General features: G+C 69.0%; 55 protein-coding genes and 1 tRNA gene (2 of these 56 running past the window's edge). 26 read left to right on the forward strand and 30 right to left on the reverse strand.

The annotated features are described in order from the left end of the window. A protein-coding gene (locus BIU96_RS13625; protein WP_071293143.1) for an ABC-F family ATP-binding cassette domain-containing protein crosses the window boundary here: on the forward strand, nt 1-85 show its end. Its footprint begins 1,520 nt before the window's first position; only the last 85 of its 1,605 coding nucleotides appear in the window; the start codon falls outside the window, past its left edge; the stop codon is at nt 83-85. A 17-nt stretch (nt 86-102) separates the two neighbouring features. Here the strand turns inward: BIU96_RS13625 and BIU96_RS13630 are convergent, their stop codons facing one another. Genes BIU96_RS13630 through BIU96_RS13645 form a run of 4 tightly spaced genes read right to left on the reverse strand, consistent with a single transcriptional unit; the run spans nt 103 to nt 2,915 of the window. Continuing rightward, nucleotides 103-798 (reverse strand): SDR family oxidoreductase, encoded by a 696-nt coding sequence (locus BIU96_RS13630; protein WP_071293144.1) that lies wholly within the window; start codon nt 796-798, stop codon nt 103-105. Nucleotides 799-838: 40 nt separating this feature from the next. Then, on the reverse strand, nt 839-1,324 hold the full coding sequence (locus BIU96_RS13635; RefSeq protein ID WP_071293145.1) for a DedA family protein: 486 nt from the start codon (nt 1,322-1,324) through the stop codon (nt 839-841). Between the two features lie 36 nt (nt 1,325-1,360). Further along, complete coding sequence (locus BIU96_RS13640; RefSeq protein WP_071293146.1) at nt 1,361-2,398, reverse strand: YihY/virulence factor BrkB family protein; 1,038 nt, start codon at nt 2,396-2,398, stop codon at nt 1,361-1,363. Nucleotides 2,399-2,402: 4 nt separating this feature from the next. Beyond that, nucleotides 2,403-2,915, reverse strand: coding sequence for a hypothetical protein (locus BIU96_RS13645; RefSeq protein ID WP_071293147.1), 513 nt, complete (start codon nt 2,913-2,915; stop codon nt 2,403-2,405). Between the two features lie 63 nt (nt 2,916-2,978). Here BIU96_RS13645 and BIU96_RS13650 point away from each other — a divergent pair, with 63 nt between their 5' ends. Further along, nucleotides 2,979-3,719, forward strand: a complete 741-nt coding sequence (locus BIU96_RS13650) for an MBL fold metallo-hydrolase (RefSeq protein WP_071293290.1) — start codon at nt 2,979-2,981, stop codon at nt 3,717-3,719. 259 nt (nt 3,720-3,978) lie between these two features. Here BIU96_RS13650 and BIU96_RS13655 read toward each other — a convergent pair whose 3' ends face one another. The 7 genes from BIU96_RS13655 to BIU96_RS13685 all read right to left on the reverse strand — a co-directional run bounded on the left by BIU96_RS13655 (nt 3,979) and on the right by BIU96_RS13685 (nt 10,405). Further along, nucleotides 3,979-5,022, reverse strand: a complete 1,044-nt coding sequence (locus BIU96_RS13655; RefSeq protein ID WP_071293148.1) for a Gfo/Idh/MocA family protein — start codon at nt 5,020-5,022, stop codon at nt 3,979-3,981. Nucleotides 5,023-5,124: 102 nt separating this feature from the next. After that, nucleotides 5,125-6,051, reverse strand: coding sequence for a prenyltransferase (locus tag BIU96_RS13660; protein ID WP_071293149.1), 927 nt, complete (start codon nt 6,049-6,051; stop codon nt 5,125-5,127). After that, the gene (locus tag BIU96_RS13665) at nt 6,048-6,464 is read right to left on the reverse strand and encodes a lycopene cyclase domain-containing protein (RefSeq protein WP_071293150.1); all 417 of its coding nucleotides are present in this window, start codon (nt 6,462-6,464) and stop codon (nt 6,048-6,050) included. Before BIU96_RS13665 ends, BIU96_RS13660 begins: the two co-directional genes overlap by 4 nt. Continuing rightward, nucleotides 6,461-6,802 (reverse strand): lycopene cyclase domain-containing protein, encoded by a 342-nt coding sequence (locus BIU96_RS13670; RefSeq protein ID WP_071293151.1) that lies wholly within the window; start codon nt 6,800-6,802, stop codon nt 6,461-6,463. Before BIU96_RS13670 ends, BIU96_RS13665 begins: the two co-directional genes overlap by 4 nt. Continuing rightward, entirely contained in the window at nt 6,802-8,418 is a 1,617-nt protein-coding gene (crtI, locus tag BIU96_RS13675) for a phytoene desaturase family protein (RefSeq protein WP_071293152.1), read from the reverse strand. The genes BIU96_RS13670 and crtI overlap by 1 nt, the downstream gene beginning before the upstream one ends. Further along, nucleotides 8,415-9,350, reverse strand: coding sequence for a phytoene/squalene synthase family protein (locus BIU96_RS13680; protein ID WP_071293153.1), 936 nt, complete (start codon nt 9,348-9,350; stop codon nt 8,415-8,417). Before BIU96_RS13680 ends, crtI begins: the two co-directional genes overlap by 4 nt. Then, nucleotides 9,347-10,405: a polyprenyl synthetase family protein gene (locus tag BIU96_RS13685; RefSeq protein ID WP_071293154.1), complete on the reverse strand. Its 1,059-nt coding sequence runs from the start codon at nt 10,403-10,405 to the stop codon at nt 9,347-9,349. Before BIU96_RS13685 ends, BIU96_RS13680 begins: the two co-directional genes overlap by 4 nt. Before the next feature lie 21 nt (nt 10,406-10,426). On the opposite strand from BIU96_RS13685, the gene idi reads away from it, so the two are divergent. From idi to BIU96_RS13700, 3 genes are all read left to right on the forward strand, one after another. Beyond that, nucleotides 10,427-10,969 carry an isopentenyl-diphosphate Delta-isomerase gene (idi, locus tag BIU96_RS13690; protein ID WP_071293291.1) on the forward strand — a complete coding sequence of 181 codons (543 nt, stop codon included), beginning with the start codon at nt 10,427-10,429 and terminating at the stop codon, nt 10,967-10,969. 91 nt (nt 10,970-11,060) lie between these two features. Further along, a complete protein-coding gene (locus BIU96_RS13695) occupies nt 11,061-11,663 on the forward strand; it encodes a glycerol-3-phosphate responsive antiterminator (RefSeq protein WP_071293155.1) in 603 nt (200 codons plus the stop codon). Nucleotides 11,664-11,930: 267 nt separating this feature from the next. Further along, nucleotides 11,931-12,986: a magnesium and cobalt transport protein CorA gene (locus BIU96_RS13700; RefSeq protein WP_071293156.1), complete on the forward strand. Its 1,056-nt coding sequence runs from the start codon at nt 11,931-11,933 to the stop codon at nt 12,984-12,986. An 81-nt stretch (nt 12,987-13,067) separates the two neighbouring features. Here BIU96_RS13700 and BIU96_RS13705 read toward each other — a convergent pair whose 3' ends face one another. The 4 genes from BIU96_RS13705 to BIU96_RS13720 are packed head-to-tail and all read right to left on the reverse strand — an operon-like array spanning nt 13,068 to nt 18,143. Beyond that, the gene (locus tag BIU96_RS13705) at nt 13,068-14,495 is read right to left on the reverse strand and encodes an FGGY-family carbohydrate kinase (RefSeq protein ID WP_071293157.1); all 1,428 of its coding nucleotides are present in this window, start codon (nt 14,493-14,495) and stop codon (nt 13,068-13,070) included. Next, on the reverse strand, nt 14,492-16,009 hold the full coding sequence (locus BIU96_RS13710) for an FAD-binding oxidoreductase (protein ID WP_083402914.1): 1,518 nt from the start codon (nt 16,007-16,009) through the stop codon (nt 14,492-14,494). The genes BIU96_RS13705 and BIU96_RS13710 overlap by 4 nt, the downstream gene beginning before the upstream one ends. Nucleotides 16,010-16,057: 48 nt before the next feature. Beyond that, complete coding sequence (locus BIU96_RS13715; protein WP_071293158.1) at nt 16,058-16,834, reverse strand: SDR family oxidoreductase; 777 nt, start codon at nt 16,832-16,834, stop codon at nt 16,058-16,060. A gap of 25 nt (nt 16,835-16,859) precedes the next feature. Further along, on the reverse strand, nt 16,860-18,143 hold the full coding sequence (locus tag BIU96_RS13720; protein WP_175477559.1) for a nitrate/nitrite transporter: 1,284 nt from the start codon (nt 18,141-18,143) through the stop codon (nt 16,860-16,862). 323 nt (nt 18,144-18,466) lie between these two features. On the opposite strand from BIU96_RS13720, the gene BIU96_RS13725 reads away from it, so the two are divergent. The 4 genes from BIU96_RS13725 (at nt 18,467) to BIU96_RS13740 (ending at nt 24,005) form a co-directional block, all read left to right on the forward strand. Next, entirely contained in the window at nt 18,467-19,489 is a 1,023-nt protein-coding gene (locus BIU96_RS13725) for a LacI family DNA-binding transcriptional regulator (RefSeq protein ID WP_071293160.1), read from the forward strand. Nucleotides 19,490-20,015: 526 nt separating this feature from the next. Next, a complete protein-coding gene (gene mmsA / locus BIU96_RS13730; protein WP_071293292.1) occupies nt 20,016-21,539 on the forward strand; it encodes a multiple monosaccharide ABC transporter ATP-binding protein in 1,524 nt (507 codons plus the stop codon). Continuing rightward, nucleotides 21,536-22,828, forward strand: coding sequence for a multiple monosaccharide ABC transporter permease (gene mmsB / locus BIU96_RS13735; protein WP_071293161.1), 1,293 nt, complete (start codon nt 21,536-21,538; stop codon nt 22,826-22,828). The genes mmsA and mmsB overlap by 4 nt, the downstream gene beginning before the upstream one ends. 85 nt (nt 22,829-22,913) lie before the next feature. Continuing rightward, nucleotides 22,914-24,005 (forward strand): sugar-binding protein, encoded by a 1,092-nt coding sequence (locus BIU96_RS13740; RefSeq protein WP_071293162.1) that lies wholly within the window; start codon nt 22,914-22,916, stop codon nt 24,003-24,005. A 263-nt stretch (nt 24,006-24,268) separates the two neighbouring features. Here BIU96_RS13740 and BIU96_RS13745 read toward each other — a convergent pair whose 3' ends face one another. From BIU96_RS13745 to dcd, 3 genes are all read right to left on the reverse strand, one after another. Next, nucleotides 24,269-24,598, reverse strand: a complete 330-nt coding sequence (locus tag BIU96_RS13745; RefSeq protein WP_071293163.1) for a DUF86 domain-containing protein — start codon at nt 24,596-24,598, stop codon at nt 24,269-24,271. Then, nucleotides 24,595-25,110 (reverse strand): XRE family transcriptional regulator, encoded by a 516-nt coding sequence (locus BIU96_RS13750; protein WP_071293164.1) that lies wholly within the window; start codon nt 25,108-25,110, stop codon nt 24,595-24,597. The genes BIU96_RS13745 and BIU96_RS13750 overlap by 4 nt, the downstream gene beginning before the upstream one ends. Nucleotides 25,111-25,208: 98 nt before the next feature. Continuing rightward, nucleotides 25,209-25,796, reverse strand: a complete 588-nt coding sequence (gene dcd / locus BIU96_RS13755) for a dCTP deaminase (protein ID WP_071293165.1) — start codon at nt 25,794-25,796, stop codon at nt 25,209-25,211. A 123-nt stretch (nt 25,797-25,919) separates the two neighbouring features. On the opposite strand from dcd, the gene BIU96_RS13760 reads away from it, so the two are divergent. Together BIU96_RS13760 and BIU96_RS13765 are read left to right on the forward strand one after the other, a co-directional pair. Further along, nucleotides 25,920-27,011 (forward strand): GNAT family N-acetyltransferase, encoded by a 1,092-nt coding sequence (locus BIU96_RS13760; protein WP_071293166.1) that lies wholly within the window; start codon nt 25,920-25,922, stop codon nt 27,009-27,011. A gap of 100 nt (nt 27,012-27,111) precedes the next feature. Continuing rightward, nucleotides 27,112-29,157, forward strand: a complete 2,046-nt coding sequence (locus BIU96_RS13765) for a cytochrome c oxidase assembly protein (protein WP_071293293.1) — start codon at nt 27,112-27,114, stop codon at nt 29,155-29,157. 314 nt (nt 29,158-29,471) lie between these two features. Here BIU96_RS13765 and BIU96_RS20425 read toward each other — a convergent pair whose 3' ends face one another. From BIU96_RS20425 to BIU96_RS13780, 3 genes are all read right to left on the reverse strand, one after another. Beyond that, entirely contained in the window at nt 29,472-32,441 is a 2,970-nt protein-coding gene (locus BIU96_RS20425; RefSeq protein ID WP_071293167.1) for an Ig-like domain repeat protein, read from the reverse strand. A gap of 206 nt (nt 32,442-32,647) precedes the next feature. Further along, entirely contained in the window at nt 32,648-32,995 is a 348-nt protein-coding gene (locus BIU96_RS13775) for a hypothetical protein (RefSeq protein ID WP_071293168.1), read from the reverse strand. After that, the gene (locus BIU96_RS13780; RefSeq protein WP_071293169.1) at nt 32,985-34,061 is read right to left on the reverse strand and encodes a DUF6177 family protein; all 1,077 of its coding nucleotides are present in this window, start codon (nt 34,059-34,061) and stop codon (nt 32,985-32,987) included. Before BIU96_RS13780 ends, BIU96_RS13775 begins: the two co-directional genes overlap by 11 nt. Nucleotides 34,062-34,291: 230 nt before the next feature. Between BIU96_RS13780 and BIU96_RS13785 the strand changes: the two genes are divergently transcribed. The 3 genes from BIU96_RS13785 to BIU96_RS13800 all read left to right on the forward strand — a co-directional run bounded on the left by BIU96_RS13785 (nt 34,292) and on the right by BIU96_RS13800 (nt 37,122). After that, nucleotides 34,292-34,365, forward strand: a tRNA-Gly gene (locus BIU96_RS13785). Nucleotides 34,366-34,636: 271 nt separating this feature from the next. Beyond that, nucleotides 34,637-36,664 carry a GNAT family N-acetyltransferase gene (locus tag BIU96_RS13795; RefSeq protein WP_139200043.1) on the forward strand — a complete coding sequence of 676 codons (2,028 nt, stop codon included), beginning with the start codon at nt 34,637-34,639 and terminating at the stop codon, nt 36,662-36,664. Continuing rightward, the gene (locus BIU96_RS13800; protein ID WP_071293172.1) at nt 36,661-37,122 is read left to right on the forward strand and encodes a hypothetical protein; all 462 of its coding nucleotides are present in this window, start codon (nt 36,661-36,663) and stop codon (nt 37,120-37,122) included. Before BIU96_RS13795 ends, BIU96_RS13800 begins: the two co-directional genes overlap by 4 nt. 90 nt (nt 37,123-37,212) lie before the next feature. Here the strand turns inward: BIU96_RS13800 and BIU96_RS13805 are convergent, their stop codons facing one another. Then, on the reverse strand, nt 37,213-37,617 hold the full coding sequence (locus BIU96_RS13805) for a 3'-5' exonuclease (RefSeq protein WP_139200044.1): 405 nt from the start codon (nt 37,615-37,617) through the stop codon (nt 37,213-37,215). 293 nt (nt 37,618-37,910) lie between these two features. Between BIU96_RS13805 and BIU96_RS13810 the strand changes: the two genes are divergently transcribed. Further along, a complete protein-coding gene (locus tag BIU96_RS13810; RefSeq protein WP_071293174.1) occupies nt 37,911-38,639 on the forward strand; it encodes an alpha/beta fold hydrolase in 729 nt (242 codons plus the stop codon). 14 nt (nt 38,640-38,653) lie between these two features. On the opposite strand, the gene BIU96_RS13815 is transcribed toward BIU96_RS13810, so the two are convergent. Continuing rightward, nucleotides 38,654-39,184, reverse strand: a complete 531-nt coding sequence (locus BIU96_RS13815) for a TetR/AcrR family transcriptional regulator (RefSeq protein WP_071293175.1) — start codon at nt 39,182-39,184, stop codon at nt 38,654-38,656. Between the two features lie 87 nt (nt 39,185-39,271). Here BIU96_RS13815 and BIU96_RS13820 point away from each other — a divergent pair, with 87 nt between their 5' ends. From BIU96_RS13820 to BIU96_RS13840, 5 genes are all read left to right on the forward strand, one after another. After that, nucleotides 39,272-40,711: an MFS transporter gene (locus tag BIU96_RS13820; protein WP_083402917.1), complete on the forward strand. Its 1,440-nt coding sequence runs from the start codon at nt 39,272-39,274 to the stop codon at nt 40,709-40,711. 26 nt (nt 40,712-40,737) lie between these two features. Continuing rightward, complete coding sequence (locus tag BIU96_RS13825; RefSeq protein WP_217642269.1) at nt 40,738-41,583, forward strand: SDR family NAD(P)-dependent oxidoreductase; 846 nt, start codon at nt 40,738-40,740, stop codon at nt 41,581-41,583. Between the two features lie 143 nt (nt 41,584-41,726). Further along, nucleotides 41,727-42,767, forward strand: a complete 1,041-nt coding sequence (locus tag BIU96_RS13830) for an LLM class flavin-dependent oxidoreductase (protein ID WP_071293177.1) — start codon at nt 41,727-41,729, stop codon at nt 42,765-42,767. Then, nucleotides 42,764-43,471 (forward strand): NADPH-dependent F420 reductase, encoded by a 708-nt coding sequence (locus BIU96_RS13835; protein WP_071293178.1) that lies wholly within the window; start codon nt 42,764-42,766, stop codon nt 43,469-43,471. Before BIU96_RS13830 ends, BIU96_RS13835 begins: the two co-directional genes overlap by 4 nt. Next, nucleotides 43,416-44,459: a hypothetical protein gene (locus tag BIU96_RS13840; RefSeq protein WP_071293179.1), complete on the forward strand. Its 1,044-nt coding sequence runs from the start codon at nt 43,416-43,418 to the stop codon at nt 44,457-44,459. Before BIU96_RS13835 ends, BIU96_RS13840 begins: the two co-directional genes overlap by 56 nt. Before the next feature lie 22 nt (nt 44,460-44,481). On the opposite strand, the gene BIU96_RS13845 is transcribed toward BIU96_RS13840, so the two are convergent. After that, the gene (locus BIU96_RS13845) at nt 44,482-44,910 is read right to left on the reverse strand and encodes a MarR family winged helix-turn-helix transcriptional regulator (protein WP_071293180.1); all 429 of its coding nucleotides are present in this window, start codon (nt 44,908-44,910) and stop codon (nt 44,482-44,484) included. Nucleotides 44,911-45,024: 114 nt separating this feature from the next. Between BIU96_RS13845 and BIU96_RS13850 the strand changes: the two genes are divergently transcribed. The 3 genes from BIU96_RS13850 to BIU96_RS13860 all read left to right on the forward strand — a co-directional run bounded on the left by BIU96_RS13850 (nt 45,025) and on the right by BIU96_RS13860 (nt 47,855). Further along, nucleotides 45,025-45,738 (forward strand): response regulator transcription factor, encoded by a 714-nt coding sequence (locus BIU96_RS13850; RefSeq protein ID WP_071293295.1) that lies wholly within the window; start codon nt 45,025-45,027, stop codon nt 45,736-45,738. A gap of 115 nt (nt 45,739-45,853) precedes the next feature. Then, complete coding sequence (locus BIU96_RS13855; RefSeq protein WP_139200045.1) at nt 45,854-47,467, forward strand: GAF domain-containing sensor histidine kinase; 1,614 nt, start codon at nt 45,854-45,856, stop codon at nt 47,465-47,467. A gap of 64 nt (nt 47,468-47,531) precedes the next feature. Beyond that, nucleotides 47,532-47,855 (forward strand): DUF302 domain-containing protein, encoded by a 324-nt coding sequence (locus tag BIU96_RS13860; RefSeq protein ID WP_071293182.1) that lies wholly within the window; start codon nt 47,532-47,534, stop codon nt 47,853-47,855. Nucleotides 47,856-47,877: 22 nt separating this feature from the next. On the opposite strand, the gene BIU96_RS13865 is transcribed toward BIU96_RS13860, so the two are convergent. After that, nucleotides 47,878-48,342: a MarR family winged helix-turn-helix transcriptional regulator gene (locus tag BIU96_RS13865; protein ID WP_071293183.1), complete on the reverse strand. Its 465-nt coding sequence runs from the start codon at nt 48,340-48,342 to the stop codon at nt 47,878-47,880. A gap of 67 nt (nt 48,343-48,409) precedes the next feature. Between BIU96_RS13865 and BIU96_RS13870 the strand changes: the two genes are divergently transcribed. Beyond that, nucleotides 48,410-49,285, forward strand: a complete 876-nt coding sequence (locus BIU96_RS13870) for an NmrA/HSCARG family protein (RefSeq protein ID WP_071293184.1) — start codon at nt 48,410-48,412, stop codon at nt 49,283-49,285. Nucleotides 49,286-49,308: 23 nt separating this feature from the next. Then, entirely contained in the window at nt 49,309-50,358 is a 1,050-nt protein-coding gene (locus BIU96_RS13875) for an NADPH:quinone reductase (RefSeq protein ID WP_071293185.1), read from the forward strand. Between the two features lie 299 nt (nt 50,359-50,657). On the opposite strand, the gene BIU96_RS13880 is transcribed toward BIU96_RS13875, so the two are convergent. Next, nucleotides 50,658-51,820 (reverse strand): IS3 family transposase gene (locus BIU96_RS13880; protein WP_139200046.1). Its coding sequence is split into 2 segments (ribosomal slippage): nt 50,658-51,538 and nt 51,538-51,820, totalling 1,164 coding nucleotides; the frame shifts between segments, so codons are not numbered across the junction. A gap of 334 nt (nt 51,821-52,154) precedes the next feature. Then, the gene (locus BIU96_RS13890) at nt 52,155-52,346 is read right to left on the reverse strand and encodes a hypothetical protein (protein ID WP_071293188.1); all 192 of its coding nucleotides are present in this window, start codon (nt 52,344-52,346) and stop codon (nt 52,155-52,157) included. 103 nt (nt 52,347-52,449) lie between these two features. On the opposite strand from BIU96_RS13890, the gene BIU96_RS13895 reads away from it, so the two are divergent. Beyond that, nucleotides 52,450-53,163, forward strand: coding sequence for an NYN domain-containing protein (locus BIU96_RS13895; RefSeq protein ID WP_071293189.1), 714 nt, complete (start codon nt 52,450-52,452; stop codon nt 53,161-53,163). A gap of 244 nt (nt 53,164-53,407) precedes the next feature. On the opposite strand, the gene BIU96_RS13900 is transcribed toward BIU96_RS13895, so the two are convergent. The 3 genes from BIU96_RS13900 to BIU96_RS13915 form a co-directional block, all read right to left on the reverse strand. Further along, on the reverse strand, nt 53,408-54,208 hold the full coding sequence (locus tag BIU96_RS13900; RefSeq protein WP_071293190.1) for a hypothetical protein: 801 nt from the start codon (nt 54,206-54,208) through the stop codon (nt 53,408-53,410). 466 nt (nt 54,209-54,674) lie between these two features. Further along, nucleotides 54,675-55,118, reverse strand: coding sequence for a hypothetical protein (locus BIU96_RS13910; RefSeq protein WP_071293192.1), 444 nt, complete (start codon nt 55,116-55,118; stop codon nt 54,675-54,677). A 120-nt stretch (nt 55,119-55,238) separates the two neighbouring features. Further along, a protein-coding gene (locus BIU96_RS13915; RefSeq protein WP_071293193.1) for a glycoside hydrolase family 32 protein crosses the window boundary here: on the reverse strand, nt 55,239-56,114 show its 3' portion. 714 nt of this gene lie beyond the right edge of the window; 876 of the gene's 1,590 nt are visible here — the last part of the coding sequence; its start codon lies off the right edge, out of view; its stop codon occupies nt 55,239-55,241.

The raw sequence follows: 56,114 nt of genomic DNA on the forward strand, positions 1-56,114 counted from the left end.
CTACCGCGGGGCCCTCGTGGTGGTCAGCCACGACGAGACGTTCCTCGACCGGCTCGACCTCACCACCCGGCTCGAGCTCGGGTGAAGGAGGATCCGGTCGGGTCAGCGCCGCTTCGTCGGACGGATCGCCAGGGACTCGATCGTGCCGCGCTCCGGCAGGTCGACGACGGTGCGGACGGCGTCCGCGACGTCCGAGGGGGCGAGGTAGTACGCGGTGTCGTAGTCCTCGCCGAGCTTCTCGGTCAGCGCACGCTGCATGTCCGAGTCCGTCCGGCCGGGGTGCACGCTCGACACCCGGACACCGTTCGCCCGCTCCTCGTCGCGGAGGGCGTCGGCGAACGCCCGGAGCGCGAACTTCGACGCTGCGTACACGCCGCCGCCGGGGCCGGAGTGGAAGCCCGAGCCGCTGTTGATCGGCACGACGATGCCCCGGGCGGCCCGGAGCGCGGGGAGGGCGAGCCGGGTGAGCTCCGCGACCGCGAAGAGGTTCGTCGCGAACACCGACTCCCACACGGCACGCGGGGTGTCGGCGACCGTGGTGCCCTGCTCGACGCCCGCACTGTGCACGAGCACGTCGAGCCGGTCGGGCAGCGCCGGGACGTCACCGGCGCCGAGGTCGCCGACGTACGGCGACGCGTGCGGCAGCAGGGCCACGAGCTCGTCGACGGCGTCGGCGGTCCGACCGCCGACCAGGACGTGGTGCGTGCGGCCGAGGTCGAGGGCGATGGCCCGGCCGATCCCACGGGTCGCGCCCGTCACGAGGGCGGTGGGCAGGACGGGAGACTGTTCTGTCGTCACGCAGGCCAGCCTACGGAACGCGAGCCGTGCCTCCAGGGCGTCAGGCGGACGTCGACGAGGTGGGCCGACGTCGACGACGCACCGACCAGGTGCCGACACCGGCCGCGACGACCAGGGCGACCAGCACCACCACGCCCCAGGGCGAGCCGGCGAAGGTGGCCAGGACGGCCCAGAACAGGGCGATGCCGACGGTGGCGTAGATGAACGCCCAGGCGACGCACCCGGGCAGCATCGCGAGCGTGTACCGCCACCAGGGCACCCGGGCGATCCCGGCGGCGGCGTTCATGATCGTCTGCAGGCCCACCGTGAGGAAGCTCAGCGTGACGACCGGCAGTCCCCAGCGGTCGAGGAGTGCCGATCCGCGACGGACCGCAGCCGAGTCGAGCCAGCGCCCCCAGCGTGACCGGGACGCCCCCGCGACCGCTCCGCGCGCCAGCCAGTACGTCGCCTGCGCACGGCAGAGCACCACGGCGAAGAGCGCGAGGACGAGCCACCAGAACGGGAGCCCCTCGAGGAAGGACGGCACGGGCGCACCGTAGCGGTCCGGGCCGGGAGGAGGCCGTCAGTCGTCGGACCGCCCGGCGTTCTGCCGGATCTTGATCCCCTCGAGGACGTCCTTCGCGCGCTGCTCGTCCTGCTTCTCGATCTGCCGGGTGTCACGCTCGGGCAGCTGGATGTCCTCCTCGGCGCGGATGCCCGCCTGGAGCTCCCGCCCGCGTTCCAGCTCGGCGTCGAACTCCGCGCCGAAGAGCAGGGCGTTGTTCGTGATCCAGATCCACAGCAGGAACACGATGACCCCACCGAGCGACCCGTACGTGGCGTTGTAGTTCGAGAAGTTGCCGACGTAGAAGCCGAAGCCGACGCTCGCGATGATCCATATGCCGATGGCGAGCAGCGCACCGCCGCTCACCCACTTGAACTTCGACTGCTTGATGTTCGGCGCCCAGTAGTACAGCACCGCCACCACGATGATCATGATCGCGAGCAGGATCGGCCACTGCACGATGGACAGCACGAGCGCCGCCACGTCGCCGAGCCCGATCACGTCGCCGAACGCCCGGGCCAGCGGACCGGACACGAGCGCGAGGAGGCCGAGGACGAGCAGCACGACCGTGAACAGGGTCACGCCGAGCATCGTCGGACGGAGCTTCCAGATCGGTCGGCCCTCGCGGACGTTGTAGATACGGTTCATGGCCCGGCCGAACGCGCCGACGTAGCCGGATGCCGACCACAGCGCACCGACGAGACCGACGATGAACGTGACCGGGGCGGCCGGCGACCGGACGAGTCCCTCGATCGGCTTCTGCAGCAGGTCGGCGACCTGCCCGCCGCCGACGTTGCGGACGACGTCGAGCAGGGTGTCGATGGTCTTCGCCGGGTCCGAGACGAGCCCGAGGATCGACACGACGGCGAGCAGCCCGGGGAAGAGGGCGAGCACCGTGTAGTACGTCAGGCTCGCGGCGAGGTCGGTGCACTGGTCGCTCGAGAACTCGCGCAGCGTCTTCTTGAGCGTGTACACGAACGTCGGCTTCGTGAGGTCGGCGGGGCTGTCCGGCTTCCGGGAGTCGTCCGGTGCCGGCTTCTGCTGGTCCTGCGCCACGGGTCTACCCCCTCGCCTTCACGGCCTGCTTCGATCGCTTCACCGCTTGCTTGCGGTTCTTGTCCGCCCGGCGCTGCACCGCGGCGATGCCGACCTGCTGCTTCACCCGGGCCCTGTGCATCGGGTCACGTTCGAGGGCGTCCTCGGCGGCCCGCTTCCGGGCCTTCCGGCCCTTGCGGCCGGACTGGCTCTGCTCCTGCGCGGAGGGGCCGCCGCGCGCGCCGAAGGGCAGCAGCGCGGTGAACGCCGAGCTCGCCGGCGGGTCGGCCAGGTGCCCTGCGGGGCTGTTCCGGAGCGCGATGCCGGTGACGATCGCGGCGATCCCGGCGGCCGCGGTGATGCCCATCGCCACGAGCGGCGTCGGGTCACGGTGCCAGCGCTGCCGGGTCTTCGCGATAGCCAGCCGGGTTCGGGCGGGCAGGTCCGCACGACGCCGGATCTCGGTCACGGTGTCGGTGATGTGCTCACGCGTGCGGACGTTCGCGAGTTCGAGCTCGGGGAGACTGTCCTTGGCCATTCCCCATTTCCTACACGTCGACCCCGGAACGCCGCACAGTGTGACGTGGCTACCGTGCGCATCATGCTCTTCCGAGACGTCGCCGAGGGGATCCACCGCCTCGAGATCGCACACACCAACACGTACCTCGTCGAGACCGGCGACCAGCTGCTCGTGGTCGACGCCGGCCTGCCCGCCGCGTGGCCGCACCTGCAGCTCGCCGTCCGGGACCTCGGGTACAGCCACTCCCAGGTGGAGGGGCTCCTGCTCACCCACGGGCACTTCGACCACGTCGGCACCGCCGCCCGCATGCACCGGGAGTGGGGCACGCCCGTGTACGTGCACCCGGGCGACCGGGACCTCGCCGCGCACCCGTACTCGTACCGGCCGCAGACGAACCGGTTCGGCTTCGTGGCGCTGCACCCCGGCGGGCTCGCGCCGCTCGGTCGGATGCTCCTCGCCGGTGCGCTGACCGTCGACGGCATCGCGGACACCCTGCCGATGGAGTCCCGCGCGGACGTCCCCGGCAACCCGTGGATCATCGAGACGCCCGGGCACACCGACGGGCACGTGGCGCTGCACTTCGCCGACCGCGACGCCGTCATCGCCGGCGATGCGCTGGTGACCCTCGACCCGTACACCGGCGGGATCGGGCCGCGGATCGTCGCCCCCGCGGCCACCGCCGACGTGGCCACCGCGGTCGCGTCGCTCGACCGGCTCGTGGACACCGAGGTGAAGCACGTGCTGCCGGGGCACGGCCCGGGGTGGTCGCTCGGCGTGCGGGCCGCGGTGGCGCAGGCGCGGCGGGCGGCCGGCGTCGCCTGACCGCGCGCGCGTCCGCGGCCGCGGGCGGCCGGCCGGCCGCGGCCACGAAAGCGACAGTTCGCGGCAGACCAGCTGGTCCTGGCTGCCGAAGCGACAGTTGTGCGCGAACGTTCCGGTGCGAACTGTCGCTTTCGCGGGGAGGCGGCGCGGCCCACGGGAAGGACGCGAGCGGACCCGCCACCGGCCCGACGCGACCAAGAGAGGGCCTGGAGGCGCGCGGCGGGCCCGCGCCGCGCCTCCAGGCCGTCAGCCGGTCACGTCAGGACGGGACGACGACGTCCTCGGGGCGACCCGACGCCGCAGAACGGCCCGCCGCCTCCATGAGCGCGAGACTCCGCAGGTTGTCGCGGCCGCTCGTCGCCGGGACCGGACCGCCGGCGACCGAGCGCGCGAAGGCCTGCAGCCCGCCCTGCCGGTCGGTGTGCTCCAGCGCGGGGAGCTCCACCGCGGCCGCCTCGTCGTCCTGCGTGCGGCGGATCGTGACGCGGTCACCCTCGACGGCGTTCGGTGCTCCGCTCCGGCTCGTGAACCAGAGTTCGCCGTCCTCGCCCTGGATGCTCCACTCGCCGGCCCAGGCCGTCCGGGGAGCGCGCGAGAGCCAACTCCCCCGGTAGCTCACGACCAGGCCGTCGTCGAGCTCGATGATCATCGACGCGACCGCTTCGTCCTGGTACTTGCTGTACGACGGGTAGGACGCCTTCGCGAAGACGCGGACGGCCTCGCGACCGGTGACCATCCGCAGCAGGTCGAAGTGGTGGATGGCCATGTCGTTGATCATCGCGTGCGGGAACGCGTAGTGCGGGTACTCTCCCGCGGGCTGGTCGTTGTCCCACTGGCGGAAGTCGATGGTGATCGCGGAGACCTCGCCGACGGTGTCCTTCGCCAGCAGCTCCTGCACGACCCGGGGCGCGGGGTACCAGCGGTAGTTCTGGCTGACCTGCAACACGAGGCCGAGCTCCTCGGCACGACGCACGGCGGTCACGGCCTCGTCGGTGGTGTTCGCGAACGGCTTCTCGACGAGCACGTGCTTGCCGGCCTCGAGCGCCTCGAGCGCGAGCGGCACGTGCGTCACGGCCGGGGCGGTGATGACGACGGCGTCGGCCTCGACCCCGGCGAGCGCCTCGGTGAGGGACGCGAACGTCGCAGACGCCGGCAAGCCGAGGTCCTTCCGGACGGCCTCGAGCGTGGCCGGCACCGGGTCGACGATCCCCACCACCTCCACTTCGGTGACCTCCGGGATGGCGGTGCGGGCCCAGTTGCCGCCCCACCCTCCGAGACCGACGTGGATGATCCGGACCGTCATGCGTGCACTCCCTCGTGGCTGGTGTCGCACCACGGACGCCGCGGTGCGTCCGTCCAGTCTGTCAGGGACCGACGCCAGCACGCACAGCGCGGGCGCGTTCGCTCAGTGCGTGAAAGCGTAGGCGATGAGCGCCATCGTGACGATGAACCCGGCCAGGTAGTTGATCCAGAGGAACCGCTTCCACCCGGCGTTCGCGGCCTCCGCGCCCTGATCCGTGATGTTCCACCACGGCAGCACGTTGAGGGCGTACGGGATCACCACGACGGCGGCGATGGGCCCCGGGAACGCCGAGAACAGCAGCGCGACCCCGGCGACCAGGTACGCCACGAACGCCAGGCGCACGGTCGCGCGCGCCCCGATGACGGTCGCCACGGACCCGATGCCCCCGGCCCGGTCGGCGAGGACGTCCTGCACCGCGCCGAACGCGTGCGAGGCCACACCCCACAGGAAGAACGCGATGCAGACGGCGACGAGTTGCCCCGTCCAGTGCGGCCCCGCGAGCGCCAGGCCGTAGATCGCCGGCGACACGAAGTGCGTCGACGAGGTGAGCGAGTCGAGGAACGGCTTCTCCTTGAACCGCAGCCCCGGCGCCGAGTAGGCGAGCACCGCGAACACGCTGATCGCGAGGACGAGCCACGACCACGGCCCGTTGCCGCTCAGTGCCCCGAGCACGACGAGTGCGACGAGGAACGGCACGTTCGTGACGACGACGGCCCACAGCGTGGCGCGGTGGACGCTCTTGTCGAGCAGGGCGCCCTCGACGCCGCCCTTCCGCGGGTTCCGCAGGTCGGACTCGTAGTCGAAGACGTCGTTGATGCCGTACATCGCCAGGTTGTACGGCACGAGGAAGTACACGACCCCGACCAGGAACGCGACGAGGGAGAACCCGCCGCCACCGTCGACGCCGACCCCGCTGCCGAGCAGGTAGGCGGCGCCGAACGGGTAGGCGGTGTTCACCCAGCTGATCGGGCGTGACGAGACGAAGAGGGCGCGCAGGGTCGACGGCCTGGAGGCGGTGCTCGCGTTCACGGTGTGTCCTCCGGTGGGGCGGTGGTCGGGTCGGGCGCGGGGCGCGAGACGGCCGGGCCGCGCGGGCCTGTCCGGTCGAACAGGACCCACAGGCTCGGCAGCAGCACGATCGCCGCCATCGCGTACGCCAGGTCCTCGACCGGGATCGCTCCGATCTTCGCACCACTGATGAGCGCGGGGTCGTACGCCACGATCCGCAGCGTGACGATGACGTTGTCGAACACGATCGTCATGACGAGCAATGCGATCCCGGCGACCAACGACGTCAGCAGCGCGATCCGGCGCCCGGGGCCCGGTGCACGTCCCGCGCGGCGTGCACGGCGCGCGGCCGCGATCCCCGCGATCACGGCGACGACCACCACGACGGCGAAGAACGGCAGCGCGAGCAGGGCGTACGCGCCCGCGCCGGTCACGCGCGCCGCCGCTCGGAACGCCGGATCCGCCGGGCGACGAGGGGCCGTACGAACCCGGTCAGGTTCATCGTCGTGTAGCAGAGCAGCAGCAGGAAGAAGAGCTCCTCGAGCGGGACGTCCGGTGCGAGCAGCACCCCGGTGAGCAGGTTCTGCGGCCCGATGAAGAAGATGCCGAACGCGACGCCGAGCGCGTCCCACAGCAGGAAGAACGCGACGCCGACCACCATCACGGCGGTCGCACGCCACGGCGCCCGCCAGAAGAACAGCCGGAAGCGTGCGTCGAGCACCGTCATGCCGACGAGCGACACGAGCAGCCCGGCGAGGTACAGCCCGGGCATCAGACCGTGGCGCCCAGCGGTGTCGGCAGCGGCTCGGTGCTGGTGTCGCCGTGGATCCGCTTGAGCAGGACCTCGGCGCTGATGAGGCACATCGGCAACCCGATGCCCGGGATCGTCGAGGCACCGACGTAGTACAGGCCGTCGACCTTGGCGGACGCGTTCTTCTCGCGGAAGAACGCGCTCTGCTTCAGGGTGTGCGCCGGGCCGAGCATCGATCCGTTCCAGGCGTTGAGGTCGTCGGCGAAGTCGCGGGGTCCGATCGTGCGGCGGACCCGGATGCGGTCGCGGAGGTCGGGGATCCCCGCGCGCTCGGCGACGACGTCGATCGCCCGGTCGGCGATCTGCTCCACCTGGTAGTCGCCGGCGCCGTCGATGCCGCCCTTGCCGATGGACAGGTCGGCCGGCAGCGGCACCAGGATGAACAGGTTGCTCGAACCACGGGGCGCGACCGACGGGTCGGTCTCCGAGGGTGCGCAGACGTAGATCGAGGCGGGGTCCGGCACGTGCCGGTCCTTCCCGAAGATGGCGCCGAAGTTCGCCTTCCAGTCCTCGGTGAACACGAGGGTGTGGTGCAGGAGGCCCGGCGTGGGGCCGTCGACGCCGAGGTACACCAGGACGGCGCTCGGGCCCGGGTCGCGCTTCGTCCAGTGGTCGGCCCCGTGCGTGCGGTGCTCGCGGTCGAGCAGCTGCATCTCGGTGTGCTGCAGGTCGGCCGCGCTGACCACGAGGTCCGCCGGTGCGGTGTGCTGCACGCCGTCGCGGTCGCGGTGCACGACGCCGGTCGCGACGCCGTCCTCGACGACGATGCGCTCGACCTTGGCGCCGGCGATGATCTTCGCGCCCTCGCGTCGGGCGACCCGCTCGACGGCGGAGATGACCTCGGTGATGCCGCCCTTCGGGTAGAGGACTCCGTCGGCGAGGTCGAGGTGGCTCATCAGGTGGTACATGCTCGGCGCCGCGTACGGGCTGGTGCCGAGGAAGACCGCCGGGTACCCGAGGACCTGCCAGAGCCGGCGGTCCCGCACGGCCGAGCTCGCGAACGCGGACAGCGGCTGCAGCAGCAGGCGGGCGAGCTTGGGCAGTCGGCGGAGGACGTCCGGCGCCGCGAGCTTCGTGAGGTCCTGGAAGGTCGTGTACAGGAACCGTCGCACGGCCATGGCGTAGGTGTCCTCGGCCGAGGCGAGGTACTTCCGCATCCGGTCGCCCGCGCCGGGTTCGACGGACTCGAAGAGCGCGATGTTCGCCTCGCGGTCGGCACGCAGGTCGATCGGGTCGGCGTACCCCTCGCTGTAGACGCGGTAGCCGGGGTCGAGCCGGACGAGGTCGAGCTCGGCGTCGGCCGAGGTGCCGAGAAGCTGGAAGAAGTGGTCGAACACCTCGGGCATGAGGTACCAGGACGGACCGGTGTCGAAGCGGAAGCCGTCCTGCTCCCACGAGCCGGCACGGCCGCCGAGCTGCGTCCGCTGCTCGAGCACGGTCACCGAGAAGCCGTCCCGCGCGAGCAGGGCGGCGGCCGCGAGGCCGCTGATGCCGCCGCCGATGACGACGGCGCGACGAGCTGGCACCTTGCGTCGGGACGCGGGTGCCTTCGGACTGGAGGCGCGGGGCGGGGTCATGACGTGCCTCCAGGCCGGTGGTGGGTCGCTCGCGAACGCAACGGTGCGCGTCCGGCGAGGACCTGCGCGGCGAGCCGCGCCTTCACCGGGTTCGGCACGCGCACCCGGGTCGTGATGAGGCGGTCCGCAGGCGTCGCCGCGATGCGGTCGTTGAGCTCCTGGAAGAGCCCGTGCGCCAGCCCGACGGCCTTCTGCGCGTCGGCCGGGAGCAGGCGGATGGTCAGTGCGGCACGGTCGAGGTCGGACTGGACGTCGGCGACGAGCCGGTCCTTCGTGGCCTCGTCGAAGGTGCGCACCTCGACGCCCGGGAAGTACGAGCGACCGAGCACCTCGAAGTCGGCGTGCAGGTCGCGCAGGAAGTTGACCTTCTGGAACGCGGCGCCGAGTGCCCGCGCCCCGTCGACGAGGACGGAGTCGTCGAACGTGGGCCGGCCGGCGGCGTACACGAACGCGCGGAGGCACATCAGGCCCACGACCTCGGCCGAGCCGTACACGTACGCGGTGAACGAGGCCTCGTCGTGCTCGGTCTGCTCGAGGTCCATCCGCATCGACGCGAAGAACGGGCGGGTGAGTTCCGGACCGAAACCGGTGGCCCGGGCCGTGCGGGCGAAGGCGTGCACCACCGGGTTGACCGAGAAACCGAGGGCGATCGCGCGTTCGGTGTCCGCCTCGAGCTCGTCGAGGACCGTGCGGGCCAGGGCCGGGTCGAGCCCGGCTTCGGTCGCGGGGCCGTCGACGACCTCGTCGGCGACCCGGACGAGCGCGTAGACGTTGCGGATGTGCTCGCGGGTGTCCTTCGCGAGCAGGCGGCTGGCGAGCCCGAACGACGTGGAGTAGCGGTCGATGACGACTCCGGAGGCGGCTTCGGCCGTGGCGTCGTAGAGCCCGAGCCGCGTCGTCGTGGGACGTGGCTGGGCCTTGCTGTGCGTCACCGCGTGCGTTCCACGAGTTCGGTCACGAGGCCCTCCAGGCGGTCGGCGAGGTCGTACGGCAGTGCGGCGAGCTCGGCACGGGCGAGGGCGGCGTGTTCGGCGACCCTCGACTCCGCGGCCGCACGGGCACCGCAGGACACCAGGGTCGCACGGACCTCGTCCGCGCGCTCCTCGGTGAGGTGCGGGTCGCCGAGGTACGGCTCGAGCTCGGGCCAGCAGTCGGTGGTGGCGGCGTGGGCGATGAGCATGGTGCGCTTGCCCTCGCGCAGGTCGCCGAGGACCGACTTGCCCGTCATCGTCTCGTCGCCGAAGACCCCGAGGAGGTCGTCGACGATCTGGTACGCGATCCCGATCTCGCGGCCGAAGTCGCCGAGGGCGGTGACGACCTGTTCGGTGGCGCCGGCGAGCACGGCGCCGGACTGCAGCGGGGCCTCGAACGAGTACACGCTGGTCTTCGCCCGCTCCATCGCCAGGACCTCGTCGACGGTCGGCATCACCCCGAGGGCGAGGTCGACGTCGGTCATCTCGCCCGCGGCGCTGGCGAACACCGCCTCGTCGAGGATCTCGAGCAGACGGGAGCGACGGTCGCCGGTGACGCCGGCGGCCTCGATGAAGCGCGGGGCCGCGGCGAGCGCGAGGTCCCCCGCGATGACCGCGGCACTCATGCCGCGGTGCTCGGCCGTCGGCAGGGGCAGGCCACCCGTCGTGCCGGTGTCGCGGAAGGACCCGGCGACGTTCGGCTGCCCGCGGCGCGACCAGTCGCGGTCGATGACGTCGTCGTGCACGACGAGGGCGGTGTGCAGCAGTTCGTACGCGGCGGCGACGTGCGCGGCGGCGTGTGCGTCCCGCCCGCCGAGCCCGGCGTACGCGGTGAGGACCATGCGCGGCCGGAAGCGCTTGCCGCCCATGCTCGCCTTGCGGAGCACGCGCCAGAGTTCCTCGGAGGGCCGGCCGTAGCGCTCGGCGCGGGCCGACGACACGGCGAAGAAGCGCTCGAGGCAGTCGTCGACGAGCGCGAGGTCGATGTGCGCCACGGTGGCCGCTTCCTCGCTCATTGGCCTAACCTATCGGTGCAGATGAGCACTTTCCCTGAAACCGTGGTGCTTCTGGCCGACGACCGTACCCCGATCGGCACGGCGGACAAGTTCACGGTGCACACAGACCACACGCCCCTCCACCTGGCGTTCTCCTGCCATGTCCGGAACACCGACGGCGACGTCCTGGTGACCCGGCGTGCGCTGTCGAAGAAGACCTGGCCGGGGGTGTGGACGAACACGTTCTGCGGCCACCCCGGTCCGGACGAGTCCTTCGAGGACGCCATCGCCCGACGGGCCTCCCGCGAGCTCGGCATCGCCGTGCGTGACGTCGAGCTCGTGCTGCCGGACTTCCGGTACCGCGCGGTCGACGCGTCCGGCATCGTGGAGAACGAGGTGTGCCCGGTGTACCGCGCGGTGACGGACGACGTGCCGGCGCCCGCCGACGACGAGGTCGCCGAGTACGCCTGGGTGTCCGAGGACTCCCTCCGCGCCTCGGTCGAGGGGTCGCCGTTCGCCTGGAGCCCGTGGCTCGGGTGGCAGCTGACCGCACTGGCGTCCGAGGGCCTCCGCATCACCCGCTGACACTCGCCGTCGTCCGGCCCGTCACCGTCCGGCGAGGCGTCCGGCGAGGCGTCCGGCCCGTTGCCAGGGCAGGACATCGACAATGGGCTGCATGACCACCACGGATCGCGATGTCGCGCGCAGCACCACCGCGGACTCCGTGCTCGAGGCGCTCCGCGACGACCCGGTGATCGCCAGCGTGAAGGACGCCTCGGCGCTCGACGAGGTCCTGGCCTCCGACCGGGGCGTCGTGTTCGTCCTGTACGGCAGCGTGCTCGACGTGGCGGACGTCGTCGACCGGGCGAAGGACGCCGGCAAGACGGTCTTCGTGGACGTCGACCTGCTCGACGGGTTCTCCTCGCGTGAGGTCGTGGTGACCTGGATCGCCGAGCACACCCGCGCCGACGGGGTGCTCTCCACCAAGTCGAACCTCGTCCGCGCCGCCAAGCGCGCCGGGCTGGTGGCCGTCCAGCGCTTCTTCCTGGTCGACTCGTTCTCGTACCACCAGCTGCCCCGGGTGGTCGAACAGGCGAAGCCCGACGCGATCGAGATCCTCCCCGGGTGCATGCCCCGCGTCATCACCTGGCTGCGCGGCGACACCGCCGTTCCGGTCATCGCCGGCGGCCTGGTGTGCGACAAGGCCGACGTCGTGGCGGCGCTCGGTGCGGGCGCGATCGCCGTGGCCTCGTCGAACCGCGACGTGTGGGGCATGTGAGCCCTCGCAGGTCCGCGGCGCCGCCCTTGGCACGTCCTCGGTGGCGGGGTAGGGTCGGACGTCGGCCACGGGTGTGGCCGAGTCGGCTGCGCGCAGCGGCCGCGACGGACCAGAAGGGCAGGTGAGGCGCGATGTCGGGTGACCATCCTCGATCGGGCCGGCCGCCCCTGACGGTCGTCGCCGTGCCCGTTCGCTGAACCACGCCCTCGCCCCGGATCCGTCCGGGACGGCTTCGCGCCTGCCTGCTCCCGATGAGAGGAGCAGAGCATGGCACTGATCGACAACGCGGTCTACGTCGGAGGACGTCGTGTCGATTCGTCGTCGACCCTGTCGCTCGACGCGCGACGCGACTGCGACCTCGCGTGGATCGGGCTGCTCCGACCCGACCCGTCCGAGCTCGAGGCGGTGGCCGCCGAGTTCGACCTGCACGAGCAGGCCGTCGAGGACGCCCGCAAGGGGCACCAGCGCGCCAAGCTCGAGCGGTACGGGGACACGCTCTTCCTGGTGCTCCGGCCGGCGTGGTTCGACGCCGCGGCCGAGACGGTCGAGTTCGGCGAGGTCCACCTCTTCGTCGGCGACCGCTTCGTGGTGAGCGTCCGGCACGCCGAACGGCCCGACCTGGCAGCGCTCCGGGCGCAGGTCGAGGCCGACCCGGACTTCCTCGCCCGCGGCTCCGAGGCCGTCACCGCCGCGGTGCTCGACGAGGTGGTGGACGGCTACGCCCCCGTCGTCGAGATCCTGCAGGCCCAGGTCGACGCCATCGAGGACCAGCTCTTCGCCGGGCAGGTCGACCCGGCCGTCTCGAAGCGCATCTACCAGCTCCTCAGCGAGGTGCTCGGCTTCCAGCGGGCGACGAAGCCGGTGCCGGCGATGGTGAAGGGACTCCTCCGCGGCGCCGACAAGTACGGCGTCGACGACGAGGTGCAGCACCGCCTGCGGAACGTCCTCGACCACGCGCTGCGGGTCACGGAGCGGGTCGACTCGTTCCGGGCGCTGCTCGAGAACGCACTGACCCTGCACGCCACGCTCGTCTCCCAGGAGCAGAACGAGGCGATGCGCCGGATGACCAGTGCGAGCCTCGCGCAGGGCGAGGAGAGCCGCCAGCTCGCCCGTGCCGCCCACCGGCAGGGCGAAGAGGTGAAGAAGATCTCGTCGTGGGCCGCCATCCTGTTCGCGCCCGGACTCATCGCGGGCGTCTACGGGATGAACTTCGACCACATGCCCGAGCTGCACTGGCGGTACGGCTACCCCGTCGCGATCGTCGGGATGCTCGTCCTGATGGGCGTGCTGTGGGCGGTCTTCCGCAAGCGCAACTGGCTGTAGGGGCGACCGCCTGGAGGCCCGGTGCCGGTCTCGTGGACCGGCACCGGGCCTCCAGGCCGTCGCGTCCGACGTCCGCGGCCGTCAGCCGACGATCGCTGCGGTCCGGCGGTACAGGTCGTCGGTGTGGGCGGTGACGTCGGCGTGCACCGCGCGCAGTGCGTCGTAGACCGTCGCGGTCGACGGGTCCGGCGTGAACCGGTCGCGCTCGACGACCATCGCCTCGGCCGCCGCCACGAACGACGGGTGCACGCCCGTCGCGACGGCCGCGCAGATCGCGGCCCCGCGCCCGGCGGCGCTGTCGCCGACCATGCGGACGGCCGGTGTCTGGAACACGTCCGCCATCACTCGCATCATGAGGTCCGACGACGAACCGCCGCCCGAGACGACCACGCGCTCGTACGGCGTGCCGAGCTCCGCGGCCATCGCGTCGCTGCGGTCGCGCATCGTCATAGCGATGCCCTCGAGGACCGACCGGTAGACGTGCGCTCGACCCTGCCGTCCGTCGAAGCCGAGGATCGAGCCCTTCCGGAACGCGGCGTCCGCCGGCGCGAGCCAGTCGAGCACGGTGAGGAGCCCGTCCGACCCTGCCGGGACAGCGGCGGCCTCGCGGTTCAGCCGGTCCTCGGCCCGCTCCCCCACGGACTCGGCCGCTGCGGCGTAGTCCGGTCCGAGCAGGTCGCGGAACCAGCTCACCGTCCACATGCCCCGGCGGATGCCGCCCGACTCGTACAGGTACCGGCCCGGTTCGGCTCCGAAGTTGGTCCAGAAGTCGGTCCCGCCGGCGGTGTTCCGCTCGCCGACGGACATGCCGGCGATGTACGTGCCGAGCGACACGAGCAGGGTGGTCGGGTCGAGGAGCCCGCAGCCGAGGGCCTCCACCGCCTTGTCGTTGGCCGTCGCGATCACCGGCAGGCCTGCCGGAAGGCCCGTGGCCGCGGCTGCCGCAGCGGTCACGGTACCGAGCCGGTCGCCCGGGTCCACGAGTTCGAACAGCTGCTCCGGACGCATGCCGGTCGCGGCGTACGCGGCGTCGTCGGTGCTCCAGCGCCACGTGTCGGTGTCGATCGGCCACGTGCCCTGGTAGTTCGCGGCGGTGTCCCGGAACACCCCGGTCAGCCGGTGCGTGACGTAGCCGGACGAGGTCGTCACGTAGGCGACGTCGTCGTGCTCGGCGACGAACGGCGCGCCGACCCGGGCGTCCATCCAGCTCATCACGGGCTGGGCGAGCGACCCGTCGGCGCGCAGCACCGCCCGGCAGAACCGGATCGTGCAGAGCCCGACGCCGACGATGTCGGACGGCTCCCCGGGGAACGCCGCCATCGCGATCCGGCACGCCGCCGCGACGGAGTCCCAGAGGTCGTCGTCCGGGTGCTCCACCACGCCGGGGGCCGGCGTGTGGTTCGGCCGCAGCGGCACACGCCCCTCGGCGACGACGCCTCCCCGCTCGTCGAAGACCGTGACCTTCGACGACTGCGAGCCGTTGTCGATGCCGACGAGGTACCGGGTCATGCGCCCGTGGCTCCGAACCGCGTGTCGGGGTGCTCGGCGGCCGGCTGGATCGCGCCCGGTGCCGGGAAGACCGTGCCCTTGTTCATGATGCCCTTCGGGTCGAACTGCGCCTTGAGCCCCTGCATGATCGCGAACGCGGAGCCGTGCTCCTCCTCGACCCACGGGGTGCGGTACTTGCCGACGCCGTGGTGGTGGACCATCGAGCCGCCGTGGCGCAGGGCCTCTTCCACGATGATCGCGTTGAGGGGGATGTGGTACTTCTCGATCTCCTCCTCCGGGGAGCAGTCGATCCGGTAGTCGTACACGAAGTACATGTTCGTGCCGGTCTGGTAGCTGTGCGACGAGTGGCCGCCGAGCATCGTGAGGTCCCCGGCGTGCGGGTACTCGTCGCGGATGCGCGCGATGACCGCGTCGTACACGTCGCCGACGGCGGACCAGTCGGCGGAGATCTCGGTCGTGTAGCCGAGCTGCTGGTCGCGCAGCATCACGGCCTTCTCGGCGTCGATCTTGTCCTGGCCCCAGTTGAGGTTGTCGAACCAGGCCTCGATGAGCGCCGGGTCGACCTTCTCGTGCGGGTGCTGGTCGAGGACGCGCTGGATCTCCTCGGAGGTGGCGCGGACGATGCCGGCCGGACCCTCGGCGACGAACACCACGACGCACTTGTCCTTCGAGAAGTGCGAGAAGTGCTGATTGGCGTCCTCCGGCGAGTAGAGGCGGACGACCGACGGGTGGAAGCCGTTCGTGATGACCTCGCGCAGGATCGCGATGCCGGTCCGCATGTCGTCGACGAGCGCGCCGTGGAACTCGTTGTTCTCCGGCTGGTACTTGAACACCTTGACCGTGACCTCGGTGATGACGCAGAGCGCGCCCTCGTTGCCGATCACCACGTGGCGGATGTCCGGGCCGGCCGAGCGGCGAGGCACGGCCTTGATGCGACGGACCGCGCCGCCGGGGAAGACCGCCTCGAGCCCGACGACCATGTCCTCGATCGCACCGTAGAGCGTCGAGAACTGCCCGATCGAACGGGTCGCGACGAGGCCGCCGTACTGCGCGAGCGGCTTGGACTGCGGCGAGTGACCGGTGGTGAGGCCCCGCAGGCGGAGTTCGTCCTCGAGGCGCTGGAGCGGCACGCCGGCCTGCACCGTCACCTGCATGTTCTCCTCGTCGACCTTCAGGACGGCATCCATCCGCGAGCAGTCGAGCACGATCGTGTCGACGACGCTCGTCTCGAGGCCGCCCTCGGTGCCGGTGCGACCGGTGCGCGGGACGATGTTGACCAGGTTGTCGTTCGCGAAGGCGAGGATCGCGGAGACGTCCTCGGTGGACTCGGCGTGCACGATGGCGACCGGGACGGGCGCGTCGTAGATCCCGTGCACGGACTGGTACTTCTTGAACCGGTCGACGCTGGCGTCCTTGAGGTGCTGGTCGTCCGTGTCGACCTGCTCGGGTCGGACGATCTCGGCGAGGCGCGCGAGGATCTCGGAGCGGTCGAGGGTGGCGATCGAGTCGATCATGCGGAGGGTTGCCTTTCGTTGGTGTGGTTCGGTGCGCTGGTCGGGTGACTAGCGGACGAGGTAGCCGCCGTCGACGGTCAGGGTGTGGCCGTTCACGTAGTCGGAGGCCCGCGATGCGAGGAAGACCGTCGCCCCCATCAGGTCGGCGACGTCGCCCCAGCGCCCGGCCGGGATGTGGTCGAGCACGCGCTGGTTCGTCTCCGGGTTCGACCGGGTCTGCTCGGTGATCTTCGTGGCGAAGTACCCCGGAGCGATCGCGTTCACCTGCACGTTGTGCTGCGCGAGTTCGTCGCAGTACGCCTTCGTGAAGCCGACGATGCCGTGCTTCGTCGCGGCGTACGCGGGCGACCACTGGCCGCCGAGGAAGGCGAACAGCGACGCGATGTTCACGATCTTCCCGGAGCCCTGCGCGACGAAGTGCTTCGCGACCGCGTGGCCGAGGGCGAACGGCGCGGTGAGGTTGACCGCCACCATCGGGTCCCACTTCGCGCGGTCGAACGCGTCGACCTCGTCGAGCAGGCAGATGCCGGCCGAGTTCACCAGCACGTCGACCCCGCCGAGTCGCTCCACGCAGGCGTCCACGATCCGTGCCGGGGCGTCCGCCGCGGTGAGGTCGACCTCGAGGAACTCGTACCGTCGGCCCTCGCCCTCGACGAGCGCCCGGGTCGTACCGTCGTCGTCGACCACGCTCGGCACGAAGACGTCGGCGCCGGCCTTGGCGAGGGCCAGCGAGAACGCCTGCCCGAGCCCGGAGTTGCCGCCGGTGACGATCGCCCGCTTGCCGGCGAGGCTGAACAGGTCCATCGAGAAGTCGCGGATGTCCATGGGTGTGGGGTCCTTTCGTGGTGGTTCAGGCGACGACGGCGACGTCGGGCGCCGTGCGGTTCCGGAGGTCTCGCGCGCGGACGCGCATGGTCACGGTGGTGAGCAGGAAGCCGAGGACGGCTGCGCCGAGGAGGACGGCGAACATGGTCGTGTACCCGCCGCCCTGCGAGGGGACGCCGTTCGCCGGGTCACCGACCCACCAGGCGCCGAGGGCGGGCAGGAACGCATCCGGCAGGTAGGCGAGGCCCGAGGCCAGCCCGATCACGCCACCGCGCTGGGCGAGCGGGACCTCGACCTCGCCGATCTGGGCCCAGTAGACGCCGCGCGAGGTGAACACCGCGAGGCACATCACGATCATGAGCGTGACGGCGACCCACACGAGCGCGGGGTCCTGCGGCAGGACCAGGAACCCGACGGCGCTGACCGCCGCGACGACGAACGTCCACCGCAGGAACGCCGGCGAGGACTTCGTCCACCGGTCGACGAGCACGCCGCCGACCGGGCCGCCGACGATCTGGAACACGTACGTGCGGACGACGCCGATCGCGCCGAGGAGCACGACGGGCACCGCGAACCCGTTCTGCAGCAGTGGCGTGAGGTAGCCGAGCAGCGTGTAGAAGCAGTACATCAGCATGATCGAGGAGCCGATGAGCCACGTGTACTTGTTGCGGGCGGCGGCGCCGAGCTCGCGGAGCGTGACCGTCTGCCGGCCGACCTGGCCCAGGGCATCGCGGTCGGTGCGGACGACGAGCAGGACGAGCCCGGCGAACACGAGGCAGAGCACGCCGTAGATCCGCATCACCCAGAGCACCCCGCCGGTGTCGGCGATCGCCGCGGCGACGATCCCGGCGCCGATGAAGCCGATGACCGTGGACGTGATGCCGCGGACGCCTTCGAGCCAGCCGAACAGCTTGCCCTGCTCGTCCGCCGTCCCGAGCATCGAGATGAGCTTGACGAGCGACGACCAGTACAGACCCATGCCGAGCACGGCCATGAGCACGTGGGCGACGACGATCCCGGTCTCGTCCGGCACCGTGGCGAGCCAGAGGTCGACGACGCCCATGCCGGCCAGCGCGACCACGATGAGGGCCTTCGGCGAGAAGCGGTCGGCGAACCACCCGCCGCAGAAGTACATGACCACGGCGACGGCGCCGAACACCGACGTGATCTCGCCGTAGCGCTGGATCGTGAGGCCGAGCGCGTGCGCCGTGTCGGCGAGGAACACGAACCGGATGTACGCGACCTGGAAGATCACGCCGCCGGTCATGGACAGGACGATGAAGCTCAGCAGTCTGCGGGACTTGGTCAAGACCACTCCTTCGTGGTGTGGGTGGGATCTGGTCGGGGGGTTCCGGGCACAAAAAAAGAACAGCGACACCCCAGCGCTGGTGCGCTGCGGGTGTCGCTGTTCTCTGAGGTCTGGAGCGACTGCCGTCCCTCGGGCGGGACGGCCGATCTGCAGTTGTCGGATCCGGCCCATGCGATATGCCGGATACGACGTGAACCGTAGCTCATGAGCCTCCGGGAGCACAACTCAGGTGGCGCGGATGCTCCGGACGTGCATAATGATCTGGCTCGGAATGTGAACGTGCACATCGACGTGCCACGACCCCGAGCAGGAAACGAGTAGCAATGGCGTCGACGCGGACCCAACAACCGCGGTCGCCCAGCATCCGCGACGTCGCGCGGGTCGCAGGCGTGTCCCACCAGACGGTGTCCCGGGTGCTCAACAACTCCGACGCGATCCGCGCCGAGACCCGCGACAAGGTCCTGGCCGCGATGGAGCAGCTGCAGTACCGGCCGAACCGCGCCGCTCGTGCGCTGGTCACGAGCCGCACCCACACGATCGGCGTCCTGACCGCCCGCCGCGCCCACTACGGCCCGGCGGTCGCGCTGCAGGCGATCGAGGACGCGGCGATGCTCCGGGGGTACTCGGTGACGACGGCGAACATCGCCGAGGCCACCGACACCGCCGTCCGCGAGGGCCTCGGCCACCTGCTCGACCTGGACGTCGAGGGCATCGTGGTGATCGCCCCGCAGCAACGGGTGTTCGACCTCATCGAGGAACTCGGCATCCGGACGCCCTACGTCACGATGCGCTCGAGCGTCGGCGAGGACCCGACGGCGCTCTGGGTGGACCAGATGGAGGGCGCGCGGCTCGCCACCGAGCACCTGCTCGACCTCGGCCACGAGTACATCCGGCACATCGCCGGACCGCAGGACTGGATCGAGGCCGACGCCCGGATGCAGGGCTTCCTCCGCGCGATGTCCGATCGCGACATGCCGGTGGTGGCGCCGATCCTGGGCGACTGGACGGCGGACTTCGGCTACCAGGCCGGCCGAGAGCTCCTGCGGTGGCGGGACTGCACGGCGGTCTTCTGCTCGAACGACCAGATGGCACTCGGCGTCATGCACGCCGCTCGGTCGTACGGGCTCGACGTCCCGGGGGACCTGTCCGTGGTCGGCTACGACGACATCCCCGAGGCGAAGCACTACTGGCCGCCGCTCACCACCGTGCAGGTCGACTTCGCCGAGCTCGGTCGTCGCTGCGTGGACCTGCTCCTGCCCGGCGAGGGCGACGAGCTGCTCCGGCCGATCGACATCGTCCCCCAGCTCGTCGTGCGCGGCTCGACGAGCGCCCCCCGCAAGCGCTGACGAACACCTCCCCCGTCCTCCTCGTCTCGCCTTCCGTCGAGGGAGCAGGAATCGTCGGGTTGCGTCACGCGACCCGACAGTTCCTGCTCCCACGACGGCGTGGAACGTGACCAGAGGGCGGGCATGGAGGCGCGTGGCGGGGCCGCCACGAGCCTCCAGGCCGGCAGGTGCGGACCTGCGGGACCCCGCACGATCACCCCAACGCGGGGGACGTGTCGCGCCCCGTTCCGCCGGATCACGCGGGCCGTTACGAAACCGCGACCAATCCGAATTGACAGGCGCGCCGATCCCGTGCGTAGTATTACCTCCGTTCCGCCGATGTGAACGGTCACATGACCGTCGCGGCAGGACACCGGACACGACAACGAGGTCCGCACAGACTCCCTGTGCTCCCCCGTTGCCGCAGCAGAACCACCCGAACAAACTGCCGCATCGCAGCGGCAGAAGGAGATGCACCGTGGCGTCAACCCCGATCGACACCGGACTCGAGACCCGGTCGATCACCGCACCCGAGACGATCCTCGAGATGCGCTCGATCACCAAGGAGTTCCCTGGTGTGAAGGCGCTGTCCGACGTCTCGCTCAGCGTCCGAGCCGGCGAGATCCACGCGATCTGCGGCGAGAACGGCGCCGGCAAGTCGACCCTGATGAAGGTCCTCTCCGGCGTCTACCCCTACGGCACCTACGAGGGCGAGATCGTCTTCGAGGGCGAAGAGGTCCGCTTCAAGGACATCAAGCAGTCCGAGCAGTCCGGCATCGTCATCATCCACCAGGAGCTCGCGCTCATCCCGGAGCTGTCGATCACCGAGAACCTGTTCCTCGGCAACGAGCCCGGCAAGTTCGGCGTCATCGACTGGACCTCGGCCCAGCTCCGCGCCCAGGACCTGCTCGCCCGCGTCGGCCTGAACGACGACCCGGACACGCAGATCAAGAGCATCGGCGTCGGCAAGCAGCAGCTCGTCGAGATCGCCAAGGCCCTGCACAAGGACGTCAAGCTCCTCATCCTCGACGAGCCGACCGCGGCGCTCAACGAGAACGACTCGCAGCACCTCCTCGACCTCATCGTCGGCCTGAAGGCCAAGGGCATCTCGAGCATCATCATCAGCCACAAGCTGAACGAGATCGAGCAGATCGCCGACGAGATCACGATCATCCGCGACGGCAAGACCATCGAGACGCTGAACGTCAAGGGCGACGGCGTCAACGAGGACCGCATCATCCGCGGCATGGTCGGCCGCTCGCTCGAGTCCCGGTTCCCGGACCGCACCCCGAAGATCGGCGAGACCTTCTTCGAGGTCCGCGACTGGACCGTGCAGCACCCGCTCGACTCGTCGCGCCTGGTCTGCAAGGGCTCGAACTTCCACGTGAAGCGCGGCGAGATCGTCGGCTTCGCGGGCCTGATGGGTGCCGGGCGCACCGAACTCGCGATGAGCCTGTTCGGTCGCTCCTACGGCACCTGGCTCGGTGGCCAGATCTTCAAGGACGGCCACGAGATCAAGGTCACGAACGTCCAGCAGGCGATCGACAACGGCATGGGCTACGTCTCCGAGGACCGCAAGGCGCTCGGGCTCAACCTGCTCGACTCGGTGAAGCGGTCCACGGTGTCCGCCGACCTGCAGAAGATCTCCAAGGCCGGCGTCGTCGACTCCCTCGAGGAGTACGACATCGCGGAGAAGTACCGGAAGCTGCTCCGCACGAAGGTGCCGACGGTGGAGGAGAACGTCGGGAAGCTCTCCGGCGGGAACCAGCAGAAGGTCGTCCTGTCGAAGTGGATGTTCACCGACCCGGACATCCTCATCCTCGACGAACCGACCCGCGGCATCGACGTGGGCGCGAAGTTCGAGATCTACGGCATCATCCAGCAGCTCGCAGCACAGGGGAAGGGCATCATCCTCATCTCCTCCGAGCTCCCCGAACTCCTCGGCCTCTCCGATCGCATCTACACGATCTTCGAGGGCCAGATCACGGCCGACGTCCCCGCGGACCAGGCCGATCCAGAAACGCTCATGCGCAGCATGACCTCCGCGCGGAAGGGCGCTCCCGTCTCATGAAGAACCTGAAACTGCTCTTCGGCAAGGGCAACTCCATCGGCCAGTACGGCATGATCATCGCGTTGATCGCGATCCTGATCATCTTCTCGATCGCCACGAACGGGCTCATCCTCGAGCCCACGAACATCATCAACGTGTTCCTGCAGTACTCGTACATCCTCATCCTCGCGCTGGGGATGGTGATGGTGATCATCGCCGGCCACATCGACCTGTCGGTCGGATCGGTCGCAGCGTTCACGGGCATCATCGTGGCGCAGTCGATGTCCGAGTGGAACTTCCCGGCCTGGCTCGCGATCGTCCTCGGCCTCGCCGTCGGCGCCGCGGTCGGCGCCTGGCAGGGCTTCTGGGTCGCGTTCGTGAAGGTCCCGGCGTTCATCGTGACGCTCGCCGGCCAGCTCATCTTCCGCGGCGCCAACCAGATCATCGGCAACTCGACGTCCGTCCCGACGCCGAACGACTACAACACCATCGGCAACGGGTTCCTGCCCGACTTCGGTCCGGACTTCGGGTTCTCGAACGGCACGCTCCTGCTGGGCCTCGTCACCTGCCTCGTCCTGGTCTTCATGGAGGTCCGTGGCCGCCAGCGTCGCAAGAAGATGCAGGCCGAGCTCCTCCCGCTCTGGGTCTCCGTCGTCCGAACCGGCGTCCTCGTCCTGGTGACCCTCGTCGCCACGTACCTGTTCGCCGCCGGCCCCGCCGGGACCTCGATCCCGATCGTCGCGATCATCCTCGGCGTCCTGACCATCGTCTACGGCTTCATCACCAAGAACACGATCTTCGGCCGCCAGGTCTACGCCGTCGGTGGCAACGCGAACGCCGCGATCCTCTCCGGTGTCAGCGCTCGCAAGGTCAACTTCTTCGTCATGATGAACATGTCGGTCCTCGCCGCGATCGCCGGCATGGTGTTCGTCGGCTACTCGGGTGCCTCGGGCCCCGCGGACGGCACCGGCTGGGAGCTCGACGCGATCGCCGCCGTGTTCGTCGGTGGCGCCGCGGTCGCGGGTGGCATCGGCACCATCTCCGGCTCCATCATCGGTGGCCTCGTGATGGCCCTGCTCTCCAACGGTCTCTCGCTGGTCGGCCTCGAGTCGAACCGCGTCCAGATCATCCGCGGTCTGGTCCTGCTGGTGGCCGTCGCCTTCGACGTCTACTCGAAGTCGCAGGGTCGTCCATCGCTGATCGGCGGCATGATGCGGCAGTTCCAGCGGAAGGACACGGAACAGAACACCGTGTCCGCGCAGCAGCCGCAGTCCATCCAGGACCAGCCGGAGAAGGTCAACACCCAGTAAAGACGTCGCGGTCGGTCGTCCCCGACGGCCGGCCGCACGAACCCCTCACCACAGCAACTCCCCTCAACGAAGAGAAAGCAATCTCATGCGCAAGAAGCTCATCGCCGGTATCGGCCTGGCACTCGTCGCGGGCCTCGCCCTCAGCGGCTGCTCGGCTCGCGGCACCGACTCGGGTTCCGACTCCGGCATCAAGAAGGGCGACCTCATCGGTGTCGCCCTGCCGGCCAAGACCTCGCAGAACTGGGTGCTCGCGGGCGCCGCGTTCAAGAAGTCGATCGAGGACGCCGGCTTCAAGGCCGACATCCAGTACGCGAACGCCGGCAACCCGGTTCCGGACCAGCAGGGCCAGATCCAGTCGATGGTAACCAAGGGCGCGAAGGCGATCATCGTCGGTGCGGCCGACGGCTCGCAGCTCGGCACGCAGGTCACCGCGGCGAAGAAGTCCGGCGCGACAGTCATCGCCTGGGACCGCAACATCCTGAACACGAAGAACGTCGACTACTACGTCGCGTTCAACAACTTCAAGGTCGGCCAGCTGCAGGCCCAGGCCCTCCTCGACGGCATGAAGGCCAAGAAGTCGAGCGGCCCGTACAACGTCGAGCTCTTCGCCGGTTCGCCGGACGACGCCAACGCCTCCGTGTTCTTCAACGGTGCGATGGACGTCCTGCAGCCGAAGATCGACGACGGCACGGTCAAGGTCGTCTCGGGTCAGACCTCGTTCTCGAAGGTCACCACGCAGGGCTGGCTCGCGCAGAACGCCCAGTCGCGCATGACCGACATCCTGACGAAGTCGTACACGAGCACCGACCTGGACGGCGTCCTCTCGCCGAACGACACGCTCGCCCGTGCGATCCTCACCGCGACGAAGGCGGCCGGCAAGCCGAACCCCATCGTCACCGGTCAGGACTCGGAGACCGCGTCGATCCCGCTCATCATGAACGGCACGCAGTACTCGACGATCTACAAGAACACGACGGAAGAGGCCCAGGCGGCCATCGACCTGGTGGCCGACCTCGCTGACGGCAAGACGCCGAAGACGACGAAGGACAAGAACAACGACAACGGCGTGAAGGTGGTCCCGGCGGTCGAGCTGACCCCGATCCTCGTCACGAAGGAGAACGCGGTCGAGGCCTACAAGGGCAACGACACCCTCGAGGCACTCGCCAAGAAGGGCTGATCTCCCCCGCTCCACGAACGGCCCCGTCTCGCTCTGCGAGGCGGGGCCGTTCCGCGTCCGCCCGGCGGACGCACGTTGGGTCGCGGACGCGGGCGGCTGCCGGCCTGGAGGCGCGGTGCCGTCCCGCCCCGCGCCTCCAGTCCGTCCGCCCGTCTGCCCGAAAGCGACACGTGCACCCGGAGTCCCGCGGACGTGTCCGGCAAAGCGACAGATGGACGCGCGATGTTCGCGGCCATCTGTCGCTCTTGCGAGTGGCCCGGCACCTACGGCTGGGCGGCGCGCATGCGGCGGACCGCGGCGCAGAGGGACGGCACGTCCACGCGGGCCGTCCCGAACACCACGGCGGGCGTGGTGTCGAAGTACCGGCGGGTCAGGCGCTCCCCGAGGAGCGAGACGCGCGACCACGGGATCCCCGGCTCGGTCGAGGTGACCGCGTTCGGCAGCATGCGGACCGCCTCCCCGATCTCGACGAGCCGCATCCGGACCGCGTCGTACACCAGGTCCTCCGGCAGCGCGGCGTCGTCGACGTAGCGCGCGATGACCCCGCACGCCTCCAGGACGTCGTCGAGGCGGTCGCGGACGTCGCGGTTCACAGCGGCACCGCGTCGCGCACGGCGTCGATGCCCATCCCCGCCGCGTCGACCACGTCCACGCGCACGCCCAGGAGCTGTTCCGCCGCGTCCTGGATGCGCATCAGTGCGAAGATGCCGAGCCCCGGGTCGAGGTCCACCATGAGGTCGACGTCGCTCGACGGGCCGTCCTCGCCGCGGGCGACGCTGCCGAAGAGCCGGGGGTTCCGCCCGCCGTACCGGTGCACGATCGCCGTGAGGTCCTGCCGCACCGAGGCCACTCGTTCCCGGAGCGGCGGCGGGTCCTCGATTGGCTGCAGGTCGATCGCCGTGGTGAAGCCCGCGGCCAGCAGCAGACGCTGCAGTGCGGCGAGGGACGGTTCGCGACGGCCGTTCTCGTAGGTGCTGATGACGCTCTGCGTGACACCGGCGCGGACGGCCAGCTGCACCTGGGTCAGCTCGGCGCGGAGTCGGGCGTCCCGGATGAGCGCGGCAGCCGACACCAGCGTCGCGGACCGTGGGAGAACTGCGGACATGCCGCAACGATACACAGAATGCGACATTTCGCAGCATGCATTGCGACGTCGCAGCCGGTCTGCTCAGAAGATGCTGCTGCGCGATATCGCAGGGCGCGCTATCCGCGCTGCGAGACGTCCGTCCGCAGGAAGTTCTGGGCCGACCGCGAGGCCGTCGGACCACGCTGCCCCTGGTACCGCGACTGGTACTCGGCGGACCCGTACGGCTTCTGGGCCGGGCTCGACAGCTGGAAGAAGCAGAGCTGCCCGATCTTCATCCCCGGCCAGAGCTTGATCGGCAGCGTCGCGACGTTCGACAGCTCGAGCGTGACGTGGCCGGAGAAGCCCGGGTCGATGAAGCCCGCGGTCGAGTGCGTCAGGAGCCCGAGGCGCCCGAGCGAGCTCTTGCCCTCGAGGCGCGCGGCGATGTCGTCGGGGAGGGTCACGACCTCGTACGTGGACCCGAGGACGAACTCGCCCGGGTGCAGCACGAACGCCTCGTCCGGGTCGGTCTCCACCAGGCGGGTGAGGTCGGGCTGGTCCACCGCCGGGTCGATGTGCGGGTACTTGTGGTTGTCGAACAGCCGGAAGAACTTGTCGAGCCGGACGTCGATGCTCGACGGCTGGACGAGCGAGGCGTCGTACGGGTCGAGCCCGATCCGGCCCTCGGCGAGCTGGGCGGAGATGTCGCGGTCGGAGAGCAGCACGCGCAGCAGCCTAGCGGCACGGCTGCCGTTCACCGATGTGGAGTCTGGCGGCCCCGCGCGGTCCCCGGTAGGCTGCGAGGCTGCCCAGCGTCGGGCAGCGTGACACCGCCGGGAGGCTCCGACATGACCGCGTACACCGTGCACGAGCTCGACGTCCCCGCGACGATGGCGGACGACCCCGCGAAGGTGCGGGCGTTCCGCGAGTGGGTGGCCGTGCAGAACGCGGCAGAGGTGGACGTCACCGGGTTGCCGGAGATCCTCTGGACGCCCGAGGAACAGCTCCCCTACCTGCTCGATCCCGAGGCGCCGAGTCGTCTCTTCGCGGTGCGTGACGCCGACGGGACCGCCGTGGCCGCCGGCTCCTACGACACGAAAGTCGCACCGGACACCCCGAACTGCTGGATCGCGGTGGCCGTCGCGCCCGGGCACCAGCGCCGCGGTGTCGGCACGCTGCTCGCCGACCACGTCGAGGGGATCGCACGCGCCGAGGGTCGCACGCAGTGGAAGACGTACTCCGTCTCACGGCAGGTCGGCTCGGCATCCGGGCCCGGGTACGTGGTCCCGCCGACCGGCTACGGGGCGGTGCCGTCGGACGAGGCCGGAGCGTGCTTCCTCACCGGCCGCGGTTGGCGGTTCGGCCAGGTCAACCGGATCAGCCGCCTCGGACTGCCGGCCGACCACTCCGTCGTGCGTGAGCTCCGAGACCGGGCGGCGGTCGCGGCCGGGCCCGACTACCGGGTGCACGCCTGGGCCGGTCCGACGCCGGAGCGGTGGCTCGACGGTGTCGCGCTGCTCGAGACGAGGATGAGCACCGATGCGCCCGAGGGTGACATGGAGGAGCCGGAGGACGTCTGGACGCGGGAACGTCTGCGAGAGCACGAGGCGCAGCTCGCGCGATCGCCGCGCACCATGGTCACGGTCGCCATCGAGCACCTCCCGAGCACCACCTTGGCTGGTTTCACGCAACTCGCAGTGCCGCACAACAGCGGTCAGCCGGTGATGCAAGGGGACACGCTCGTGCTGCGCGAGCACCGCGGGCACCGGCTCGGGTGGCTCCTCAAGGTGGCCGGGATCGAGTGCGTCGAACGCGACTTCCCTGGGCGGCCGTCGATCATCACCTTCAACGCCGAGGAGAACCGCCCGATGCTCGACGTCAACGAGGCGGTCGGCTTCGTCGGCGTCGGCTGCGAGGGGATCTGGGAGCGACGCGTCTGACGACGCGACCCGACGCAGTGGACGCACCCTGTGGCGGACCGCAGCCGGTCTGCGAGACGCACGTCGCGCCTCCAGAATGGACGCCTACGATTGGACGGTCATGACCGTCACCCCCACCGCAACCCAGCCCGGAGGCACGGCACCGGAATCCGCGCCCGTCACCGCGCGCACGTCCACCGTCGCGACGGTCCTCGTCATCGCGATCCCGCTCGCGGTCGCCTGCTCGATCCTCGGGATGACGCTCACCGGCGCGTTCACCGCGAACCAGCAGCTGGTGTCCGCCGGCGACCTCGTCGAGTACGGCCTGCCCGTCGCCCGTGTCGTGCACGACACGATGGCCGCCCTCACCATCGGCCTGCTCGTCGTCGCGGCGTTCGCGCTCCCCGCCCAGAAGAAGGACCACGGCGCGATGTCGAGCGTCCAGCACCGGGCCTCGCGGTGGGCTGCGGTGACCGGTGCGGTGTGGTTCCTCGCCGCCGTCGTCAGCATCGTCTTCACCGGGGCGAACACCCTCGGCGTCCCGCTCACCAGCCCGGTGTTCGCGCGGAACTTCATGCTGTTCGCGTTCCAGGTCGAGATCGGGCAGGCGCTCGTCGTGTCGGCCGTCGCCATCCTCGTCGCCACCGTCGTCGCCGCGTTCGCGACCCGGGTGACGACCCTCGCCGTGGCCACGGTCGCCGGCCTCTTCGCGCTGCTCCCCCTCGCGCTGTCCGGCCACGCGGCCGGGTCGCTCGAGCACGCCAACGCCGTGAACTCGCTCGCCGTGCACCTCGTCGCGGTGTGCGTCTGGGCTGGCGGCCTCGTCGCTGTGCTGGTCCTCCGCACCCGGATGAAGGGTGCGACCGGCCGGGTCGTCTCGCGGTACTCCACGCTCGCCGGCTGGGCCTTCGCCGCGGTGGCGTTCTCCGGCATCGTCAACGCCTCGCTCCGGCTGACCGGGCCGCTCGACCTGTTCACGACGACGTACGGCTGGCTCATCACGGTCAAGGCGGCGATCCTCGTGCTGCTCGGGCTCGCCGGGGTGGTCCAGCGCCGACGACTCGTGCCGGGGCTGCTCCGCGCCCCGCTCGACCGGAAGCTGTTCGTCCGGTTCGCCCTCGCCGAGGTCGTGTTCATGGCGATCGCGATCGGGGTCTCCGTCGCCGTGAGCCGATCGCAGCCGCCGATCCCGCAGACGCCCGAGACCGGCGAGGACACCCGCTCCGGCCTGATCGGGTTCCCGTACCCGCCGGCGCAGACCGTGCACACGTACCTGACGCAGTGGCACATCGACTGGGTGTGGCTCGCGCTCGCCGTCGTCGGTGCCGGCTGGTACCTGCTCGCCGTCCGGAAGCTCCGGAAGCGCGGGGACAAGTGGCCGGTCGGTCGCACCATCGCCTGGCTGCTGGGCTGCGCGCTGTTCATCTGGACGACCTCGGCGGGGCCTGCGGTCTACGGCATGATCCACTTCTCGTCGCACATGCTCCAGCACATGCTGCTCATGATGTTCGTGCCGCTGCCGCTCGTCCTCGGCGGTCCGGTGCTGCTCGCGCTGCGGACCCTGCCGGTCCGGAACGACGGCTCACGCGGCGCCCGCGAGTGGCTCATGCTCTTCACCCACTCGCGCTACATGCATTTCCTCGCGAAGCCCGCCGTCGCCGGGGTCATCTTCGCCGGGTCCCTCGTGGTCTTCTACTTCACGCCGGCGTACCAGTACGCGATGCAGTCGCACGAGTGGCACGTCGCGATGGTCGTGCACTTCGTGTTCAGCGGCTACCTGTTCTTCTGGGTGTTCATCGGCGTCGACCCGGGGCCCCAGCGTCCGGCGTACCCGATCCTCATCATCGCGCTGCTCGCGACCCTGGCCTTCCACGCGTTCTTCGGCGTCGCGGTGATGACCTCGCAGTCGGTCTTCGCGCTCGACTGGTTCCACGCGCTGGGGCAGACGAACGACGCCGCGCTCCTCGACGACCAGCACACCGGTGGCGGGATCGCCTGGGGTGCCTCCGAGCTGCCGATGGTGTTCGTCGCCCTGCTCGTGGTGCGGAACTGGATGCGGTCGGACACGCGCGACGCGAAGCGCCTCGACCGCAAGGCGGAGCGGGACGGCGACGCGGACCTCAAGGCGTACAACGAGCGTCTCGCGGCGATGAACGACCGCGACTGACGAGCTCGACCGGGGCGATGCGGCCGCGGGACGCTCGGACGGGGCCGTGCGCCGTGCGCCGTGCGCCGTGAGATCGCACTTCGTGCTGCTTCGCGCTCGGCGGTCGGGTCCGGAGTGCGATCTCGACGGACGGGTCCCGACGGCCGGGTCCCGACGGCCGGGTCGCGACGGACGGGTTCCGGCGCGGCTCGGCGGACGGGTTCCGGCGCGGCGACGAGTCTCGGCGGGGCCGATAGGTCGCGTGGCGACGCAGAACCGCGCACCGTGCGAGGTCGCACGGTGCGCGGTTCGAGGACGTCAACGTCCGGGGATGATCACTCCGCCGAGGCGCGAGCGGTTCGGCGCCGTCGGACCACCAGGAGTGCCAGCCCGGCGAGGAGCAGGACGCCCGTGATCCCGAGACCGGTCCCCATCGCCACCGGCGAACCGGTGAACGCGAGCTCCCCGGAAGCGGCCGGCGGCGTGGTCGCAGTCGCGGCCGGGTCGATCGAGGCACCCGGGATCGGCTCGGTCGAGGGCGCGTCGGACGGAGTGGGGGCCGGCGTCGTCGGGTCGTCGCCCGGCTCGGCCACCGCAGCTGCCTCGACGACGACCTCGAGCGTGGTGGAGGACGCCGCGAACGACGCGTCTCCGCTGTAGGCCACCGTCACCGTGTTCGTCCCGACCGGCAGTGCATCGGTCTCGCAGCTGGTCTCCGGCAGCGTCGCCGTGCAGAGCACCGTTCCGTCCGCCGACGTGAAGGTGATGGTGCCCGTGGCGCCCGCCGGCAGACCGGAAGCGCTCAGGCGGACCTTCGCACCGACGACCGAGTGGGTCGTGTCGGTGCTGCCGACGAGGGCGGTCGGCTGCGCGGTGACGACGAGGTTGAAGGGCGCGCCCTCGGCCGGCTCGTAGTTGGCGTCGCCGTTGTATCGGGCGTGGACGCGGTACTTCCCACCGGCGAGGTCCGAGGGGACCGCGCACGAGGTCTCGGGGAGCGTCGCGGTGCACAGGACGGTGCCATCCTCGGTGACGTAGTCGATCGTGCCGGTGGCGTCCTCGGGGACGTTCGGGGTGTCGAGCGTGGTGGTCTCACCGTGCGTGACGGTCACCGTGGTGTCCGTGCCGCCGTCCGAGGGATCGGACGGGTCCGACGGGTTGGTCGGATCGGACGGGTTGGTCGGATCGGACGGGGTGCCGGGGTCGCCCGGGGTGCCCGGCGTCGTCGGCCCGGGGGTCGGCGTGAGCGTCGTCGTCGCCTTGCGCACCGTCAGGTCGACGTCCACCGAGGTCGCCGCAGCGTGCAGTGCGTCGCCCGAGTAGACCGCCGTGAGGGTGTGCGTGCCGGCGGTCAGGCCCGACACTGCGCAGCTGCTCTCGGGGAGCGTCGCCGTGCAGAGGACCTTGTCGCCCTCGCGGAACTCGACGGTGCCGGTCGGTGCGGGAACGGGACCGTCCTGCGCCTCGAGCCCGTCCACACCCAGGGTCACGGGGGTGCCGTAGGCGGCGGACGCCGGCGTCGAGGTCAGCGTGATCGCGGTCGGTACCTTCGTCACGACGAGCGCGCCGGTACCGACTCCGGCAGCGTGGTCGGTGTTGCCCTGGTAGGCCGCTTGCACCGGGGTGGTCCCGACCGCCGAGGTCGGCACGTCGCAGCTGGCGACTCCGTCGTCGATCTTCGCCGAGCAGAGCGCAGCACCGGTTTCGGGGTGGGTGAACCGGACCAGACCCGTGGGCGGGGTCGCGCCGGTCGTCTCGGCGGAGGAGACCGTTGCGCGGAGTGTGGCGGTGTCGCCCACCGTGACCGTGACGTCGGCCACGGAGACGGTGGTCGCCTGCGCGGCCACCTCGACGTCGCGGGTGATCGTGACCGCCTCGGCGTCGGTCGAGGCCACCACGGTCGAGATGGTCGCGGTGCGGGCGATGCCGGAAACCGTGTACGGGATGGTCAGCTTCGGCAGGGCGGTGCCGGGAGCACGATCCTCGGCGGCCTGGTCGCACGTGACCACCTGGCCGACGACGGAGCACGTCCAGCCACTGCCGGTCACGTCGTCGACCGACGGGGTGACATCGGAGGGGAACGTGGTCGTGGTCCGGACGAGCTGCGACTCCGAGCCGCCGTCGGCCGACACGGTCGGGGTGACCGTGTACGTCCCGGAGCCGGCGTGCGCGACGGAGTCCGACCCTCCGGCGACCGCGTTCAGCACGGGGACCGGACCGGCGGCCGTCGTGGTTCGGAGGTAGTTGACCTCGTGGATGTCGTTCTGTCCGCCGGTACCGGCGACCCAGCCGTAGGTGAGCTTGTAGGGGTAGCCGGTGGTCGGGTCGATCCACGAGCGGTCGATGTTCGCTGCGTTCGACGTCGTGTCGAGCTTCGGCAGCGCCCCCGTGACGACCTGCTGCGTCCCACCGATCGACGTGAACACGACCGCGTACTGGCCGGACGGGACAGTGACGGAGGTGTTCTGCTGTGCGGTGAGAGCGGAGGCGGTCGGGTTGATCACGATCTCGACCGGCACCCGAGCCTCGGCACGGTCGGCGACACCGGTCTTGTTGAGCGAGCCGTTGACCTTGGTCCTGGACTGGACGCAGTAGCCAGTCGAGCCGTCACCGGGACCACGCACCGTCACCGCGTTGGCGAACAACGAGCCGTCCGTGCCCTGGTCCGTCGTGCAACCCGTGCCGCCGAACTGCCGGTTCGCGAAGTTGCCGTAGCGGTCGAGCCCGATGCCGAGGTACGCGTGCGAGAGTCCCTGCGCATTGTTCGCCGTGCTGGCGCTGTAGCCCATCGAGCCGCCGAGGTACCCGATCTTCGCGGGGACCGTCGGGTTGTACGGGTCGGTCGCCGCGAGGTAGAAGACGATGCCGTCGGCGGACGTGCCGTTGTACTGGTAGCTGTTGAAGGTCGCGTCGATGCCCTTGGTGATCGGCACCGACTGCTTCGACCCGACGCCTCCGGACTGGTCGCCGACGGCCGACGTGAGCCTCAGCGCGCCGCTGTCGACCGCGTCCGCCGTGCCCCGGCAGGTCGGGATCGTGCCGGAGTTCGTCGAGCCGGACGCCGGACGCGCGGTGAGGCACGCGACGTTGCCGGATGACGCCGTGGTCGACGGCAGGATGTACCCGTCGCCGGCGTCTGCGCCGGTGAACCCCTCGTTCACGAACGTGGTCTGTGCCGGCGGTGCGGCGACGGCCGCGGTGGTCCCGGCGCCGACGAGCGCGAGCCCGGCGAGACCGGCGACGGCGAAGCCGGCGAGGATGCTGCGAGCGCGCGCGACGGCACGCTTCTGGGATTGTGTACGCACTGGAGCCCTGTTCAGTGAGAAGAGCGGTGCCGACGAGGAGCGTGCGCGCCCGGCTCGTCGGCTCGGGTCCTCACACCGTAGGGGCGGCTTGGGTACTCACGGGTCTCGAATCGGGTGATCGCACCACAACTGGGGACACGCTCGACGCAATCGCCCGGCAGCGGCGCATCGGCGGTCCGGGGACGAGCCCCAGAACGGGGGAAGCCTCAGTCCCCGTGCACGATGCACACCGCGTCGAGGTCCATCGCGGCCTCGAGCGCGGCGGTGATCCCGGACTCGCCGTCGGCACCCGCCGGGGTCACCGTGTCCACCCACCACAGCGGCGTCGTGAGGGTCGGGGCGTCGGGCAGGATGCGTTCGACCTCGTCGAGGGAGTCCACCCGGCGCACCCCGAGCACGGTGATCACCGGGTGCGTGGCGTCACGGCAGACCTGCACCATCGGCCCGTCGTCGAGCGCCCGGACGCCCCACGACTCGTCGTGCAGCAGCAGTGCTTCGGCGACGTCGCGCGTCTCGACCGGCTCACGGCAGAGCAGGGTCACGTCACGGGGCACCCTGGCCACCCATCACGGGTGAGTCCGAGCCGGTGCGGCCGATGTGTCCGTCGAGTGTGCCCTCGTCGTGCGCGGGGTCGAGCGGGGCACCGCCGACCAGCTGCAGGAAGCGGTCCTCGTCGATCCGGTCGAGGAACGACTCGAGCGCTTCCCACCCGTCGTCGAACCGCACGACGAGCCCGCCGCCGCCGAACGTCGAGGTGGTGGTGCGCGGAGGCGGCCAGACGCCGTCGCGGTCGAGGAACTCCGCAGCCTCGGGACCGACGACGACGGCGAGCGGCGACGGTTCACCGTGCGAGACGGCGCGGACGAGGTGGTCGGCGTCACCGCGGCGCTGCATGACCACGCCGAACACGGGCTCGACGTCCTCGGCGACGCGGTGCACGGCGTCGAGGAGCTTCGACGCGAGGGCGGGGTCTGCGCCGTCCTCGGGGATGGTGAGCACCGCGGACATCGTCTCGACGACGACCCCGTCCAGCAGGTGCGCGGTCATCGTGGCGGAGAAGCCCTCGCCGACGGCGTAGGAGGTCGACACGGCGGGAGCCTCGTGCTTCGCGTACTGCGTGACGACCCAGCGGTCCCACGGCACGGTGAGCGGTTCGGCGGTCCCCCACCGGGTGGGGCAGGTGCCGACGGTCTCGCACAGCGCCTCGATCGCCGAGCCGATGTCGATCGCGCGTTCGGAGTGGTGCCGCAGGGTGAGGTCGATGCTGATCTGGCGGACGGAGTCGACGGCGACGGCGTGCTCCGGCGACGGCGTGCCGAGCAGCTCGGGGCCTCGCTGGACGAAGTCCTCGATCCCCGAGGCAGCCACCCCGGTCCGTCCGTCGCGCAGGGTGCCGTCGAAGTCGGTGACGGCCCAGGCTGCACCGTGGGCGCCGAGCGCGTGCCGGAGCGCGGGGGTGACCGCCGCTTCGCGGCCGGTGCGGAGCACGACCATGCGCCCGGACTCGGAGGCCCGTCGGAGCAGCGAGGCGAACGCGTCGGTCAACCAGACCACCGGCGAAGCGGAATCGACCACGATTGCGGGGCCGACCACGTCGTCGATGAGGGGATGCCTGACCATCCGGGTCCTCCTCGGTTCGGGGTCGCTCGATCCACCTGGACGGTACACACGGGGACGACACCTGTCCGTCAGGCGGGCGGGCTCACAGCGGGTACTCGGCTCCGGCGGACGTACGGCTCGGACCACGGCCTGGAGGCACGGCTCGCGTCCGCCCCGCGACGCACCGTGGGTGGTCGGCTGGCGCACGGACGAGAATCCGCTAGGCTTGCTGCGTCCCGCTGAGCGGGTACGCGAGTGTAGTTCAATGGTAGAACTCCAGCTTCCCAAGCTGGTAGCGCGGGTTCGATTCCCGTCACTCGCTCCAATACGATCATGCCGTGGAGTTGTCGTTTCTCAAGACAGGTGAGACTTCTCTCGACTCAGTTGAGACTCGGTTGGCCTAGCGAAGGCGAAGCGACGAACCTGGACTGGCCCGCAGAACGGCCCGATGGGACAGGCCTCACGGGCGGCCGAGTTGCGCCTGCTCGACCAGAGTAAACAGCGAGTGCAGACTCCCTACCGTCCCTGACAACCTCACACGCCGAGCGGCGCGTCGAGCCCTACTCACGTCTTGTGATCGGCACCATGAGATCACCATGGATGGGCAACACGACGTCGTTCTCGAGCATGTCAACGCGAAGCCGGACGACTGGAACCAGCTGCTGCTGCTGGCGAAAGCGAACCGCGCCACGCTCGGGTTTCTGACGGACTCCGCGTTCGAAGATCGTCTCGAACGCGGTACCGTCGTCGTCGCCCGCGTCGGCGGAGACATCGTCGGGTATTGCATCTACGACGTCCCACGCGCCGGCTACATCAAGCTGGTACACGTTTGCGTCGGTCTGCGCGGGAACGGCATCGGGAAGCTGCTCGTTGATGCTGCGGTACTGGCTCATCCTGAAGCCATTGGCGTTGTCGCGTACTGTCGTCGCGACTACGGGCTGGACCGGTTCTGGGCCGCCGTCGGACTGTCGCCCCGCGGCGAACGAGCCGGTCGGGCAGCCGCCGGCTCCACCCTGACACGCTGGTGGATGCCACTCGGGGAGCTAGATCTGCTCGAAGACGCGGCGCTCGGGGCAGGGTTGCCGCTGGTTGTGTACGACACCAACATCATCGCCGACCTCTACGGCTCCTCTGAGCTTGATCGCGCCGACCGGGACGCGTCTCTCGGTCTCACCGCGGACTGGATAGCGGCCGAGATCACCGTGGTCGTCTCACCGCAGGTCGACGTCGAAATCGACCGCATCGATGACGAGGACGAACGATCCCGACAACGCTCCGGAGCGGACCATCTCGTTCGGTTGCGTTCCATCCGCCGTGAAGACGCCTCGGTGCTCGACGCCCTGCTGCAGCGAACCGGCCCGGAGGAGTTAGCGGCGGACCCGTCGCTGCGCGACGACCTCAACCACATCGCGGACGCGCTTGCCGCGCACGCCGCGTACTTCGTCACCAACGACACCCGCTTGCTGCGACTTGCTGACTCCTACCTCCCCGTCGACACCCAACTTCGCGTGCTCCGTCCGCATGAGCTGATACAGCAGGTCGATCAGCGGCTGGGGCAACCCGTGTTCCAGTCCAGACTCATCGAGGACATCGACCTGCGCTGGGTTCCGGCCACTCGTTTCACGATCAACCATCTGCTTGACGCGTTCCTCACCCACGAGCGCAACGAACGAGGCAGCGATCTACGACGGCTGATTCGTGCGTCAATCGCAGCCCACCCGAGGAGCACGCGAGTTCTCATCGACGAACGAGGACGCCCCTGGGCGATGCTCGCAGAACATCCTGGCGACGGGATGCTGGTGATCCCGCTCCTGCGAGTCGCGCGGCGGCGGGAAACTACGACGGTCGCGCTCCAGCTCGCTCGTCACGCGCGTCACGTCGCCCGCCAGAACCAGCTGCCCGTCGTCGAGATCACCGACCCGGCAGTCGCGGATGTCGTCCGCGATGGTCTCCGTACTGAGGGCTTCGACGCGGAGCTGCGTGCCGAAGTGCTCGATCGGGCAGAACCTGCGTCACGATTCCTCGCCGACCACCCTTCGGAGGTGCTTCGGACCGCTGCGCAGCTGCGAGACGTTGAGCACCGGTATTGGCCTCTGGTGCTCCTGAGGGCAGGGGCGCCGACGTACATCGCACCCATCCAGCCGCGCTTCATCTACCCGCTGTTCGGCATTCCGCGGCAAGCACTCTGGGGAGACGACCGGCCGCTGGCGCTGGGCCTCTCGCGAGAGCACGTGTACTACAGCGGGAGCAGTCGGGCGCTTCCCCCACCTGGCGCTCGCATCCTCTGGTACGCGTCTGCCGACGACACGGAAACGATCCGCAGCATCGTTGCGTACTCCAGGAGCCTTGGTTGCGAGCGCACGTCACCCGACGAGGCATTTCGCCGATACAAGCAGCTTGGAGTGTTCAAGCGTCGTGACGTGCGCTCCGCTGCCGACAAGCGTGGTCGAGTGACTGTCGTACGGTTCGAGGACACTGAGTTGCTGGACCGCCGGATCGGGGGTCACGAACTTGCCGAACTGTTGGAGCAGCACGACGTGAAACCCCCGATACCCTCATTCCGGCAGGTACCGTCCACGCTGTTCGACGACCTCATCCATAGCCAAGGCAGGAGCGTACGTTGACATCGATCCTGCTCTCTGTCCGACCCGCCTTCGCGCACGCGCTGCTGGCGGGCACGAAGACAGTCGAGGTACGACGCCGATTCCCGGACGTCGCAACGCCCGCCACCATCTATGTGTACTCAAGCACCCCGGACCGCGCTGTCCTCGGCACCATCGAGCTCGAAGGCATCGACCGCCCGTTGGCGTCGTCTGTATGGGACTTGTACCGTCATGAAATCCAGATTCATCGGCAGCCGCTCGAGGAATACCTCGAGAACGTCAACGACGCCGCTATTCTGCGCGTTCGCTCGCCAATTCGGTGGCCGAAGGCCGTCCCGCTGGCGCTGCTCCGGAGCGAGATCGGGCTCGAACCGCCGCAGAGCTTCCGGTATGTCGATTCAGCGCGAGAAGAACTTCTCCGCCTGTGCGCCAATGGTGTTACTTCGACGACGTTGTCGGCGCTGACCGCTGCTGGCTAACCAAATGGTTAGCCGCCCGTCTCGAGATCAGCGTGGGCATCCACTTCAGCAGCCGACGATCGCGTTTGTTCACCCCGGGCTCTCGTCCGATCAGGACAGCGACGGTACCAACGGCGATTGAGGGCCGCTCCAGGTGCACGCAAGCTGGTCGCGCGCGCGCGTCGCAGCGACGTAGAGCAGGGACCGCTCGCGCAGTAGCGCGTCGTCGCGCTCAGCGTCCGAGAGCCCAGTCAGGACGGCTCGGCTCGGCAGCGCGGACGCGCTCACACCGAAGAGCAGCACGTTCAAGAATTCGGTACCCTTCGCGCGGTGCATGGTCATCACGACGGGCAGGCCGGTCCCTAGCTCCCCGCTGTCCACCTCGCGCATCCGGACGCCCCGGTCCCGCAACCCGCGGGACACGACGTCCCGGACTCGGGCGTCCCGGACGAGCACGGCCACGGTCTCCGGGGCGGCACCGGTGCTCAGCCACTCGGAGACGAGCTGGGTGGCCATATCGAGCTCTTCGCGGAGACCCGGCGCACCATGCAGGATCGGGGCCGGTCCACGCCGGGCCGACCTGTAGCCGGCGCTGTCCGCGGCGGCGTCCTCCACGTCGACGAACTCCGCACCCGGGCTCAGCCAGCGAGCTTCGCCGTCTGGACCGGGGCGATGGTCAGCGTAGGGAGACTCGTTCCGGGGCGCTGCCCAGCCACCGGGACAATCTGTTGACGCGGGGGCAGGATCGTCGGTCGCACGTCGAGCGGTCAGTGTTGCAGCACGTTCATCGACCGACCCGGGAGCACCTCATGAGCATCACCAGCACGTCGCCCATCCATCCCACCGTGATCCTTGTACACGGCGCGTTCGCAGATGCGTCGAGTTGGAACGGTGTCGTCCGGATCCTGCTCGATCAGGGCTTCCCCGTAATCGCGGTGGCGAACCCCCTCCGCGGTGTCGCCGCAGACGCCGCGTACCTGCGCGCGCTGTTGGCCGACGTCTCAGGCGACATCCTGCTCGTCGGGCACTCGTACGGCGGCACGGTCATCACCAACGGTGCAACAGACAATCCGCAAGTACGGGGCCTGGTGTATGTCGGGGGGTTCGCACCCGACTCTGGTGAGAGCGCTGCCGACCTCGCCGGCCGGTACGAAGGCGGGACACTCGGCGACACGTTGACCGCGGTGCCGCTCGGCGACGCCGGCAATGACCTTTACATCCAGCAGGAGAAGTACCACGAGCAGTTCGCCGCCGACTCACCTGCTGACGTCGCCTCGGTGATGGCCGTCACGCAGCGTCCGATCGTGGAGGCGGCGTTGAATGAGCCGTCCACAGCGCCGGCGTGGAAGCAGATTCCGTCGTGGTTCCTCTTCGGCTCGGACGACAAGAACATACCGGTGGCAAGCCACCGGTACATGGCGGAGCGTGCGGGGTCGCGTCGCACGGTCGAGATCCGAGGCGGATCGCACACCGTGGGCATCCCGGAAGCCGCGCAGGTCGCCGATCTCATCTCGGAAGCGGCGGGCAGCGTCCGCTGAACCGTGCCGTGCTCCTACGGTCGAAGACCCCTGAGGCAGATCTCGATGACTCGATCCCGCTGCCCGGCGCGGGGGTAGTCGGCGAGTCCCACGCCACTGAACATCCGAAGGACGTCATCAGCCGTGATGTCGGGCTGCACGAAACCACCTTCATGACCGGCGTGGACCAGTGGGTCCGCGATCGCGTAGATCCGAGCTCGGGCCTCCCGGACGAGTTCGGTGTCGTGCGCCATCTCCTCGGCGAACGCGCGCTTGCCGGTGATGAACCGCACGAACCGACGGAACCACTCCTCGAGCGCGCCCTGCGGCGTCAAGTTCTCCGGAAGGGAGGCAACCAGTTGCTGGACCTGCTCCTCGTACACCGCCTCGAACAGCGCGCTCCGGGTCGGGAATCGACGGTACAACGTGGCGCTGCCGACGCCGGCGCGACGAGCGATCTCCTCGAAGGACGCTCCTGCACCGTCTTCGCCGAAGACTGCCGTTGCCGCCTCCACGATGCGCTCCGTGTTCCGCCTGGCATCCGCGCGCAAGGTCCGATCGGGCAAGAGTCCTCCTCAAGGGAATAAGTGGGGTTACCCCTCCGTTTGTGGTAGTAATTGGGGGGTTCCCCCCACTAACACTAAGGAGTTCAGATGCGTTCCGCATCATCGACACCCGCCTGGCGGCGCGGCGTCGTCCTCGCGCTCATCATGGGCGCGCAGCTGATGATGGTGTTGGACACCTCCATCATCACCACCGCACTGCCCAGGCTCGTAGTCGATCTGGGCTTCTCGCCGTCGTCGTTGTCGTGGGTGCAGAACACCTACGTGCTTGCGTTCGGCGGTCTCCTGCTCCTCGGGGCACGTGTCGGAGACCTCGCCGGTCGTCGACGGGTCTTCATCGCCGGTGTCGCCGTCTTCGCTGTCGCCTCCCTCATCGCGGGGCTGGCACCCTCAGCGCCGGTCCTGCTCGTCGCGCGCGTCCTGCAAGGCGCTGCGTCCGCGTTCGCGATCCCGTCCACGCTCGCGCTCCTGGTCGGTGCGTACCCGGAACCGGAACAGCGAAGCCGCGCGATCGCCGTCTACAGCGCCGTGATCGGCGCCGGCGCGAGCGTCGGCATCATCATCGGCGGCGTGTTCACCGATCTCCTGTCGTGGCGCTGGGGCCTGCTCATCAACGTCCCCATCGGGCTCGTGGTCCTGCTGCTCGCCCCCAGGTTCCTCGAGGAGACGGGGCGCCGGAAGGGCAGCTTCGACCTCGGTGGAGCACTCTCGATCACCGTCGGCATGACCGCCCTTGTCTACGGACTCATCGAAGCCAGCGCTGCGGGCTGGTCTTCCCCGATCGTCATCGTGTCGATCGCCCTGGCCGCAGCCCTCTTCGCCACCTTCGTGCTGGTCGAGCGCCGCACCACCGAGCCGATCGTCCCCATGGGTCTCTTCGCGAGCGCCACCCGCTCCGGCGCCTACATCGCCCGGATCCTGATCGTCGGCGCGATGTTCTCGACGTTCTACTTCCTCAGCCAGTACCTGCAGAACGTCCTCGGCTTCACTGCCCTGGCCGCGGGATTGAGTTACATCCCCCTCACCGGCATGTTCTTCGCAACGGTGTACGTCGTCCGTCCGCTCACCCGCACGCTGGGTCGGGAGCGGCTCCTGGTCGCCTCGCTCGTCATCGCACTGATCGGCATGCTGTGGTTGGCCACGGCCGGCGCCGGAACCCCCTTCTTCCCGGGCATCGTCCTGCCGCTCCTGGTGCTCGGCATCGGACAGGGCATTGCGATCATCCTCCTGACACAGTCCGGGATGGACAACGTGCCGAGCGATCAGGCGGGAGCCGGCTCCGGCTTGGTGAACACCGCGCACCAGCTCGGCGGTTCCGTCGGGCTGGCGATCCTCGCCGGGATCTTCGTCTCGGTCGCGGGCGTGCGCCCGACCGTCAGTGCGCAGGTCCTCGCGTTTCAGTCGGTCTTCCACGTGGCAGCCGGTTTCTACGCACTCGCCATCGTCGTCGCCGTCGCGATGCTGCTGGCCGCACGCAGACCACGTCGAGCGCGCGACCTGACGAGCACCGCGAACACCCCCACCCGCTGAACCGCCACCAGAAGAAGGAAATGATCATGACCACCTGGCTCATCACCGGAGCAGCGACCGGCCTCGGCCGCGCACTCGCCGAGGAAGTTCTCGCCCGCGGCGACAACGCCATCATCACCGGACACGACGCCAGTGCCCTCAGTGACCTCGCCAGCCGCTACCCCAGTACGGCCGTCGCGCAGGACCTCGACGTCACCCGCGCCGACCAGCGGAAAGCGGCACTCACGACAGCCGACCAGTTCGGCGGGATCGACGTCCTCGTGAACAACGCTGCCGTGGACTCCGTCGGCGCGATCGAGGAGCAGACCGACGAGGACATCCGGCGCCAGTTCGAAGTCAACGTCTTCGGAGCCCTCGACCTCACCCGTGCCGTCCTGCCCGGAATGCGTGCTCGCCGCCGCGGGACCATCGTCAACGTGTCCTCCATGGACGGAATCGCCAGCCTGCCGGGGAACGGGATCTACTCTGCGACGAAGTTCGCCCTGGAAGGCCTGACCGAAGCGCTCTGGCAGGAACTGCAGCCCATTGGACTGCGAGCGCTCCTCGTCGAGCCCGGCTCGTTCCGCACGGGCATCGAAGCGCGCACGCATGCATCCGGTGAACCGATCGCCGACTACGCGGCGACCGGCGGCGCCTTCCGCGGGATGCTCGGATCGCTGACACCGGAGATGTTCCCGGGTGACCCCGCACACGCAGCGACGGTGATCTACGACACCGTGCAGTCCGACCCCGACCGTCACTGGCTCGTCCTCGGCACTGATGCTCAGCGACGCATCCGCGCGAAACTCGACGCGTTCGGCGCTGAGTTCGCTTCCGGCCAGGAAATCGGAGCCAGCACCGACTTCCCAGACAGCGGACCAGCCGTTCTCTGATCCTGTCTCCGCCGAGCAGCGATCCCGTCGAGGTCGCTGCCGGGCTGACGACCTGCTCCTTGTTTTGGTCAAGAATCATGACTACTTTAGTCACGAACATTGACTAGTTGCGTGTCCACGCATGACCTCACGGAAGGAACACCATGACCGACCTGCAGTTCGGCCTCGACACGTTCGGGGACGTCCCGCTGGACGCTGCGGGACGACCTGTCTCGCATGCCGCCGCGATCCGGCACGTCGTAGAGGAGGGCGTGGTGGCGGACGAGCTCGGCGTCGACGCGATCGCGCTCGGTGAGCACCACCGGATGGAGTTCTCGATCTCGAGCCCCGAGACGGTCCTCGCCGGCCTGGCGACGCGTACGAAGCGGATCCGACTCGGTTCCGGTGTCACCGTCCTGAGCTCCGATGATCCCGTCCGGGTGTTCGAACGTTTCGCGACGCTCGACGCTCTTTCCGAAGGGCGAGCGGAGGTCATCCTCGGCCGAGGATCGTTCACGGAGTCGTTCCCGCTGTTCGGGTACGACCTCCAGGACTACGACGTCCTGTTCGAGGAGAAGATCGACCTGTTCAGTCAGCTCCTGACCGAGCAACCCGTCACCTGGTCGGGGACGACCCGGGCGTCGCTCTCGGAAGCGGACGTGTTCCCGAAGACCGAGTCCGGACGGCTGCGCACCTGGGTCGGTGTCGGAGGCTCACCGCAGTCCGTCGTGCGAGCTGCCCAGTACGGATTTCCCCTCATGCTCGCGATCATCGGCGGGGCACCGGAGCGGTTCCGCCCCTACGTGGACCTGTACCGACGAGCCGGCGAGCAGCTCGACGCGGAACCGCAGTCGGTCGGGATGCACTCGCCCGGGTTCGTCGCGGAGACCGACGAGGAGGCTCGGTCGACGTACTTTCCGGCGTTCAAGGTGATGCGCGACCGCATCGGTGCATCCCGCGGCTGGCCTCCGGTGACGTACTCGGACTTCGAGCACGAGCTCGAACACGGATCCCTCTACGTCGGCTCGCCCGAGACCGTCGCCGCGAAGATCGCTCGTGCTGTCCGCGCGCTCGACGTGGACCGATTCGACCTGGTGTACTCCAGCGGCCCACAGCCGATGCAGGCACGGATGCGATCCGTCGAACTGTACGCGAGCCAGGTCATCCCGATGGTCCGGGACCTCGTGGACGCGGTACGCGCATGAACGGGCGTCCAACGATCGGCATCCTCGGAGCCGGCAAAGTGGGAACCATCCTGGCGCGACTCGCGGTCGAGGCCGGATACCGCACCTTCATCGCCGGGTCCGGAGAACCGGACGCCATCGCCCTCACCGTCTCCGTCCTCGCGCCGGGCGCGCAACCGGTCACGGCCGACGTCGCTGCGCGAACGGGCGAATTGGTTATCCTCGCGCTCCCACTCGGGAAGTACCGGACGATCCCGGTGCAACCGCTCCGGGGCAAGGTCGTCATCGACGCGATGAACTACTGGTGGGAAGTCGACGGCCTCCGCGATGACCTCACCGACCCGCTGACATCGACGAGCGAACAGGTCCAAGCGTTCCTCCCGGATTCCCGAGTCGTGAAGGCCTTCAACCACATCGGCTACCACGACCTCGACGAGGGCCCGAAGCCCGCAGGTGCACCCGGGCGGACGGCGATCGCCATCGCGGCCGACGACGCCATCGACGGCGGGATGGTCGCACGGTTCATCGACGCCATCGGCTTCGATCCGCTGCCGATCGGACCACTCGCCGCCGGGGTGGCCCTCGAACCGGGAAGCGATGCGTTCGGCGCCAACACCGCCGCGCACGAGCTCCGGGAGCTGATCGCGAACTTCCCGGACACCGCTCGGGGTGAACAAGTCCGCCGAGCACGAGCTGCCGCCGGCAGCGCCGCCCGGATCCCGTGACCGACCGGACGCCCTGATCATGCGCTTCTCTCGTCCACCCATCCCGCTCAACCTCTTCGGGATCCCGTTCGGTCTGACCGGCCTCGCCGGCCTCTGGTCCGCCATGAGCAGTGCGGCCGACGCGCCCGTCCTGGTCTCCGACGCCCTCTGGGTGGTCGCGGTCGCAGCGTGGCTCGTGACGATGGTCCGGTACCTCCTCGGCGCGCGGACGCTGCGCACCGTCCGTGCCGACCTCCGCCATCCGGTGCTCGGCCCCTTTGCTGCGCTGACCAGCATCGTCGCGACATTGATCGGCGAGCGGATCCACGCAGACCTCCCCGCAGTCGGCCAGGTCTGGGTGCTCGTGACGGCAACGATCTCATTCGCGTTCGCAGCGTGGTTCATCGCGAACCTCGCGACCGGCGCCCACGAGATCGACCAGCTGCACAGCGGCTACTTCCTGCCCACGGTCGCCGGCGGCGTCATCAGCGCACAATCACTCGCCGTCGTCGGGTTCCAGCACCTCGCGATCGGAGCACTCGGCACCGGTCTGCTGTTCTGGCTCCTCCTCGGCGCGATCACCCTGCACCGGCTCGCGTTCCGCCCGCAGGCTCCGGCCGCGATCATGCCGACGCTGGCCATCTTCTCGGCACCACCGGCCGTGATGGGGAACGCCTGGTTTGCCATCACCTCGGACGGCGAGGGATCGCACATCGACACCGTCCAGCGCATCCTGTTCGGGACGTTCCTATTCCTCATCGCCTTCCAGGTCGCTCTCATCCCGGTCTACCGCCGAATCCCCTTCACCCTCGGGTTCTGGGCGCTGACGTTCACCGCCACGGCGAGTGCACGGTACGCAGTCCAGTTCGTCGTTCACGATTCGGTCATCGCGGCGGCCGTGTGGCAGTGGGCGGTCGCGCTCATGGCAACAGCGTTGACCGGCGCCGTCGTGGCGGCGTCCGTTCGACTCGTCATCAGAAGTCGGCGGCTCTCCGTCGTGCGAGTGTGAGGGTCTGCTCGTGAGCGATCCCCTACCGTTCGGTGCGCAGCACCTCGAGGGCGTCGGCGATAGACGCCTTCATCGACTCGAGGCGGTGCCCGCCGATGGCGCTCCCGATCTCCTGCTCGATCGTTCGGATGATCTCGCGGGCAGCGCGGATCTGCGCTTCACCCCTGGCGGTCGGGACGAGCAACTTCGCCCGTCCGTCCGACGGGTCGGGCCGCCGTTCGACGTAGCCGAGTTCCTCGAGCTCGTCGGCGACGACACTCACCACCTGCTTGTGCTGCCCGGACAGCTCAGCGATCTCCGACACGCGGCGTCCGTCAGCACCGATGTATGCCAGGACGGCACCGTGTCGCGGACGGACGTCATCGAAGCCCGCCGCCTTGATCCGGGCGAAGAGATCAGCTTGGAGCAGGAGGAAGAACTGCCCAGCGGCCTGGGGGAGATCGAGGTCCATGCGACCACGATAGTCACCGATGTTGACCAATTCGGGACGGCTGCGTGTCACGCTGCCGTGTCAGCACCCGTCGGCCCGTTGCTGCACGGAAACGGCGACAGCACACTGATGAGAATGCGCACCCATCACGTTTCGCCGCCCGAACACCCGCGCATCATCGTCGCCGACGACGAGGTCCTCGTCCGCGAAGGGCTCGGACTGCTGCTGGGTCGAACCGGGTACGAGGTCGCAGGAAGCGCCGCTGACGCCGTCGAGCTCCTCGATCTAGTCGACTCCGTTCCGTGCGATCTCGCCATCGTCGACATCCGCATGCCACCCACGCACACGACGGAAGGCCTGGAGGCGGCCGCGAGGATACGAGCAACCCATCCCGAGGTCGCGGTCCTGGTCCTGACGTCCCACCTCGAGGTACCCCACGCGCTGAAGCTCCTGAGCGAGCACACCCGCATCGGGTACCTGCTGAAGCAACGCATCGCCACCGTCGACGAACTGACGACCGCCCTGCATCGTCTCCTCTCCGGCGAGAGCGTCGTCGACCCGATCCTCGTCCGGGAGCTGCTGACTGCACGGCGTGCTGCCGCGCCCCTGCAGGACCTCACCCCGAGGGAGAGTGAAACGCTTGAACTGATGGCAGCCGGACGGTCCAACGCCGGGATCGCGGCTGACCTCACCATCACCGAAGCATCAGTTGAGAAGTACGTGCATCGCATCCTCGGCAAGCTCGGCGTCACCGACGGCGACGGATCGGCTCATCGCAGGGTCGTCGCCGTCCTGAAGTTCTTGGAGGTCGGTTCTGTACCCGATCAGCGACCCACATCCCCGTCCTGACGACAACGGTCTGCGAGTCGAAAGGTTCCCCGCCGGGTGCTTGAACCCCTGCGCCCGCCTATCCTCGTCCCAACCCAGCGCCGTTTCGAACCAATTCTCCGCTGCCGAGGATCACGTGCCCGACATCCAGCCGCCTGAACCGAATCGTCAAGAGCTTCACGCAGGGTTCCGTGCGCTCAAAGACGCTCTCGAAGAGGTCACCGGCTCGGCGCTCCCGCCACAGGCGAGAGACGCTCTTGCCCGTTTGGCCGGCGCCGCCATGAATGCGGACAGCATCGTCGTCCTTGAAAGCTCCGAAGCTGGGTCCACGGTGCAGGCGGAGTGGGTTGCGCACCCCGGCGTTCGGCGGACCGCTCTCGATCGTGAGCCGGTCGAGTGCATGACCGACGGACCCGTGTGGAAGATCGGCGGTGGCCGGTGGCACCTCGGTGTCCCGCTCCGCGCCAGGGGGAAGCTCTGGGGCTCGGTGATTGCTTCCGGTGACGGCACCGTGCAGCCGTCCGCGTTCACCGAGGATCGCCTCGCAGCGTTCGGCGGTGTCATCGCGGCTGCGGTCGTCAACGGCCGCACGGTGGAGGAGGTCGATCGGCTCGTCCTCGAACAGGACTCGCTGCGCTACGTCGCGGAGAAGGTCGCAGCTTCGACGGACCCCGACGAGGTCTTCGACATCGTCGTCCGGGAGGTCGGCATCCTCAGCGGTGTGCAAGGCGCGAAGCTCCTCCGGTACGAGACCGACGGCACCGCGACCTTCTTCGCCGGCTGGGGGCCTCTGTCCGGCACGCTTCCCACCGGCACGCGACTGCCGGCGAGGGGCACCAGTGTGACGGGACGGATCTGGGCGACCGGCGTCCCGTCACGCGTCGACGACTACCCGTCCGCCAGCGGACCGGTGGCAAAGCTCCTCACCAGCGCTGGGATGAAGAGCGCCGTCGGCGTCCCGATCAGGGTGAACGGACAGCTGTGGGGTGCGTTCGCCGTCGGTTCGAGCGATGCCCCACTCCCGCCGGACACCGAGCAGCACCTCGCGAAGTACGCCGGGCTGGTGTCGAGCCTGATCGGGAACCTCGTCGCCCGCCAAGCGTTGCTCGACTCACGGGTGCGCCTCGTCCACGCAGCCGACTCCACCCGCCAGCGGATCGAACGTGATCTGCACGACGGCGTCCAACAACGGCTCATCGCCGCCAAGATGGCCGCGAGTCTCGCCGCCGATCTCGTACGGACCGGCGAAGACCCACGTGAAGCCCTCGTGGCGCTCGACCGCCGACTGTCGGATGCCATCGAACAACTTCGGGACATCTCCCGCGGCATCCATCCATCGATCCTCTCCGAGGGCGGCTTGGAGCCGGCACTGCGATCCCTTGCCCGCCGTGCGGGTTTCCCGGTCGAGCTCAACATCGACAGCGACTTCCCGCGACTCGAACCGTTCCTGGAAGGCGCAGCGTACTTCGTGGTCTCCGAGGCGATCACGAACGCGATCAAGCACAGCCGTGCGTCGCTCATCACCATCCGCGTGCGACAGGACCAGGTGGGTGTGATCATCATCGCGCAGGACGACGGCGTAGGCGGAGCGGATTGCGCGCACGGTTCCGGGCTGACGGGACTGATCGACCGGCTCGAAGCCGTCGGCGGGTCGCTGCGGATCTCCAGCCCCATCGGCGACGGGACGACCCTCGTTGCACGTCTCCCTGGCCCGTCGATCCACGAGGGGAGTCGACGTGGACAGGAGTGAAGGTCACCCTCTCGCGAAAATCACATCGTCCTTGACCGCAAGAGCGGTCGTCGGTCGACTGCGCATGAACCTACGCACCCGCCACCTCCAAGTCTTCGGTGTCATCGACCACGCGGCGGCGGCGCGAACAGCGGGCCTGACGATGCTCTTTGAAACGGTGATCGTCTTCGGGAATCCGGCCGTAGGCACAGCACTCATGCTCGCCGATCCCCGGATCGGGTATGACCTTCCCATGCGGATGCTCGTCCGAGCGCTTCCCACGGGTGGCAGTGAGATCGTCTACCGCGATCCGATGACGCTGGCTTCGGAGTACGACCTCGCCGACGTGGTTCCCGTCCTGGAGAAACTCTCCAGCCTCCTTCTGGACATCGCCGATGGCATCCGCTGATCTCCGCAGTTGCCCGAGACGGTCACCGCTGGTCAGACCGTCGACGGACCTCGTCGGCACGCGCCCCGTCCACGTTGCGCACGAGCCGGCCGAGGAGATCGAGGGCTGCACGGCTCTCGCCCTCGTCGAACTCCGCGAGGGTGACCTCGTCGAGACGTTCCCAGACACGCTCGAGCTCGCCCTGCACCGTGCGACCACGGTGACTCCGGCTGACCATCACCAGCCGCCGGTCGTGCGCTGCGGGCCCGCGGACCACCAGCCCGGAGCGCTCCATCCGGCCGATCATCTTCGCGATAGTCGGGCGCTCGACGCCGAGCTCGCGACCAAGTTCCGCCTGGCTCCTCGGCTCGATCACTGCGAGCAGCGTGAGCACCGACTCCTGACCCGGTACGAGTCCGAGCGGTCTGATCAGATCGGCCGCAAGGGCTCGGTGACGACGGGCCAGCAGGGCGATCAGCGTGCTGACGCTCGGATCGATGGATCGCACAGGTCCTCCCGGAATTTTCGTAAGCCGACTAACGTTCTTGACGCTACACGTTCAGAGGAGGACGACCATGAACATCGACACAACGAAGCCGTTCGCAGTGTTCGGCGCGACCGGCAGCCAAGGGGGAGCGGTCATCGACGCGCTCCTGGACGAGGGCAGGAGCGTGCGAGCCCTGGTCCGCAATGCGACCTCGCAGCGTGCGCAGGCTCTGGCGGCCCGCGGCGTCGAGGTGCGGCCCGCGGACGCCACCGAGCCGGAGTCGGTCGTCGCCGCACTGCAGGACGTCGCCGGGTTCTTCTTCATGACGACCCCGGCCGGTCCTGACGGCGTCGAGGGTGAGACAGCTCAGGGAGTCGCCCTCGCCACTGCGGCGGTGGCCGCCGGAGTTCCGCACGTGGTCTTCAGCTCGGTCGGCGGCGCGGATCGAGACTCCGGTGTGCCGCACTTCGAGTCGAAACGACGCGTGGAAGAGTACCTGCAGCGGCAGGACATCCCGACGACGTTCGTCCGCCCGGTGTTTTTCATGGAGAACTTCCTGTCACGTGGCATCTCCGTCGAGGCCGGGACCATCGTCGTGCGGAAGCCCTATCCTGACGGGATCCCCGTCCAGATGATCGCCGCGCGCGACATCGGCATAGTTGCGGCGCGCGCGCTCGTGGACGGTGGCCTCCCCGGTGGTGAACTCGAGATCGCGGGCGATGAGCTCACCGGGTCGCAGATCGCGCGGGCACTGCACGAGCGCACCGGCCTCCCCGCACGGTACGACGCCTTGCCGCTCGAAGCGGTCGGTGCCGAGAGCGACGCCGCGGCGATGTTCAGGTGGTTCTCGGAGCTGCCGGCGTACCAGGCCGACTTCGATCGGACGCGTGCGCTCGATCCTGACGTGCTCAGCTTCCGCGGGTGGCTCGACGCGATGGACTGGCAGCCGCCGCAGCCGCACTGATTGAGCCGGACAGAGGAGCAGCCATGCGATCGATCGTCTACGCCCGACACGGCGCCAGCGGGGTCATGACCCTGGTCGACCGTCCAGTGCCGGAACCGGGGCTCGGTGAAGTCCGCGTCCGCGTCGTCGTTTCCGGTGTGAACCCGACCGACTGGAGGGCACGGGCCGGCGGTCCCGGCGCGAAGTTGCCGTTCCCCGAAGTGACTCCGAACCAGGACGGGGCCGGGATCGTCGATGCGGTCGGTGCCGGCGTCGAGGGCCTCGTCGTCGGCGACCGGGTCTGGCTCTACATGTCCACGGCCAACCGGCCCACCGGTACCGCCCAGGAGTACACGGTGGTGCCCGCGACGCGAGCCGTCCGGCTTCCCGCGGCTGCTTCCTTCGACCTCGGCGCTTCCCTCGGCGTCCCGGCAATGACGGCCCACCGTGCGCTGACGACGCACGAACGAGGCCCGGATCGTCTCGGCCCGGGTGTACTGGCTGGGATGACCGTCCTGGTCGCCGGAGGTGCCGGCGCGGTCGGGCACGCGGCCATCCAGCTCGCTCGATGGGCAGGAGCGACGGTGATCGCCACAGTCAGCTCAGCTGAGAAGGCGGCACTCGCCATCGCAGCCGGTGCTCACCACGCCGTCGACTACCGCGCCGACGATGCAGTGGAGCAGGTTCGCAGGGTCGCTCCCGACGGTGTCGACATCGTGGTCGAGGTGTCGATCGCACAGAACTCAACGCTCCTCGAGCGGGTTCTCAAAAACCACGGCGTGGTGTCGATTTACGCGACAAACGGCGGCGACGAGGCGGTCCTGTCCATCCGAGCAAATACGAGTCTCAATGCTCGCTACCAGTTCGTGCTGCTCTACACGCTCAACGCTGGGGTGCTCGATTCGGCCGCGTCGGACCTCACTGCCGCATTGCGGGACGAAGCGCTGACGATCGGCGCGGGCGCTGGACTCCCCATCACGCGCTTCCCGCTCGAGCTGACAGCGGCAGCGCACGACGCGGTGGAGGCAGCCACCGTGGGCAAGGTCCTGATCGACGTATCGCTGCTGCCGCCCGCTGTCGAGGCCGGGACCTAACGATCGCCGATCGCCGATCGTCTAACGAAACCGCCTCCGAAACGGCGACAAGATGTTCGGTCCAACCGATTGACGCGCGCGCCGTTGCCGGCAGTCGTGAGCGGATTCGGCGACAAGTAGTGAGTCCACCCACAACACCGCGTCGTACGCCCGTCACCGACCCGGTGGCGGGCGTTCTCGCGTCCTGCCTCCGTGCGCGCCCCGTCAGTTGGTCCAACTACGCTTTTGGTGGAGGACCACATGACGACATCGATCGACCCGGCCGCCGGGACTGCTGCAGGTTTGGTTGACTCGTTCGATTAGGCCATGAGTGCGACCTGTGGGTTGATGATCGTCTCGTACTCGATCGGGGTCAACTTCCCCAGACCACGTTGCCGCCGTTTCCGGTGGTAGGTCGTTTCGATCCAGGTGATGATCGCGAGCCGGAGCTCTTCCCGGGTCGCCCAGCGTCTCCGGTTGAGGACGTTCTTCTGCAGGAGCGCGAAGAACGATTCCATCGCCGCGTTGTCCGCGCACGCGCCGACCCGCCCCATCGATCCGAGCAGCCCGGCGTCCGATAGCGCCCGGACGAACTTCTTCGAACGAAACTGGCTGCCCCGATCCGAATGGACGACCGTCCCTGACGGGCTCCGGCGGGAGATCGCCATCTGCAGAGCCGCGACGGCAAGCGAGGACCGCATCCGGTCACTGATCGAATAGCCGACGATGCGCCGCGAGCACGCGTCCTTGATCGCGCAGAGGTAGAGCTTGCCCTCACCGGTCGGGTGCTCAATGATGTCCGTCAGCCAGAGCTTGTCGAGATCTGGTGCCGTGAACGCACGCCGGACCCGGTCGTCGTGCACCGGCGGCCCGGCCTTGCGATTCAGGCCGCGCTTCTTCGCATGCAACGACCAGAGCCGCTGTTGCGAGCACAGCCGCCACACCCGCCGTTCCGATGCTCGGTGGCCGGCAGCATGAAGGTCATCGGCGATGAACCGGTATCCGAACGTCGGATCGACGCGGTGCGCATCGATCGCTGCGTTGGTCAGGTGCGCGTCCGCCCAGTCGCGATCGGTCACCGGATCGGCACGCCACCGATAGAAGGCCTGCTTCGAAAAACCCAACACCCGGCAGGCCACCGCGACCGGGATCCGATCGTCGGCGAGTTCGAGGACCAGCGGGTAGATCATTTTGGGAGTTGCGACTGAGCGAAGTACGCCGCCGCCCGGCGGAGGATCTCGTTCTCCTGCTCAAGCAGCCGGATCCGCTTTTGGGCGTCCCGCAGCTCCGCCTGCTCCACCGCTTTCGCCGACGGCACCGCTGCAACACTGATGCCGTCATCGCGGTCCGCGAGCCGCAACCAGCGGGCCAGGCAGGACTCGGACACACCAAAGTCCTTCGCGACCTGCCGCACCGACGTCTCGCCCTTCCGGGCGACCGCGATCACATCACGGCGGAACTCTTCCGGATACGCCTTCACCATGGCGCACATCCTTCCAGCAGGAGCCAACGCCCCTACCTGTCAGGAGTCAACCAAACCTGCAGCATTCCCTAGTCCTCGTCCATGCCGCTAGAGAGCCAGATGTCCTCCGCGTCCCAGGGACTGAGCTCTTCACTCAACGGTGTGTCATCACCGACCAGATGATCGGTGCCGATCATGCACCGGCACTGTTCGGACGTGTCGTCAGTCTCGTTCACCTTCTGATGGGCTGGTCCCGTTGGCATCGATCTTCCTCCTTTCGTTCACCGCAGCAAAATGAAGACTAGCCGCATCGGAGATCGGCCCCCGCGTCGCTTCAGGCGCCTCAACCGACGATCTAACCTTCGGGCGGGAAAAGCTTCTCAAGGGAGAACTCGTCAGAGATGCGGTCGTACCGATCCGGGTCCTGATTCTGGATGATGTCAAGCAAGCCCTGTTGACCTTCTTCGTCGTACTCCCCTTCTTCGACTTCGAGGTTGTCGCGGAACGTCTGCTCGACTTCGTCGAGGAACGGGTCGTTTTTCTCCATAGCCGGAGGTTAGCGGGGCTAGCGTCTGGGCGGCATCGCTTGTTGGTGACTTCTTGGGCGTTACACCGCGTCGGGCTCTTTCGACTGGTCGAGTCGCCAGACTGTGACCAGTGACCTGCTCGCAGTTCTCGTCGATGCTGACAACGTTCCCCCGTCGCGGATCGGAGCTGTCCTCGCGGAGGTCGCCCGCTTCGGCACGGCTTCCGTGAAGCGGGTCTACGGCCACTGGACGACGACGCAGCTCAGCAGCTGGAAAGCCGCGGCGAGCGAGCACGTCATCCAGCCCATGCAGCAGTTCGCGCACACGAAAGTCAAGAACTCCACGGACAGCGCGCTCATCATCGACGCGATGGACCTGCTCTACACAGGGCGGTTCCAAGGGTTCTGCATCGTCTCATCCGACAGCGACTTCACCCGGCTTGCTTCCCGTATCCGCGAGCAGGGGATCACGGTGTACGGCTTCGGAGAACGCAAGACGCCACCATCGTTCCGAAACGCGTGCGACCAGTTCACCTACCTGGATGTCCTCGGAAGCACGGACGGCGAGCCCGCTCTCACCGAGGCGCCTTCGGCGCACGGTGGACTCTCGCTTCGCGATGACTCGCGTCTCATCGACGGGCTGCGGAACAGCGTGAACACGGCATCGTCTGAGGACGGCTGGGCGAACCTCGCGACGGTCGGGCAACTGCCGCGGAAGTGGCAGCCGGACTTCGACTCCCGCAACTGGGGCTACCCGAAACTGTCAGGCCTGGTCCGCGCAACTGGCCAGTTCACGGTCGAGGGACAGAGGGTTCGTGTGGAAACCGACTCTCGATAGCAGATGCCTCAGCGAGATGGGCGGCCGCCGAAGGCGGCCCATCGTCCTGGTGCCGCTTCAGAGAAGCTGAAGACGCGCGGGTCTACTCGGACGACGCCCGAGGTTCTGAAGAAGGAGGGCACCGGGCCCGCAGCGTGAGGCTGTCCTATAGGTAGACGTGGACGCCGGAGAACTAGCACCAGCACGGCGAGGGCCGCCCCGAGGTGCGCGACGGCGACCGTGGAGCGGTGAGAGGCGGCACGTCCTACGTCAAGGTGTTGTCGTAGGTGTACTGCTCGCCGGCAATCCGCCACGCTTCGCCCACCTGGTGGAGTGCCCATTGGAAGGTCGCCGTGCCGTGGACGGGTAGCTCGTCCTTCGACAGAATGTCGGGCAGCGTGCTGTTCACCTGGTCCTTCGAGTAGCCCTTCGCCTCGTAGGCGGCGTACACGTCGGTGGACTTCGCCCGGTAGGCCACGTCGTAGGCGCCGTCAAAGAGCAGGTATGCCTCTCCGCCCTGAGTGAGGCCGCGAACCTGATTCAGCTTCACCGTCACGTTCTTGGCTCGTGGTTTACCGTCGCGGGCGTAGGTCACGGACACCGCGTCAGTCGGCTTCTGCGTGTTGAGGAACGCGAGCTCGTCCGGGGAGGCATTCGCGATTGCCAACACGTCCCCTTCGAGGATGTTCTTGTGCGCAGCGATCCAGTCCCGTTTTCCGTCGTGATCGTCGAGGATGGTGCTGTCGATAGCTTCGGAAACGATGAACTCCGACACCCACTTCTGTCCGTCGAGGATGTCTGCATCAGAGAAGCCGCTCTGCTTCGCCGTGCCGTCGTTGTCAGAGGGGATGGTTTTCGCGAATGCCGCGTCCGGGTTGAGGGCCATCTTCTGATAGGAGCCGCGGCTGTCGGTGATGATGACGGGCTTGCCGTCCTTAACCGCTCCGATGGCGTCACCGATGGTGACCGCCGGGGTCTTCTCCGCTGGCTTCGCGGTCTCTGTCGCGGTTGCCGATGCGGCGGGCTTGCCGCTGTCGGCAGTGGAGCAGCCGGCGAGGGCGACCATCAGGGCTAGCGGCGCAGCGACGGCGAGGATTCGGGCAGAGCGGTGCAAGTAATTCCCCCAGGGAGGTCGTTGGAGCGTGACGACGGCTCGACTTCACCGTACCGGTATGCGCGGGACGGCTCGTGCCCCGTCTTGGTGGGGCACGAACCCGCCGTCACTCGGCGTCTAAGACGGCGCGGATAAAGCCTCCGCCGCCGTTCCACCGCTTCCCGCTGATGTGCGCAGTCGGAGTGCCGAACCCGCCAGCCGCCGGGTGCACCAACGCCTCGTCGTTGACCGCCTTCGCTGTCTACTTCGATGCCGAGCCACTGAACGACTCGTCCCGCACGCACGCACGAGTCGAGCCGGACGCCGGTGCCGCCGCGCGGTGGACGAGTTCGAAGATGCCGCTCATCGAAGACAACCCTGCCCTCGGCTTTGACCGGTAGGGGATCGGCTGTCGAGACAGTCTCGCTCGCTTCGATGGTCAGCTACTGGCGATCACTCCTCCGTCGAGCACGCAGATCAGCATCCCGAACGGGCAGGCGAAGAGGGCGGGGAGCAGACCAACCCCGCCGATGACGAGCGCCACCCAGCCAACTCGTCGACCGGCGACCCAGCCTCGAACCACGCCGCGGTACCCGAGCGCGATCACGGCGAGGGCGATGGGGAGCGCGGCGACGCCGACGAGCCCGACCATGAACTCCGCCCGAGCAACCAGGACCGGAGGGTCGTCGAACGGGTGCCGTGTTGCGCCTGCGCTGGCGAGGTCCGCCGCCGTGACACGGTTCGCGACCGAGAGCACGAGCGCCAGCAGCGCCGAGTAGAGCGCTACGAGTACGAGGGCCACCCACCCGGCAGACGCTCGCCCCGACCCATCATGGCTGCGCACCTCCATCGGATCGCGTTGCTGCCAGAACCGGTCTGTCACGTGCCGAGACTACGGGTCGAAGCGGTGTACGAGTGGGGTGTCCGGTGACCGATCGTCTGGCGGGCAGCGAAGAAGCAGCCGCAGGCCGGAAGGCAGCTGCTGCCTTCCGCCCTGCGCGCGCTAGCTTCCGTATTCGCGGATGGTGATGTTGGAGAACGTTGCGGTGCCGCCGTCGGAGTACAGCGAGATGCCTGTGTCGCCGGCGTCGAAGTTCACCTGGTTGGACAGGACCGTGTAGCCGGCGTTGACGAACACCTCAACGCTCTGCGTGTCGACGAGGATGCGAAGGTGCACGGCGCGGGCGGCGGGGTCGATGGGCGCTGCAGCCCGCGTGTAGGGCGCCAATGCGAATCCTGCACGGTCGGACGGGGCCCTGTCCACGTACAGATCGCTGCCGTACTTGCCGATGTTGGTGTGTCGCGCTCCGTCCGCCGAGCGTCCGACGGAGACTCCGACGTTGGTGGCGTTGGTCCACGTGACGTCGAGCTCGATCTCATACGCGCGGCCGTTGTAGGGCAAGACCACTGAACCGTTGACGGTCTGGTTCGCGATCGGCACGGTGCGCTTCGCGGTGCCCTTGAGCGCCGCGATCGGTGCGCTGAGGAGGGTGTAATGACCATCGGTCTGCTTCTGGAGTGTGATCTCGCGGACGATCGAGTTTTGGCCGTTGTACCCGTCGGATGCGTCGGTAGGGACCTGCCGGTTGGCGTACTTCCAGTTGTTCATCCAGCCGAGGCCGTACCGCTTCGTTGTCGGCGCTTCGTTGGCCGGCCAGGTGACTGCCGCGTACCAGTCCCATCCCCAGTCGAGCCATTGCGGGGTGAGGTTATCCGCCGTGTACGCGGTGCCGTTCCAGGAGCCGGTCCAATACGCATACGTGCAGGGCAGCCCCTCGTTGTAGGCGTCCATGCTGCCGCTGAGAACCCAGTGCTTGGTGCCGTCATCTGCTGTGATCTGGAAGAGATCGGGGCATTCGATGCCGCCGAGGTTGTGGTC

Origin of the sequence: Curtobacterium sp. MCBA15_008 (assembly GCF_001865065.1) — a bacterium.
In the GTDB taxonomy this organism is placed as follows: domain Bacteria; phylum Actinomycetota; class Actinomycetes; order Actinomycetales; family Microbacteriaceae; genus Curtobacterium.

What these genes read in the sequence shown, in the direction of transcription:
- BIU96_RS13695 (WP_071293155.1), top strand. Translation starts at nt 11,061, where the DNA reads ATGACCACCACGGATCGCGATGTCGCGCGCAGCACCACCGCGGACTCC.
- BIU96_RS13655 (WP_071293148.1), bottom strand. Translation starts at nt 5,022, where the DNA reads ATGACGGTCCGGATCATCCACGTCGGTCTCGGAGGGTGGGGCGGCAAC.
- BIU96_RS13795 (WP_139200043.1), top strand. Translation starts at nt 34,637, where the DNA reads ATGGATGGGCAACACGACGTCGTTCTCGAGCATGTCAACGCGAAGCCG.
- BIU96_RS13765 (WP_071293293.1), top strand. Translation starts at nt 27,112, where the DNA reads ATGACCGTCACCCCCACCGCAACCCAGCCCGGAGGCACGGCACCGGAA.
- BIU96_RS13890 (WP_071293188.1), bottom strand. Translation starts at nt 52,346, where the DNA reads ATGGAGAAAAACGACCCGTTCCTCGACGAAGTCGAGCAGACGTTCCGC.
- BIU96_RS13835 (WP_071293178.1), top strand. Translation starts at nt 42,764, where the DNA reads ATGAACGGGCGTCCAACGATCGGCATCCTCGGAGCCGGCAAAGTGGGA.
- BIU96_RS13760 (WP_071293166.1), top strand. Translation starts at nt 25,920, where the DNA reads ATGACCGCGTACACCGTGCACGAGCTCGACGTCCCCGCGACGATGGCG.
- BIU96_RS13700 (WP_071293156.1), top strand. Translation starts at nt 11,931, where the DNA reads ATGGCACTGATCGACAACGCGGTCTACGTCGGAGGACGTCGTGTCGAT.
- BIU96_RS13845 (WP_071293180.1), bottom strand. Translation starts at nt 44,910, where the DNA reads ATGGACCTCGATCTCCCCCAGGCCGCTGGGCAGTTCTTCCTCCTGCTC.
- BIU96_RS13750 (WP_071293164.1), bottom strand. Translation starts at nt 25,110, where the DNA reads ATGTCCGCAGTTCTCCCACGGTCCGCGACGCTGGTGTCGGCTGCCGCG.
- BIU96_RS13860 (WP_071293182.1), top strand. Translation starts at nt 47,532, where the DNA reads ATGAACCTACGCACCCGCCACCTCCAAGTCTTCGGTGTCATCGACCAC.
- BIU96_RS13830 (WP_071293177.1), top strand. Translation starts at nt 41,727, where the DNA reads ATGACCGACCTGCAGTTCGGCCTCGACACGTTCGGGGACGTCCCGCTG.
- crtI (WP_071293152.1), bottom strand. Translation starts at nt 8,418, where the DNA reads ATGACCCCGCCCCGCGCCTCCAGTCCGAAGGCACCCGCGTCCCGACGC.
- BIU96_RS13670 (WP_071293151.1), bottom strand. Translation starts at nt 6,802, where the DNA reads ATGCCCGGGCTGTACCTCGCCGGGCTGCTCGTGTCGCTCGTCGGCATG.
- BIU96_RS13725 (WP_071293160.1), top strand. Translation starts at nt 18,467, where the DNA reads ATGGCGTCGACGCGGACCCAACAACCGCGGTCGCCCAGCATCCGCGAC.
- BIU96_RS13870 (WP_071293184.1), top strand. Translation starts at nt 48,410, where the DNA reads ATGAACATCGACACAACGAAGCCGTTCGCAGTGTTCGGCGCGACCGGC.
- BIU96_RS13715 (WP_071293158.1), bottom strand. Translation starts at nt 16,834, where the DNA reads ATGGACATCCGCGACTTCTCGATGGACCTGTTCAGCCTCGCCGGCAAG.
- BIU96_RS13650 (WP_071293290.1), top strand. Translation starts at nt 2,979, where the DNA reads ATGCTCTTCCGAGACGTCGCCGAGGGGATCCACCGCCTCGAGATCGCA.
- BIU96_RS13850 (WP_071293295.1), top strand. Translation starts at nt 45,025, where the DNA reads ATGCGCACCCATCACGTTTCGCCGCCCGAACACCCGCGCATCATCGTC.
- BIU96_RS13875 (WP_071293185.1), top strand. Translation starts at nt 49,309, where the DNA reads ATGCGATCGATCGTCTACGCCCGACACGGCGCCAGCGGGGTCATGACC.
- idi (WP_071293291.1), top strand. Translation starts at nt 10,427, where the DNA reads ATGAGCACTTTCCCTGAAACCGTGGTGCTTCTGGCCGACGACCGTACC.
- BIU96_RS13780 (WP_071293169.1), bottom strand. Translation starts at nt 34,061, where the DNA reads ATGGTCAGGCATCCCCTCATCGACGACGTGGTCGGCCCCGCAATCGTG.
- mmsB (WP_071293161.1), top strand. Translation starts at nt 21,536, where the DNA reads ATGAAGAACCTGAAACTGCTCTTCGGCAAGGGCAACTCCATCGGCCAG.
- BIU96_RS13645 (WP_071293147.1), bottom strand. Translation starts at nt 2,915, where the DNA reads ATGGCCAAGGACAGTCTCCCCGAGCTCGAACTCGCGAACGTCCGCACG.
- BIU96_RS13900 (WP_071293190.1), bottom strand. Translation starts at nt 54,208, where the DNA reads ATGGTCGCCCTCGCCGGCTGCTCCACTGCCGACAGCGGCAAGCCCGCC.
- BIU96_RS13825 (WP_217642269.1), top strand. Translation starts at nt 40,738, where the DNA reads ATGACCACCTGGCTCATCACCGGAGCAGCGACCGGCCTCGGCCGCGCA.
- BIU96_RS13810 (WP_071293174.1), top strand. Translation starts at nt 37,911, where the DNA reads ATGAGCATCACCAGCACGTCGCCCATCCATCCCACCGTGATCCTTGTA.
- BIU96_RS13805 (WP_139200044.1), bottom strand. Translation starts at nt 37,617, where the DNA reads ATGGCCACCCAGCTCGTCTCCGAGTGGCTGAGCACCGGTGCCGCCCCG.
- BIU96_RS13820 (WP_083402917.1), top strand. Translation starts at nt 39,272, where the DNA reads ATGCGTTCCGCATCATCGACACCCGCCTGGCGGCGCGGCGTCGTCCTC.
- BIU96_RS13705 (WP_071293157.1), bottom strand. Translation starts at nt 14,495, where the DNA reads ATGACCCGGTACCTCGTCGGCATCGACAACGGCTCGCAGTCGTCGAAG.
- BIU96_RS13685 (WP_071293154.1), bottom strand. Translation starts at nt 10,405, where the DNA reads ATGAGCGAGGAAGCGGCCACCGTGGCGCACATCGACCTCGCGCTCGTC.
- mmsA (WP_071293292.1), top strand. Translation starts at nt 20,016, where the DNA reads ATGCGCTCGATCACCAAGGAGTTCCCTGGTGTGAAGGCGCTGTCCGAC.
- BIU96_RS13710 (WP_083402914.1), bottom strand. Translation starts at nt 16,009, where the DNA reads ATGATCGACTCGATCGCCACCCTCGACCGCTCCGAGATCCTCGCGCGC.
- BIU96_RS13740 (WP_071293162.1), top strand. Translation starts at nt 22,914, where the DNA reads ATGCGCAAGAAGCTCATCGCCGGTATCGGCCTGGCACTCGTCGCGGGC.